This window comes from Urbifossiella limnaea, assembly GCF_007747215.1.
Classification (GTDB): domain Bacteria; phylum Planctomycetota; class Planctomycetia; order Gemmatales; family Gemmataceae; genus Urbifossiella; species Urbifossiella limnaea.
This window is the reverse complement of record NZ_CP036273.1, coordinates 3,948,095-4,005,211: the sequence shown is the minus strand read 5'-3', so window position 1 is coordinate 4,005,211 and position 57,117 is coordinate 3,948,095. Positions and strand designations below refer to the sequence as shown.

General features: G+C 72.3%; 52 protein-coding genes, 1 tRNA gene and 1 pseudogene (2 of these 54 only partly in view). 19 read left to right on the top strand and 35 right to left on the bottom strand.

What is annotated here, in order from left to right:
* The 3 genes in view from ETAA1_RS16380 to ETAA1_RS16370 are tightly spaced (at most 18 nt apart) and all read left to right on the top strand, a layout consistent with a single transcriptional unit that may run on beyond the window.
* Positions 1-536, top strand: partial view of a hypothetical protein gene (locus ETAA1_RS16380; RefSeq protein ID WP_145240268.1) — the 3' portion only. It extends 298 nt beyond the left edge of the window; 536 of the gene's 834 nt are visible here — the last part of the coding sequence; its start codon lies beyond the left edge, outside the window; the stop codon is at positions 534-536.
* 18 nt (positions 537-554) lie between these two features.
* A complete protein-coding gene (locus tag ETAA1_RS16375; RefSeq protein WP_145240266.1) occupies positions 555-872 on the top strand; it encodes a hypothetical protein in 318 nt (105 codons plus the stop codon).
* Entirely contained in the window at positions 853-1,443 is a 591-nt protein-coding gene (locus tag ETAA1_RS16370) for a hypothetical protein (RefSeq protein ID WP_145240264.1), read from the top strand. Before ETAA1_RS16375 ends, ETAA1_RS16370 begins: the two co-directional genes overlap by 20 nt.
* Before the next feature lie 479 nt (positions 1,444-1,922).
* Here ETAA1_RS16370 and ETAA1_RS16365 read toward each other — a convergent pair whose 3' ends face one another.
* The 17 genes from ETAA1_RS16365 to ETAA1_RS32920 form a co-directional block, all read right to left on the bottom strand.
* A complete protein-coding gene (locus ETAA1_RS16365) occupies positions 1,923-2,885 on the bottom strand; it encodes a PLP-dependent cysteine synthase family protein (protein WP_145240262.1) in 963 nt (320 codons plus the stop codon).
* 30 nt (positions 2,886-2,915) lie between these two features.
* Entirely contained in the window at positions 2,916-3,428 is a 513-nt protein-coding gene (locus tag ETAA1_RS16360; protein WP_145240260.1) for a carboxymuconolactone decarboxylase family protein, read from the bottom strand.
* A gap of 108 nt (positions 3,429-3,536) precedes the next feature.
* Positions 3,537-3,998 carry a hypothetical protein gene (locus tag ETAA1_RS16355; protein ID WP_145240258.1) on the bottom strand — a complete coding sequence of 154 codons (462 nt, stop codon included), beginning with the start codon at positions 3,996-3,998 and terminating at the stop codon, positions 3,537-3,539.
* A 39-nt stretch (positions 3,999-4,037) separates the two neighbouring features.
* Positions 4,038-4,202: a hypothetical protein gene (locus ETAA1_RS32040; protein ID WP_202920175.1), complete on the bottom strand. Its 165-nt coding sequence runs from the start codon at positions 4,200-4,202 to the stop codon at positions 4,038-4,040.
* A 99-nt stretch (positions 4,203-4,301) separates the two neighbouring features.
* Positions 4,302-5,123 (bottom strand): class I SAM-dependent methyltransferase, encoded by an 822-nt coding sequence (locus ETAA1_RS16350; RefSeq protein WP_145240256.1) that lies wholly within the window; start codon positions 5,121-5,123, stop codon positions 4,302-4,304.
* Positions 5,124-5,181: 58 nt separating this feature from the next.
* Entirely contained in the window at positions 5,182-5,505 is a 324-nt protein-coding gene (locus tag ETAA1_RS16345; RefSeq protein ID WP_145240255.1) for a DsrE family protein, read from the bottom strand.
* Between the two features lie 53 nt (positions 5,506-5,558).
* Positions 5,559-5,873 (bottom strand): carboxymuconolactone decarboxylase family protein, encoded by a 315-nt coding sequence (locus tag ETAA1_RS16340; protein WP_145240253.1) that lies wholly within the window; start codon positions 5,871-5,873, stop codon positions 5,559-5,561.
* On the bottom strand, positions 5,874-6,119 hold the full coding sequence (locus ETAA1_RS16335; protein ID WP_145240251.1) for a carboxymuconolactone decarboxylase family protein: 246 nt from the start codon (positions 6,117-6,119) through the stop codon (positions 5,874-5,876).
* Positions 6,120-6,207: 88 nt separating this feature from the next.
* On the bottom strand, positions 6,208-6,708 hold the full coding sequence (locus tag ETAA1_RS16330; RefSeq protein ID WP_238389232.1) for a cupin domain-containing protein: 501 nt from the start codon (positions 6,706-6,708) through the stop codon (positions 6,208-6,210).
* Positions 6,709-6,816: 108 nt separating this feature from the next.
* Positions 6,817-7,725 (bottom strand): selenium metabolism-associated LysR family transcriptional regulator, encoded by a 909-nt coding sequence (locus ETAA1_RS16325; RefSeq protein WP_145240249.1) that lies wholly within the window; start codon positions 7,723-7,725, stop codon positions 6,817-6,819.
* Between the two features lie 292 nt (positions 7,726-8,017).
* Positions 8,018-9,379, bottom strand: coding sequence for a TolC family protein (locus ETAA1_RS16320; RefSeq protein WP_202920174.1), 1,362 nt, complete (start codon positions 9,377-9,379; stop codon positions 8,018-8,020).
* Between the two features lie 92 nt (positions 9,380-9,471).
* Entirely contained in the window at positions 9,472-10,020 is a 549-nt protein-coding gene (locus tag ETAA1_RS16315; RefSeq protein ID WP_145240245.1) for a hypothetical protein, read from the bottom strand.
* Between the two features lie 41 nt (positions 10,021-10,061).
* Positions 10,062-11,240, bottom strand: a complete 1,179-nt coding sequence (locus ETAA1_RS16310; RefSeq protein ID WP_145240243.1) for an ABC transporter permease — start codon at positions 11,238-11,240, stop codon at positions 10,062-10,064.
* Between the two features lie 5 nt (positions 11,241-11,245).
* Entirely contained in the window at positions 11,246-12,385 is a 1,140-nt protein-coding gene (locus tag ETAA1_RS16305; protein WP_145240241.1) for an ABC transporter permease, read from the bottom strand.
* On the bottom strand, positions 12,382-13,104 hold the full coding sequence (locus tag ETAA1_RS16300; RefSeq protein WP_145240239.1) for an ABC transporter ATP-binding protein: 723 nt from the start codon (positions 13,102-13,104) through the stop codon (positions 12,382-12,384). Before ETAA1_RS16300 ends, ETAA1_RS16305 begins: the two co-directional genes overlap by 4 nt.
* Entirely contained in the window at positions 13,104-14,636 is a 1,533-nt protein-coding gene (locus tag ETAA1_RS16295; protein ID WP_145240237.1) for an efflux RND transporter periplasmic adaptor subunit, read from the bottom strand. The genes ETAA1_RS16300 and ETAA1_RS16295 overlap by 1 nt, the downstream gene beginning before the upstream one ends.
* A 96-nt stretch (positions 14,637-14,732) precedes the next feature.
* The gene (locus ETAA1_RS32920) at positions 14,733-15,110 is read right to left on the bottom strand and encodes a hypothetical protein (protein WP_238389231.1); all 378 of its coding nucleotides are present in this window, start codon (positions 15,108-15,110) and stop codon (positions 14,733-14,735) included.
* Here ETAA1_RS32920 and ETAA1_RS33685 point away from each other — a divergent pair.
* The 3 genes from ETAA1_RS33685 (at position 15,012) to ETAA1_RS16280 (ending at position 17,897) form a co-directional block, all read left to right on the top strand.
* Positions 15,012-15,818 (top strand): efflux RND transporter permease subunit, encoded by an 807-nt coding sequence (locus ETAA1_RS33685; RefSeq protein WP_315851277.1) that lies wholly within the window; start codon positions 15,012-15,014, stop codon positions 15,816-15,818. The genes ETAA1_RS32920 and ETAA1_RS33685 overlap by 99 nt on opposite strands.
* A 71-nt stretch (positions 15,819-15,889) precedes the next feature.
* Positions 15,890-17,043 (top strand): IS3 family transposase gene (locus ETAA1_RS16285; RefSeq protein ID WP_145240233.1). Its coding sequence is split into 2 segments (ribosomal slippage): positions 15,890-16,160 and positions 16,160-17,043, totalling 1,155 coding nucleotides; the frame shifts between segments, so codons are not numbered across the junction.
* An 11-nt stretch (positions 17,044-17,054) separates the two neighbouring features.
* Positions 17,055-17,897, top strand: a complete 843-nt coding sequence (locus ETAA1_RS16280; RefSeq protein ID WP_238389229.1) for an efflux RND transporter permease subunit — start codon at positions 17,055-17,057, stop codon at positions 17,895-17,897.
* A 139-nt stretch (positions 17,898-18,036) separates the two neighbouring features.
* Here ETAA1_RS16280 and ETAA1_RS16275 read toward each other — a convergent pair whose 3' ends face one another.
* On the bottom strand, positions 18,037-20,337 hold the full coding sequence (locus ETAA1_RS16275) for a fused MFS/spermidine synthase (protein ID WP_145240232.1): 2,301 nt from the start codon (positions 20,335-20,337) through the stop codon (positions 18,037-18,039).
* Complete coding sequence (locus ETAA1_RS16270) at positions 20,334-20,903, bottom strand: hypothetical protein (protein ID WP_145240230.1); 570 nt, start codon at positions 20,901-20,903, stop codon at positions 20,334-20,336. The genes ETAA1_RS16275 and ETAA1_RS16270 overlap by 4 nt, the downstream gene beginning before the upstream one ends.
* A gap of 217 nt (positions 20,904-21,120) precedes the next feature.
* On the opposite strand from ETAA1_RS16270, the gene ETAA1_RS16265 reads away from it, so the two are divergent.
* The 7 genes from ETAA1_RS16265 (at position 21,121) to ETAA1_RS16235 (ending at position 31,999) form a co-directional block, all read left to right on the top strand.
* Positions 21,121-21,546, top strand: coding sequence for a hypothetical protein (locus ETAA1_RS16265; protein WP_145240228.1), 426 nt, complete (start codon positions 21,121-21,123; stop codon positions 21,544-21,546).
* A 63-nt stretch (positions 21,547-21,609) separates the two neighbouring features.
* Positions 21,610-23,073, top strand: a complete 1,464-nt coding sequence (locus tag ETAA1_RS16260; RefSeq protein ID WP_145240226.1) for a TolC family protein — start codon at positions 21,610-21,612, stop codon at positions 23,071-23,073.
* A gap of 614 nt (positions 23,074-23,687) precedes the next feature.
* Positions 23,688-25,133: an efflux RND transporter periplasmic adaptor subunit gene (locus ETAA1_RS16255; RefSeq protein WP_145240224.1), complete on the top strand. Its 1,446-nt coding sequence runs from the start codon at positions 23,688-23,690 to the stop codon at positions 25,131-25,133.
* A gap of 12 nt (positions 25,134-25,145) precedes the next feature.
* Positions 25,146-28,694: an efflux RND transporter permease subunit gene (locus ETAA1_RS16250; RefSeq protein WP_145240222.1), complete on the top strand. Its 3,549-nt coding sequence runs from the start codon at positions 25,146-25,148 to the stop codon at positions 28,692-28,694.
* 41 nt (positions 28,695-28,735) lie between these two features.
* On the top strand, positions 28,736-29,164 hold the full coding sequence (locus tag ETAA1_RS16245) for a hypothetical protein (RefSeq protein WP_145240220.1): 429 nt from the start codon (positions 28,736-28,738) through the stop codon (positions 29,162-29,164).
* Between the two features lie 97 nt (positions 29,165-29,261).
* Positions 29,262-31,421 (top strand): heavy metal translocating P-type ATPase, encoded by a 2,160-nt coding sequence (locus ETAA1_RS16240; RefSeq protein WP_202920173.1) that lies wholly within the window; start codon positions 29,262-29,264, stop codon positions 31,419-31,421.
* Positions 31,422-31,450: 29 nt separating this feature from the next.
* The gene (locus ETAA1_RS16235) at positions 31,451-31,999 is read left to right on the top strand and encodes a Calx-beta domain-containing protein (RefSeq protein ID WP_261342027.1); all 549 of its coding nucleotides are present in this window, start codon (positions 31,451-31,453) and stop codon (positions 31,997-31,999) included.
* A 530-nt stretch (positions 32,000-32,529) separates the two neighbouring features.
* Here the strand turns inward: ETAA1_RS16235 and ETAA1_RS16230 are convergent.
* Positions 32,530-32,844, bottom strand: coding sequence for a helix-turn-helix domain-containing protein (locus tag ETAA1_RS16230; protein ID WP_202920172.1), 315 nt, complete (start codon positions 32,842-32,844; stop codon positions 32,530-32,532).
* Positions 32,845-33,014: 170 nt separating this feature from the next.
* Between ETAA1_RS16230 and ETAA1_RS16225 the strand changes: the two genes are divergently transcribed.
* Complete coding sequence (locus ETAA1_RS16225) at positions 33,015-34,217, top strand: tetratricopeptide repeat protein (protein ID WP_145240216.1); 1,203 nt, start codon at positions 33,015-33,017, stop codon at positions 34,215-34,217.
* A gap of 379 nt (positions 34,218-34,596) precedes the next feature.
* On the opposite strand, the gene ETAA1_RS16220 is transcribed toward ETAA1_RS16225, so the two are convergent.
* The 12 genes and pseudogenes from ETAA1_RS16220 to ETAA1_RS16170 form a co-directional block, all read right to left on the bottom strand.
* Complete coding sequence (locus tag ETAA1_RS16220; protein ID WP_145240214.1) at positions 34,597-35,202, bottom strand: hypothetical protein; 606 nt, start codon at positions 35,200-35,202, stop codon at positions 34,597-34,599.
* 161 nt (positions 35,203-35,363) lie between these two features.
* Positions 35,364-35,903: a hypothetical protein gene (locus ETAA1_RS16215; protein ID WP_145240212.1), complete on the bottom strand. Its 540-nt coding sequence runs from the start codon at positions 35,901-35,903 to the stop codon at positions 35,364-35,366.
* Complete coding sequence (locus ETAA1_RS32035; protein WP_202920171.1) at positions 35,900-37,276, bottom strand: hypothetical protein; 1,377 nt, start codon at positions 37,274-37,276, stop codon at positions 35,900-35,902. Before ETAA1_RS32035 ends, ETAA1_RS16215 begins: the two co-directional genes overlap by 4 nt.
* 30 nt (positions 37,277-37,306) lie before the next feature.
* Complete coding sequence (locus tag ETAA1_RS16205; protein WP_145240210.1) at positions 37,307-37,606, bottom strand: hypothetical protein; 300 nt, start codon at positions 37,604-37,606, stop codon at positions 37,307-37,309.
* Positions 37,607-37,629: 23 nt separating this feature from the next.
* Entirely contained in the window at positions 37,630-38,487 is an 858-nt protein-coding gene (locus ETAA1_RS16200) for a DUF6744 family protein (protein ID WP_145240208.1), read from the bottom strand.
* Positions 38,488-38,635: 148 nt separating this feature from the next.
* Positions 38,636-40,027: a vWA domain-containing protein gene (locus ETAA1_RS16195; protein WP_145240206.1), complete on the bottom strand. Its 1,392-nt coding sequence runs from the start codon at positions 40,025-40,027 to the stop codon at positions 38,636-38,638.
* 89 nt (positions 40,028-40,116) lie between these two features.
* Positions 40,117-41,247 (bottom strand): AAA family ATPase, encoded by a 1,131-nt coding sequence (locus tag ETAA1_RS16190; protein ID WP_145240204.1) that lies wholly within the window; start codon positions 41,245-41,247, stop codon positions 40,117-40,119.
* Positions 41,248-41,362: 115 nt separating this feature from the next.
* Positions 41,363-41,581: pseudogene (locus ETAA1_RS32030) on the bottom strand (DUF6398 domain-containing protein); the annotation flags it as partial.
* Between the two features lie 43 nt (positions 41,582-41,624).
* Positions 41,625-42,542 (bottom strand): metallophosphoesterase, encoded by a 918-nt coding sequence (locus tag ETAA1_RS16185; protein WP_145240202.1) that lies wholly within the window; start codon positions 42,540-42,542, stop codon positions 41,625-41,627.
* 64 nt (positions 42,543-42,606) lie between these two features.
* The gene (locus ETAA1_RS16180; RefSeq protein WP_145240200.1) at positions 42,607-46,359 is read right to left on the bottom strand and encodes a bifunctional RecB family nuclease/DEAD/DEAH box helicase; all 3,753 of its coding nucleotides are present in this window, start codon (positions 46,357-46,359) and stop codon (positions 42,607-42,609) included.
* A gap of 230 nt (positions 46,360-46,589) precedes the next feature.
* A complete protein-coding gene (locus ETAA1_RS16175) occupies positions 46,590-47,405 on the bottom strand; it encodes an alpha/beta hydrolase family protein (protein ID WP_145240198.1) in 816 nt (271 codons plus the stop codon).
* 33 nt (positions 47,406-47,438) lie between these two features.
* A complete protein-coding gene (locus ETAA1_RS16170; RefSeq protein WP_145240196.1) occupies positions 47,439-49,709 on the bottom strand; it encodes a Kelch repeat-containing protein in 2,271 nt (756 codons plus the stop codon).
* Positions 49,710-50,014: 305 nt separating this feature from the next.
* Between ETAA1_RS16170 and ETAA1_RS16165 the strand changes: the two genes are divergently transcribed.
* Positions 50,015-50,089: transfer RNA gene (locus ETAA1_RS16165), tRNA-Pro, on the top strand.
* A 688-nt stretch (positions 50,090-50,777) separates the two neighbouring features.
* Here ETAA1_RS16165 and ETAA1_RS16160 read toward each other — a convergent pair.
* Together ETAA1_RS16160 and ETAA1_RS16155 are read right to left on the bottom strand one after the other, a co-directional pair.
* Complete coding sequence (locus ETAA1_RS16160; protein ID WP_145240194.1) at positions 50,778-52,241, bottom strand: DUF1501 domain-containing protein; 1,464 nt, start codon at positions 52,239-52,241, stop codon at positions 50,778-50,780.
* 36 nt (positions 52,242-52,277) lie between these two features.
* Positions 52,278-53,597: a DUF1501 domain-containing protein gene (locus ETAA1_RS16155; protein ID WP_145240192.1), complete on the bottom strand. Its 1,320-nt coding sequence runs from the start codon at positions 53,595-53,597 to the stop codon at positions 52,278-52,280.
* Between the two features lie 1,312 nt (positions 53,598-54,909).
* On the opposite strand from ETAA1_RS16155, the gene ETAA1_RS16150 reads away from it, so the two are divergent.
* From ETAA1_RS16150 to ETAA1_RS32020, 4 genes are all read left to right on the top strand, one after another.
* Positions 54,910-55,293: a sigma factor gene (locus ETAA1_RS16150; protein ID WP_145240190.1), complete on the top strand. Its 384-nt coding sequence runs from the start codon at positions 54,910-54,912 to the stop codon at positions 55,291-55,293.
* 29 nt (positions 55,294-55,322) lie between these two features.
* Complete coding sequence (locus ETAA1_RS16145) at positions 55,323-55,535, top strand: hypothetical protein (protein WP_145240189.1); 213 nt, start codon at positions 55,323-55,325, stop codon at positions 55,533-55,535.
* 96 nt (positions 55,536-55,631) lie between these two features.
* Positions 55,632-55,847 carry a hypothetical protein gene (locus ETAA1_RS32025; protein ID WP_202920169.1) on the top strand — a complete coding sequence of 72 codons (216 nt, stop codon included), beginning with the start codon at positions 55,632-55,634 and terminating at the stop codon, positions 55,845-55,847.
* Positions 55,848-55,887: 40 nt separating this feature from the next.
* A complete protein-coding gene (locus ETAA1_RS32020) occupies positions 55,888-56,061 on the top strand; it encodes a hypothetical protein (RefSeq protein ID WP_202920168.1) in 174 nt (57 codons plus the stop codon).
* A 906-nt stretch (positions 56,062-56,967) separates the two neighbouring features.
* Here ETAA1_RS32020 and ETAA1_RS16135 read toward each other — a convergent pair.
* On the bottom strand, positions 56,968-57,117 hold the end of the coding sequence (locus ETAA1_RS16135; RefSeq protein WP_145240185.1) for a serine/threonine-protein kinase. Its footprint extends 2,556 nt past the window's final position; the window shows 150 of its 2,706 coding nt (coding positions 2,557-2,706); the start codon falls outside the window, past its right edge — the gene reads right to left on this strand; its stop codon occupies positions 56,968-56,970.

Below are 57,117 nucleotides of genomic sequence, written 5' to 3'. Positions count from 1 at the left end.
GGGTGGTGGAGGCCCGGCTGGCGGCCGGCCAGGGGGTCGCCGCCGTAGCGAGCGCCTGCGGCCTGTCGGCGGCCACGGTGACGGCGTACGACCGGGTGTTCTTCGACGTCTGCGGCCGCCGGAAGAATCGGAGCGTCGTCCACAACACGGTCATCGTCCCGCTGCTTATCCGGCAGGGCGGGGTGGACGACGCCGAGCGGGCGCTCAAGGTGATCGGGTACCGCCGCGGGCCGGGGGCGATCGACCTGCTGGTGCAGTACTTCACCACTAGCCCGCCCGACGTCCCGCCGGACGTGGTGGGGGTCGGGCTGGACGTGTTGCAGGACTGGGAGTGGCGGCTGACCGTCCGGCTCGCCGTCGCCACCGAGGCGGTGCCGGCCGACCGCCTCAAGACCCTCGGGCCGCTGACCGGTCTTCTCTCCCGGGTACGAAAGCGGCTCGCCGCCCTCCGCGCCGCGGACACGGGCGACCCCACCTCCGACCGAGCCGCACCCGGCGCCGACGGCGCGGTGACCGGGGCCGGGGCGGCGCAGTGACGGGCGGGGGACACAACGATGCCGTGGGAGACGCGCAAGGGGAAGAAGTACTACTACCGCACGGTGAAGCGGGGCGGGCGGGTCTGGCGGGAATACTGGGGGTGCGGCCCCGACGCCCGGCTCGCGGCCGCCCTCGACGCCGAGGAGCGGCAGCGGCGGGCCGGCATGGCGGCCGCGTTTCGGGACGAGCGGGTGCGGGCAGTGGCGGCGGACGCGGCCGCCGCCCTGTTCGCGGGACTGGTCATGGACCTGCTCCGGGCGGAGTTGGTGGCCGCGGGCTACCACCAGCACGCCCGGGGTCACTGGAGAAGACGGCATGGACGCGACGAACAATGACCCGGCCGCCGGGGCCGGGTTCCCGGCCGGGGTGAGGCAGATGCTGCTCGCGGCGATGGGCGGGGACCTGTCGACCCTCCCGGGGCTGCGCCAGTTCCTGAAGGAGAACGAGCGGGTGTGGCGGGAGGTCGGGGACCTGGGGCTGAAGGCCGAGCGGTCGTGGATCGGGCTGGCCGCCGGGCACGACCTGGTGGTCCGGGAGGCGCTCGACCTCGAGCTGCGGCGGCTGACCGCCGCGCTGGCCGGGGACGGGGCGCCGCTGATCGAGCAGCTACTGGCCCGACAGGCAGGACTCGCCTGGCTGGAGAGCCAGTACTTCGCGGCGCGGGCGGCCCAGACCGGCCTTCAGGACCTCCCCGACACCCACCGGCGATTCTTGCTCGACCGGGCCGACCGCGCGCAGGCGAAGTTCGCCGCGGCCCTCAAGCAGCTGGCTCTCTGCCGGCGGCTGCTGACTCCCCTGCCGAGGCCCGCCCCGGCGACCCCGGTCAGTAAGCCCGCCGCCCCGGTCCGCACCAAGGGCCGGCGGCGCGCTGCGCCGACCCGCGCCGCGCGGCTCGTCCACGGGTAGGCGGGGCCGGCCGAGTTACTACCGGGAAGGGTCGGCTAAAGGACCGACCCTTCCCGGTCTCATTCGCCGGGCGGTGCTGGAGATTCTCCCCAGCACCGGCCCGGGCTGGCGGGAGACAATGCGCACCCGCGGGGCGGGTTCCAGGTTATGCAGCTGGCGACAGTCCAGTAGTTGATTGGTCCGGACGGGCCGCCGGTGGGCGGCCCGATAGCACCCCGCGATCCGTCGGGGGAGGAGTAGCGAGACGTGCTATTTATGAGCCAAGTCCCCTCAAATTCGATCTGGCGGTGTTGAGCTTCAGACCCTCGGGGTGTCGGACCGACGCAGCAAAGACCGTGTCCGTTCGGACTCGCCGCGATCGGATCCGGCATCGTGGGCTTCGACTACCCTAACCGCCGAATCGCCTGCGATCCTAAACCGTATCGCTTGTGCTAACCGGCGGCCTTCGCGACCTCACCCTGGCCACTGCACTCTTTCCATCACTCACTTTCGAGACTCGCCGTGCCCTGGCGTATCCAAGCTCGCGAGAGGTAGCGGTCCCACGAGTCGGCGAGAAGAACGACGATCGGGTCGCTGTGCTGGCTCCTGGCCGCGATCCGCAGAGCAGCCGCAACTGCCGTTCCCGACGAGCCGCCGACGAGCAGGCCCTCCTCCCGGATGAGCCGGCCAGTCATGGCGAACGACTCGTCGTCCGACACTCGCTCGGCGATGTCGATGACCGCGAAGTCGAGGACGGGCGGCGCGACGCTTCCACCGATGCCCTCCACGGCGTAGGCCGCGTCGTGATCCGGGTGCGCTGGGTTCACCAGGTGGGCGAGCCGGGAGCCGACCGGGTCGGCGAGGATCACACTCGCCCCGGGAGCCCGCGCCCGGAGGTAGCGCCCGACGCCGGTGATCGTGCCGCCGGTGCCGACCCCGCAGACGAACGCGCCGACGCGGCCGCCGCACTGCTCCAGGATCTCTGGCCCGGTCGTCTCCTCATGGACCCTCGGATTGGCCGGGTGCGCGAACTGGTCGGTCAAAAACCAACCCCGCTCGGCCGCGAGCCGGCGGGCTGCCTGCTGGAAGTTCTGCGGGTCGTGGGGCGGCGCGTTCGGCGTGACGACGACCTCTGCGCCCGCGGCACGGAGGGCGGCCCGCTTGTCCTCCGACATCTTCTCGGGCATCACGCACACGAGCCGGTAGCCCCGGACGGCGGCGACGAGCGCGAGCCCGATGCCGGTGTTCCCGGCCGTCGCTTCGATCAGTGTCATCCCGGACCGCAGTACGCCGCGGCGCTCGGCATCGTCCACGATTGCCTTGGCGATCCGGTCCTTGCCGCTCCCGCCCGGGTTGAGGAACTCGCACTTCCCGTACACCGGGACCGGGCAACCGGAGGCGACCCGGTTCAGTCGAACGAGCGGCGTGTTCCCGATGCGGTCAAGAATGGTGGTACTGCCCATACGGCATCTACTTGGTGGGTTCGGAAGGCGTCACGGAAGCTCGACCCCGAAGACGTTGTTGAACCGGCACGTGAGGTTTGCCTGTGCCACCGTCGCGGCGAGCGTCACGAGCTGCCCGGGCGTGAACGCGGCCCGGAGCCGGGCCAGCACGTCGTCGGCCACCCGGCCGGTAAGCGTCCATTGCTCCGTGAACCGGAGCACGTCCTTCTGGCCCCCGGTGTAGGCCGCGCTCTCCTCGAAGGGGAGCAGGTCACGGATCTGTTCGTCGGTCAGCCCAGCCCGGCGGCCGTGCTCGACGTGGTAGTGCCGGCAGACGTGGCAGTCGGTGATCTCAACCACTTTCAGGTATGCGAGCTCGCGGGTCTTCGCGTCGAGTACGGTCCGGACGGCCTTGGCCATCGAGACGGCGGCGTCGAGGACGAGCGGGGCGTGGGCGAAGGTGCGGTACATGTTCGGCACCTGACCGAGCTTCTCCCGAAGGGACTCGAGCGGGCCTTGCGCCTCACCGGCTTCCGTGGCACTGAGCGGCGGCAGGAGTGGCATACTCAGGTCCTCGCGAGTGGCGGGGCGGGCGGCGTCAGAACGGACGGCCCCCCACGACCCGTTGCCGAGTCGTGGGGGGCCGCGTCAGCTGCTCTCGACCGGCTGCTCTTACTTCCCCTTCGGCTCGACCCGCGGGACGAGCTCGACGGCAAACGGAATCCTGACATCGGCCTCCGGCGTGCCCCGCCTCACGACGACCGAGCCCTCGTGCTTCCCCGCCGCTTCGATCCCGGGGACTTGGATGTCGAAGCGGGGTGCTCCGGCATCCGCCTTCGGCCCGCGGTGCACGCGCCATCCCTTCGGGAGGACCACCCTCGCGGACCCCGTGCTCCCGTCAGCGAGCCGGACCGACACCCTGACCAAGTCGCCCGGGGCCGCGACCGGATTGTCGACGACCACCTTCACACCCGACTTGTCCGCCGTCACCGGCTGTACCATGGCGGCCTCCGGCGACTCTTTCTCGCGGAGGTGTTTGAGCACCTTCTCCGGCGTCGTCTTCGTCCCGTCGAAGTAGACCGTCACCCACTCCTTGAGCGGCGTCTTCTGGACCAGCTTCACGACGTCGATCACTCCTGGCTGACCAGCCAGCACGGCGTTCGCCGTGTCGTATCAGCACACCTGGTAGGCGCGCACACTCGCCCCCGGCGGGACCTTGACGCCGTTCGCCGAGGTCCGGTCGGCGGCCCCCTCCGTGTCGTCGGCCGCGGCCGTCCAGACGAGTCCCGCGAGGGCCGCGCCCACCGCCGCCACACGAATTCCGCTCAGCAAAGGCATGTCGCTCTCTCCGTGCTTGTCGTCGGTCCCTCGGTTTCGGACGCGGTCCGCGTGGGACGACCCGCGGACCGCGTGTACCGCCCGCTCCGGCCACCGCGCTCAGGTCTTGGTGGCGATTACTTCCAGGTATTCCGACTCGACGCGCGTCGCGCCGGGAGACGCCTGGTTGTGGCCCGTCCAGAGCTGCTCGAGGTCGGCGCGGAGCGCGGCCTGCTTCCCGGGCTCGCCCGAGAGCGCCTCGAACGCCCGGCACGTGGGGCCGTAGTACACCCGCCAGAACTCCACCACCTCAGTGGGGGTGAGCGGGAACTCGAACCGGATCATCCGCTTCGTCAAGGACTGTTCCGTTCCGGCTCCCAGCCGCTCCCGTACCGTGGCCTCGTCCCCCCACCGAAGTGGTGAGGGCATACCGGCCGGGGGCGAAACATGGCCGGCGATCGTCTTGAACACCTGTCCGATGAACCCGCCGGGCGTCCAGTTCGCGAGCGCGATTGTGCCTCCGGGCCGGCAGACGCGAAGCAACTCGGCGGCTGCCAGTTCCGGGCGTGGCGCGAAGATCACCCCGAACATGCTGATAACCGCGTCGAAGCTCGCGTCCGGGTACGACAGTTTCTCCGCGTCCCCCTCGTCGAACCGGGCGGTGAGCCCCTCCGCCGCGGCCCGCGACCGGGCCTGCTCCAGCAGGTTGGTGGCGATGTCCACCCCGGTGACAACGGCCCCGGCGCGGGCGGCGGGGACGGCGAGGTTCCCAGTCCCGCAGGCGACGTCCAGAACCCTGCTGCCGGGAGCGAACCCGAGCCGGCGGACGAACTCCGCCGCCCCGGCCTCGTAGCTCTTGGCGATGAGCCCGAAGTCGCCCGCCATCCAGGTGGCCTTGAGGCGGCCCTTCAGGGCGTCGATGTCGGTCGCGGGCTGGCTCATCTCGCGTCTCCTGTGGGCCGATCGGCGGCGAGGTCGACACCGGTCGCGAGGAACGGTTTCAGAATGTCAGGGTCTTGTCGCACTCGGCGACCAGGCGGTGGAGGTCGTTCATCGTGGAGACCGGGCACATCTCGCTTCCGCCGGCCTGGCGCAGCTTCAGGCACGTGCCGCAGGCCAGGATGGTCCCCCCAGCAGCGACAAACTGTGCCATCTGCTCGGTGACCGTGAAGGCAGCGGAATCGAGCGACTCGGCCTCCACGCCGCGCCCGAGCAGAAATACTCGCACCTCGTCGCCGTGGTGCTTGATGGAGTGGTCGCCGAAGCGGAACGCATTCCACACGGTTTCCGGGTCGTTCGAGTAGATCACGATGCCGAGTTTCATTGCGGAGTGCCCGTAGGTGTCTGGACGAGCGTGTCACCGAAGGCCCGAACCGTTCAGGCGGCGGGGCCGGCGTAGCGCATGCCCGGCTCCGGGTCGACGCCCAGGCCGTCGAGCACGCGGTTGATGAAGTTGAAGTAGCCGACGCACTGGACGGCATCGACCAGCTGCTCGTCCGTGTAGCCGAGATCGCGCAGGGCGTCCAGGTCCGCCCGCGACACCCCCTGCGGGTTCTTCGTCAGCTTGACCGCGTAGTCGAGCAGGACCACTTCGCGGGCGGTCAGGCCGGCCGCGCGGTAGTCGTTCTGAATGGCTTGCCGCTGCTCGTCGCTCTCGACCGCCGACCGGAGGTCTTTCTCGTGCGACTCCATTCAGTAGAAGCACCCGTTCACCTTCGACACCACGGTGGCGATCAGCACCCGCTCCCGCCGGCTGATACCGGTCGGCGCGTCCATGAGCTGGCAGTACAGCTCGAACCCGCGGGCCGTCGTCTCGGGCCGGAGGCTCTGGAGTTTCGCGATGTTGGGCACCTTGCCGGCGCGCTCACGGGCCTTGCGGTACACCTCGGCGAGTGCCCCCGTCGCCTGATCCTCCGGCACGGTCGAAACCCACGGCATGTCAATTCTTCCTTGGTGCGTCGCGGAACGGAACACGTCTGGACCGGGCAGCATCTCGATCCACACCGACTCCACAGCTCGCGCCGACTTACTGCTTGCCCTTGCGGGGGTCGTCGGCCGGGTTGACGTACTCGATCACCCACGGCCCGTCGCCGTGGAACTGGACGACGGTTTCCCCTTTCACCCAGACGTAGTGCTTCATCCCGGCCGGCCACGTCCCGTAGGTGCCGGCGGGCAGCGCCTCCCCCTTTTTCTCGTCGAACGCGTCCCCCATCCCGAGGTTGAACGTGCCGGAGATGATCGTGACCCGTTCCGGCTTGGGGTGAGTGTGCGGCGGGATCTTGTAGCCGTCGGGCACCTTCACCCGGAATACGAACGGCCCCGGCTTGGTCGGGTCGCCTTCGAGAACGGCGATTTTGGCCCCCGGTGGGAGAGAAGGCGGCCCGTCCTGCCACTTGAGGCCGTCGGGTCGGTGGAGCGCGGCCATCTCCTTCTTGTCGTCGTGCCCGGCCGACGGCGCGGGTCCGCGCGTGACCAACAGCGCAGCGACCGCGACGGAAAGCGTGGCCAGCGTCCTTGAGCGGAACATGCTCGACCCCCGGTCGGCGTTGAGGAGCGACGGGGGCACGTTAGGGGCGGACGGGGAACGGCGTGAGGGACGGGTGGTGATAGTCGGCGTGCGGATGATAAGCGGGGCTTATGACGCGAGGTCGGGGACGGCTTCGAGGTGGGTTACGAACAACCGGGCCGGAGGTGACAGCACCCGCCGGCGGTCGGTGACCACGAACAGCTCGCGGTCGCAGACGAGGCCCTCGACATCCAGCGCGAGCAGCCGCCCGGCGACCACGTCCTTCCGGACGGCGAGCGTGGAGAGAACGGCCACGCCGACCCCGCGCAGGACGGCCTCCTTGATGGCCTCGTTGCTACCCAGTTCGAGGGCGATGCGCAGGTCGGAGAGCGAGCGGCCCACCCGGTCCAGCGCCTTCTCGAAGCAGTGCCGCAAGCCTGACCCGGGCTCGCGCAGCACGAGGGGGTGGGCGGCGAGCTGACGGAGCGTCACGCGATTCTTCCTGGCGAACCCGTGGCCAGGCGGGGCGATCACGACCATCCGGTCGTCGGCGAGGTGGCGAAACGCGAGGCCCGCACCATCGGACTTTCGGCCGACCAGTCCCACGCTGACTTCGCCGGACTCGACCAGCCCGATCACGGCGGCGCTGTCCCTCACCGCGGCCTGGACCCGGACGTGCGGGTGTTTCGCGCCGAAGGCGGCGAGCAGGGCGGGGAGGAGGTGCTCGCCGGGGACGGAACTGGCGGCGATGGCGAGCCTGCCGGTGACGGGCACCTCCTTGCCAGTGACCTCCCGGCGCACCTCTCGGTGGAGGTCGAGGATGCGGCGCGCGTAGTCGTGTAGCTTGCGGCCGGCGTCGGTCGGTTCGACCTTCCCTCCGATCCGGCGGAACAGGGGCACGCCGAGTTCGCGCTCGAGCACCTGGATGCGCTGGCTGACGGCGGCCTGGGTGAGTCCGAGCGCGCGGGCGGCGGCGGTGAAACTCGACCGCTCGGCGGCCTCGGCGAACGTCTCCAGGTGCGGCAGTTCGGGGTTCATAACGTTCAGGGTCGGGGTCGGCTATTGCCAGGCTACGACTACCGAATCACCGCGCCGATACCACGTGCAGTGAGTCCGTTTGGTCGAACCGTCCGTCCGAACCTGCACGAGAATCGGGGTACCGGTTCGGACGTCACAGGGTTCGGCAACGGACAAGATATCGCCCAGATACGGGAATCGTGGAGCGCGGCGGTCACCTCGCCCGGTCTGGCCAACGTGGCGTGTCGGACCGACGCACAATGCGAAAGACGGGATTTCATCTGCAAACGAGACGGTGAGATCGGTGTCGCCCCTACCGACCGGGCTGAGTGACGGCCTCGATCTCGGCGGCGGCGGCCCACAGGTCGCCGAGCGTCTGGGTATAGTCGATCCGGGCCTGGGTCAACACCCGGCGGGCGTCGAGGGTGTCGAGAAACCGCTCGCCGCGGGCGGCGTATACCCGGTCAATCTGCTCCAGCGCGGCGGCCGCGTCCGGGAGCACGCGCGTCCGGTACAGGTCGAGTTGCCGCCGGGCGTTCTCGTATCGCTGGTACGCCCCAGCCAATCGCTCGGTCGCCCGCAGCCGGGCCTGCTCGACGCCTGCCTCGGCCGCCACCAGCCTCGCCTGCGCGGCAGCGATGTTTCCGCGGTTCCGGTCGAACACCGGGAGCGGAACGCCGACCTGCACGCTCGCCATCGGCGCGCGGGTGGTGTAGTCGTGGGCGACCGTCGTCATCGTGTGGACGTTCGGGACCGGTCGCACCTCCGCCGCCCGCAGCTCGCCCCGCGCCTGCTCCGCCTCGGCCGCCGCCGCCAGGACGAACGACGACCGCCCGGTGAGTTCGACCGCCTCGTCGTACCCGGGGAGCGCGACGGCCGGCGGGAGTTCGCCCTCCGCGATCGCGGGGAGCTGGGCCACGCCCACCGCCACCGCGAGCAGCCGCTCGGCGGCCGCGACCCGCTGCCGGGCGCCACCGACCCGGTTGGCGATCTGCACCGTCTCGACCCGCAGCCGGGTCACGTCGTAGGCTTCGGCCTTCCCGCCGGCGGTGAGTTTCTCGGCCCGGTCGAGCCCCCCGGCGAACAATTCCGCCGTCCGCTCCGTCTCGCGCAGGACGGCCCGCGCGGTGAGGTACTCGACGTAGGCGGTGCGGACCCGGGCGGCGGTGTCGAACCACGTCGACGCCGCCTGCCAGTCGGCGGCGCTCACCCCGGCCCGGGCCGCGGCCGTGGCGATCCGCAGCTTCCCCGCGGTGACGAACTCCTGGGCGACGTACCCGCCCTGCTGGCCGGGGGTGCCCGGGCCGTCGTTGATCTGGTTCCCCGAGTAGCCGACGGTGGGGTTTGGGTAGAGCCCGGCCTGAACCATCCGCCCGCGCGCCTCGCCGACGCGCGCCGCCGCCGCCGCCAGGTCCGGGTTCCGGGCCTGGGCGAGCGCGAGGAGGTCGTTCAGCCCGGGGAACGCCGGCACCGGCTCGACCGCGGACGCGGGACGGACCGCCGTGTCCGTGTCCTCCCCCCGCGGTGCGGCCCCGGCCGGCCTCGGTGCGGGGGGCGACACGGACACCGGCACCGCGCGGGAGGGGTAGGCCGGGGGGGCGGGCGGCACGGACGCGCAGCCGAGCACCGCGGGGAGCCCCGCGGCGAGTACGACCCGCACGAGAACGTGAGTCACCGACCGCATCCGGCCTCCGTGCCTGTCGCGGCGTGTCGGTGTTATCGGCCGCGCCGCCCGTGCGGCGCCACTGAAAGCCGCCCGGGCCGGCGTCAGCCGGGGTAGAACCGGGTGGCGACGACGCGCACCAGCTTGTTGTCCTTCCCCTCGCGCCGGACCTCACCCTCGACGGTGATCGTGCTCCCCGGCTTCAGCCCACGGAATCCTTCGAGCGTCGCCGCGACCGGCGCCCCCTTCGCGTCCACCAACTCCACCCGCACCGCGTGCTCGTCGAGGATCGCCTTGCAGGTCGGGCACTTGGCCGCGTTGTCGCAGTCGAACTCCTCTTTGATGTCGTCCTTCGCCATGTCCGCGTGCGACAGCATCACGAACGTGGCGAACGCCGCGTTATACGGCTTCACCTTCTCCGTCGGCACTTGCCCGGTCACGACCACCTTCTCGCCGGCCTTCTTCGTGAGCGCCTCGTTCACGGTGATCGCCCCCGCCGGCTTCTCGGCCATCACCAGCGGCTCCAGTTTCGAGGCGTCGCCCGCCGCGGCGGTCGGCGACGGCGGCTGCTGCGCCTCCGGCCGCGGCGCGGGCTGGCCGCACCCGACCGCGGCGGCGAGCAGGAGGGCGAAGGGGGTCAGTCGCGTCGTCATGGGACACCTCGGAAGGAACCCGGCAACACCGGGGGGATTCGTCACGTCGCCTTCAGCGCGTCGGGGATCGGCAGGCGGAACGCCCGCACCGCCGGGGGGACGGCCCCGAACACGCCCAGCCCGAGCCCGGCCGCGCACCCGACGAGCAGCGCCGTCCGGTCGATCTGGAGCGCGAACGCCCCCATCGTGAACCGCACCGCCACCCCGTGCGCCAGCCCGAGCGCCAGCCCCGCCGCCGCGAGCGTCGCGGCCGCCGCGAGGATCACCGACTCTTGCAACAGGCTCACGGCGATCGCCCGCCGGGGGAAGCCGACGGCCTGAAGAGCCGCGAACTCCCGCACCCGCCCGGACACCGCCGCGTACATCGTGTTCGCCGCCCCGCAAGCCCCGGCCGCAGCCACCAGCCCGACCAGCAGCCACGCCAGCGCCCGCATCGGGGCGTAGTGCTTACCGAGGAAGGCGTAGTACTCCGACTCGCGGCTCCCCGCCAATTCCAGGTCGGGGCGGCGGTTGCGGCAGAAGTACTCGACGTACCCCATCTGCTTCGCCGGGTCGCCGGCCGGGTCGAACCGCATCGCCACCACGCTCACGTCGTTCGGCCGCCGCATCGCCGCCTTCAGGTCGTCGAGCCGGCACCACACCTCGGCTTCGAGGAGCGTCCCCGGGGCGGCGAACCGACCGCTCACCCGCCACGGCTTCCCCTCGATGCTGATCGACCGCCCGACGCCCACCTCGGCGGGCTCGACGCCGAGCTTCGCCGGGGCCAGCCGGCCGACGAGCACCTCGCCGGGGCCGGGGAGCGTCCCCTCGACCAGCGCCACCTGCCGGCGGACGAGGAACGCCCGGTCGAGGTCCACGCCGCGGAACACGGCGAGCGTCGTGGCGTCCCCCACCTGCACGCGGCCGGCGATGGTCAGCTCCGGGGACACGGCCGCGGCCTCGCCGTACTTCACGAGGTGTGCCGAGAACTCGGTGCGGGCCAGTGCCGCCACCTCGTCGGCGATCGACGAGTTCTCCAGATTCTCGGCGGCGTTGGCGTTGTGGAGCAGCACCACCTCCGGGTCGCCGCTCTGTTGCAGACTCAGTTCCAGCCCGCGGACGAACCCGAGCACCACGAGCAGCAGGAACACGACGAGGCCGAGGCCGAGCGCGGTCAGCGCCGTCCGCACCGGCCGCCGGCCGAGGTTCCGCACGCCGTAGTCCCACGGGAGGAGCCGCATCCGGGTCACCGCAACGAGGACACGATTTCCGCCCGCCCGGCCTGCCACGCCGGGACCGCCCCGGCGACGAACCCGACGGCCAGCGACAGCAGCAGCCCCGACGCCACCAAGCCGGGGGACGCAACGAAGTCGATGCTCGCGCCCTCGGTCGAGAGCGTCATCGGCCGCCACAGCAGGAACGCCACGCACGCCACCGTTCCGACCACGCCCCCGGCCAGGCTGATGAGGCAGCTCTCGGCGAGCATTAGCGAGAACACCCGCGGCCCGGAGAAGCCGAGCGTCTGCAACACGGCGTGCTCCTTCACGCGGTCCTGCGCCGACATCACCACCGAGTTCGCCACCAGCACCACGACGACGCCGACGCACACGAACCCGAGCCAGCGAGTCATCCCGATCAGGTCGAGGAGGTCGGCCAGGGCGGCGGCGTAGTGCGCCTTCTGCGGTTTCGTCTCGGTCGGCACCTCGAACTTCTCCTTCAGCTTCGCGTCGATCGCGGCGGCGACCGCCCGGGCATGCTCGGGGTCGTCGAGTTGCACCTCGAACAGCGTCGCGTGGTAGACGTGGTGCGCCGTCGGGTTCGACAGGAGGTTGAGGTGCGTGTAGATCACGTTCTCCTCCCCAGTGCCGTCCGACGCGAACACCCCGGCGACCTGGACGGTGACGCCCGCGACGGTGAACGACTGGCCCGGCCGGAGCCCGCGGCGCTCGGCGATCCGCCGGCCGACGATCGCCGCGTCGGTGCGGGCCTGGAACGCGCCCCAGTCGCCGGCGAGGAGTGTCAGGTTCGGCCGCACGGCCGGCAGGAGCTTCGGATCGACGCCGTGGAACACGACCGTGTCGAGGCTCGCCCGGCAGTTGTTCACCACCACCTTGACGGGCAACACCGACTTCACCCCCGGCACGCCCTGGATGGTGTCGGCGTAGAAGACCGGGAGCTGGCTGGAGCTCGGGCAGAAGCGGTACGCCTGGAACACGATGAGCCGGTCGTCGCGGGCGCCGAGCACCCGGTCGAGCCCACCCTGAATCGCGGTCACGAACAGGAACAGGAACAGCAGCAGCGCCGTGCCGGCGACGGTCATCGCGGTGCGGACGCGGTGGCCGAGGACGTTCTTGCGGACGTAGGGGAGGAACTTCAGCACGGTCACGCCCCCGCCCGGGTGAGCGGCCCGCGGGCGGGCACGGCCCGGAGGTCGCTCGCCACGAGCGCCCCCTTCTCCAACCGCACCAGCCGCTTCGCCGCGGCGGCCGCGTGCGGGTCGTGGGTCACCATCACCAGCGTCTTCCCCATCTCGTCGTTGAGCCGCTTCAGCAGCGCCAGCGTGGCGTCGGCCGTGTCGGCGTCGAGGTCGCCGGTCGGCTCGTCGGCCACGAGGATGGTCGGGTCGCCGACGACGGCCCGGGCGATGGCGACCCGCTGCTCCTGACCGCCGGAGAGCTGCCGCGGGTAGTGGTCGTGGCGGTCCAGCAGGCCGACCGCGTCGAGCGCCACCTCGACCCGCTTCCGCCGCTCGGCCCGCGACAGCGGGAGGAGCAACAGCGGCAACTCGACGTTCTCGAACGCGGTGAGGACCGGGATGAGGTTGTAGAGCTGGAAGATGTACCCGACGTTCCGCGCCCGCCACGCCGCCAGCTTCGTGCGCGACAGCTTCGCCAGGTCGTCCCCACCGACGCGAATAACGCCGCTCGTCGGCCGGTCGATGCCGGCGATGAGGTTCAGGAGCGTCGTCTTCCCGGAGCCCGACGGCCCCATCAGGGCGACGAACTCGCCCGCGTCCACCGTCAGGTCGAGGTCGCGGAGGACGGGCACCTCCTGGCTCCCCTTCCGGTACACCTTCGACAGCCCTTCGATCTCGACGAGCGGCATCAGCGGTCCTCCCCGACGACGCGGACCCGGGCGCCGGGGCGGAGCCCGTCGCGGCCGGTGGCAATCAGCTTGTCGGTCGGGTTCAGCCCGCCGACCACCTCGGCCGCTTCCGTCTGCCGGTCGGCCTCGCCCGGTGCCAGCTCAACCGCCCGCAGGTCGGCCCGCCCGGCGACCGGGTCGAGCACCCACACCCGTACCCCGCCGCCGTCGGCGACGAGGAGCCGGCGCGGGACGACGAGCCGGCGGGCGGTTTCGGCCTTCGCCGGGCCGGACGCCGGCGGGGCGAGGAAGCGGACGGCGGCGATCATGTCGGGCCGCAACTCCACCGGCGGTGTGCTGGCGAGCTCGACGGTCACCGGGACGCTGTTGCGGCTGACGTTCGCCAGGTGCGCGTCGTAGGCGATCGTGCCCGCGAGCTTCCGCCCGGGGAGGACGTCCTCGACCTCGACCTCTACCGGCCCGCCGCGGCGGACCATCGCGAACTTCGCCACCGGCACCTCAACCCGCACCTGGAGCCGGGCTGGGTCGTAGAGCGTGACGACCGCCCCCTTGCTCTCGGCGAGCGCGTCCTTCCCGCCGACGATCCGCCCGGGTCGGACGTGCAACCCCATGACGACACCTGCGAAGGGGGCGACGACCTTCGCCCGGGCGAGTTCGAGCTCGGCCCGCCGCACCTCGACCGCCGCGTCGGCCGCGTCCTGGTCGGCCTCGTCGGCGCGGGCGGCGAGGCTCGCCCGGTCGGCCTCGGCGGCGGCGATCCCGAGCTCCGCCTGCGTAACGCGAACCGCGGCCCCCGTCCTCGCCTTCCCCAGCCGGGCGGCGGCGGCGTCCCGCTCGGCCTTCGCCAGCTCGACCGCCTGCTTGGCCTGGCGGAGCCGCACGTCCGACCCCGCGGCCTTCGACCGCCACAACTCCTCCTCGACCTCCGCGGTCAGCTCGGCCGCCTTGACCGCGACGCCGGCCTTCGCCGCGTCGGCCGCGGCGGCGGTGGCGTCGGCCTCCCCTTCGGCCTTCGCCAGCCCGACCGTTGCCCCGGCGTTGGTGACGGCAACGCCGGCCTTTGTCACGTCGGCCCGGGCGGCGCGGGCCGCCGCAAGCCGCTTGGCGTGCCGCTTCCCGGCCGCATCAACGTCGAGGGCGGCGCGGGCGGTGTCGAGGCGAACGAGTTCCTTCCCTGCCTCGACCCGGTCGCCGGGGTAGACGAGCACCTCGGCCACCCGGTACATCCCCTCCGTCTGCACGGTCACGTCGGTCGGCCGCGGGAGCGGTTCGACCCACCCGTTCGCGCGGAACAACTCCCGGCCGACGACCACCTCGGCGGCGCCGGTCTGCACCCGGACGGGCACGACCTTCACGTCGGCGGGCGGGGACACGACATCCCACGACGCCCACAGGACGAGCCCGGCGAACCCGCCGACGAGCGCGAAAGGGAGCGCCACCCGGCTCACCCATCGGCGGGGGAGGCGGATTGCGGGGACGACCGCGGACCGGGTAACGGTCAGCGCGCCGAGGTCGGCGTGCGGGTTGGCCATGCGATCACCCTCGCCTCACGGCGGTGGTGTGAATGGGTGTCGGCGTCACGCGGCGCGTGAGCGGGTGTTGGGCGTGCCCGGGACCGGGCGGACGGGTCAGGCGCGCGGGGGGCGGTCGAGCCGGAAGGCGTACTCGCAACTCGGGGATATGGCGGTCGTGGCCGGCAAATGTTCGGACGCCACTGCGTCGCGGACGACGGCGGCGGGGAGTTCGTTCAGCACCGGGACGGGGCTACAGAGGGGCGAGAGGCAGTCGGTCGGGCAGCGCGGCTCGGTCGGTGGCCTGTTGTCCCGGGTGGGGGTAGCGGGCACCCGCGGGCGCTGGGCCGCACAGCACCCCTTCTTGCACGCGGGGGCCGTAGCAATCTGGACGGTATGGGTGCGGGTGAGCGACCGCGCGACCGCGACCTTGCACACCGGAGCTTGTCCGGCGAGCAGGCCGACGACCAGAACGAGCCTCACTGCCACGGACACGCGAACCCCCCGACGATGTCGTTGGTGGGTAGTTTACCCCTCCAGAGTCGGTGGAACAACTCCACCCGGACGCCGCGCCCGACCCGTCGCCTCCCCGCCGACCCGCAGCTACAATCGCATTTCACTCGGGCTCGACCGTCTCTCGGCGGAAGAGTCGTCACGCCGACGCGGACGGAACCGGGTACTGACGGGGGGTGCGACCCGAAGAGAACCGCGCTGATTGAGGCAACCCCGCCGGCCGTCGTGATGACTGCTACCTTGGCCCTCAACCTCAGACACACGGCTGTGAGGGAAGTAGCAGTCCATTCCAAGTGGCCTGGCGATCTACGGCTCCCCAGCAAGGAGGAACTCGTCGCGGCGATGGAGCGCGCCCTGGAGGCGGAGGTGCCGGCCAACGCCTACAGCTTCTCGCAGCCGATCGAGCTGCGGGTCGCCGAGCTGGTCGCGGGTGTGAAGTCGGACTTGGGGATCAGCCTGTACGGGGACGACCTCGACCTCCTCCGGGCGAAGGCGGAGGAGGTCTCGAAGGCGCTGTCCCGGGTGCCCGGGGCGGCGGACGTGTCAGTCGAGCAGACCGGCGGGCTGCCGTGCCTGCGGGTGGTCGTGGACCGGGCGGCCGTCGCCCGGCACGGGGTGAACGTGCGGGACGTGCTCGACGCGGTGGCGGTCATCGGCGGGAAGGAGGTCGGGCAGGTGTACGAGGGGTAGCGGCGGTTTGAAGTTCCCCACGAGTTGCGGACACCAAGTTAAGGGGTACTCTTCCCTCACAGGAGACCCCGATGGCAGAAGCACGACGCGTTTTCACCCGCGAGTTCAAGATCGCGGCGGTGAAGCTGGTGACCGAGAAGGGGAAGTCCGTGTCCGAGGTCGCGAGAAGCCTCGGGATCGCCGCGGAGTTACTCCGGCGGTGGAAGCATGCCCTCCGAGCGGAACCCGACCAGGTCTTCCCGGGGCACGGCAACCTCCCGCCCGCCGACGAGGAACTCCGCCGACTCCGGGCCGAGGTCGCACGCCTCAAGGCCGAGCGGGACATCCTAAAAAAAGTTACGGCACTCTTCGCCCGGGAGTCGCCGTGAGCTACGCCTTCATCGACGAGCACCGGGCCCGGTGGCCCGTCGCGTGGATGTGCGACGCCCTCGGCGTCTCCACGGCGGGTTACTACTCCTGGGGTCTTCGCGACGCCAGCCCGGGGGAGAAGCGGCGGGAGAAGTTGACCGTCGAGATCGAGGCCGTCCACGCCGAGGTCAAGGGTCGCTACGGCAGCCCACGCATCCACGCGGAGTTGGCGGCTCGCGGACACGGCTGCTGCGTCAACACCGTCGCACGCCTCATGCGGGACGCCGGGATTGCCGCCAAGACGAAGCGGAAGTTCCGGCAGACGACCGACTCGAACCACACCTTGCCGGTGGCCGAGAACCTGTTGGATCGGCAGTTCGACCCGGACCGACCCAACGGCTCCTGGGTCGCGGACATCACGTACATCCCGACCCGCGAAGGGTGGTTGTACCTGGCGGCCGTCGAGGACCTGTTCAGCCGGATGGTGGTCGGGTGGTCGATGGACGCGACGATGACGAGCCGGCTGGTGGTGGATGCGTTGGAGTCGGCGGTCCTCCGTCGTCTCCCGGGGTCCGAACTGGTGGCCCACTCGGATCGGGGGAGCCAGTACGCGAGCGAGCACTACCAGCGGGTGTTGGGCGAGGAAGGGATCACGTGCAGCATGAGCCGGCGTGGGAACTGCTGGGACAACGCCCCGATGGAAAGCTTCTTCGCGACGCTGAAGAAGGAGTTGATTCACGACGAGGACTACGCCACCCGCGAGGCGGCGAAGGCCAGCATCTTCGAGTACATGGAGACCTTCTACAACCGCGTCCGGCGACACTCGGCTCTGGGCTACCTGTCACCGGTCAACTACGAAGCCACAAACCCCCAATAACCCTTAACCCCGTGTCCGTATTTCGTGGGGAACTCCAGTTCCCGGTCCAGGTCCGTCTCGGCCCCGACTGGCGCGACCGGCTCGACGCGATCCGCCAGATCCGGGTGACGGACAAGGCCGGCCGCCCGGTGCCGCTGGAGCAGCTGGCGGCGCTGAAGCTGGAGGAGGGGCCGGCCCAGATCAGCCGGGACGCGATCCGGCGGCGAATCGTGATCCCGTGCAACGTCCGCGGCCGCGACCTGGCCGGGTTCGTCGGCGAGGCCCGGGCGGCGGTGGACCGGGAGGTGACGCTGCCGACCGGGTACACGGTTGCCTGGGGCGGGACGTTCAAGAACCTTCAGGAGGCGAGCGCCCGGCTGGCGGTCGCGGTGCCGGTCGCGCTGGTGATGATCTTCGTCCTCCTCCACTCGACGTTCAATTCGGCCAAGTTGGCGCTGTTGATCTTCCTGAACGTGCCGATGGCGTCCACCGGCGGCGTGTTCGCGCTGTGGCTGCGCGGGCTGCCGTTCTCCATCTCGGCCGGCGTCGGGTTCATCGCCCTGTTCGGCGTCGCGGTGCTGAACGGCGTGGTGCTGGTGACCTACATCGTGGACCTGCGGAAGGCGGGTCGCGACCCCGCGGCCGCGGCGTTCGACGGGTCCATGATGCGGCTCCGGCCGGTGCTGATGACCGCATCGGTGGCGACGCTGGGGGTCATCCCGATGGCCGTGTCGGCGGGCTCCGGGGCGGAGGTGCAGCGGCCGCTGGCCACGGTCGTCATCGGCGGCCGGGTCACGTCCACGCTCCTGACGCTGTTCGTGATCCCGGCCGTGTACCGCTGGTTCGACCCGAGCAGCGGACAGGCGGCGGCCTGACTCCCCCGACGCTCGATCGCTGGTCCGTGCTCATACCCACGCGGTCACGAGCCAGACGGCCGAACGGATGGGGCGTACGCGGGGTCCGTGAACTATCCGCCGGCCGCGCCGGGCGAGCCGGGCAACCGCGTGCGGCGGTCTAACGACCGGTCAGGCCGAGTCGCTGGGCCTCGCGGCGGCGGGTGGGGCCGGCGAGGCCCGCGAGGGGGCCGTCGAACCGGACGCCGTCCGCCGGGAGCACACCGAGAACGGCGTCGAAGTACGCGCGGAGGCGGGGGCCGGTCAGGGTGCGGGCGGTCCGCTGGCTCAGCGGGGCGGTGAACTCCAGCCACGGGTGCTCGTCGGTGTTCAGCCGCCGGCCGGGGCGGGCGGGCCAGTCGCCGGCGTACAGGTCCGGGAGTGACGCCGGCGCGGCCAACTCCGGGTCCGCCCCGCCCGGCGGGTCGCCGGCCGCGTCGAACCGCGCCGCCAGCCGGTCCGGGTCGAGCACCAGCGGCGCGTCGGAGCCGACGAGCGCCACCATCCCGTACCGCGCGTCGAACTGGCCCCACCAGACGGTCACCGTCGGGAACACCGCGGCGAGGGTGTCGGCGATCAGCTCGAACTCGTCCGGGCCGACCTGGTACAGTGCCACCCACTGGCAGAACAGCCCGCCCGGCCGCAGACATCGCCGCACCGCCGCGGCGTGCTCGATCGTGTACAGGTAGCCGGCGCGGCTCTCCCACGGCACGAACAGGTCCGACACCACCACGTCGAACCGCCGGTCGGTGCGGCGGAGGTAGTGCCGCGCGTCGTCCACGCGCACCTCGACCTTCGGGTGGTCCACCACCCCGCGGTTGGCGTCGCCGAGCAGCCGCGCCGCCTCTACTACCGCCGGGATGAGTTCGACCACCACCGCCCGCTCCACGCCGCAGTCGGCGACGACGGGCGCGGCCGTCAACCCGGTGCCGAGACCGAGGAAGGCGACCTCGCGCGGGGCCGGGTGCAGCAGCAGCGGGAGCCGCCCCTGGCGGTACTCGCGGGCCGCGTTCGCGCCGGTCGAGCCGTGCCGGTAGTGGAGATTCTCTCGCACCCGGAACGACCCGTCGGCCCGAGAGCGGACCACGTCGATCCAGCCGTAGGGCGTCTCCCAGCGGCGAATGATCTCTTCGCCGCGAGCGGCCTCGTCCCCCGTCGGCTGCCGTGGGCTCGCGCCCACCAGCATAACCGCCGCCGCGACCAGCGCCGCGAGCCCGCCGCCGGCCACGACCCGCCCGCGAGCCACGAGTGCGGCGACGGCGGGGAGCGCGAGCAGCGCCGCGGGCACCGAGAACGCCCACCACAGGCCGAGCGCCGGGAGCCACAGGTAGCCGGCGGCGACGGAGCCGACCGCCGCCGCGAGCGTGTTCGCCGCCACGACCCGCCCCAGCGCCCCTCCCGCCCCTGCGAAGGCTGCGGGAAGCACCATTCCGAGCAACACGACGGGCGGCAGGACGACCGCCACCGCCAGCGCCAGCACTCCGGCGAAGTAGCCGGCCGGGGTGTCGCCGGCCTCGAAGTCGTTGAGGCCGGTGAGGCGCACGAAAAGGACGACGGAGGTGAGTACGGCCACCGCCCCAAGACCGGCGGCGGCAACGGCGAGTCGGGCGGGACCGACGCGCCGGCCGAGCGCCGCCGCGGCCGCCGCCCCGAGCGCGAGGCCAGCAAGGAACGTGGCGAGGACGACGCCGAAACTCGTGGTGCTGTTGTGCAGCACCAGCGCGAACATCCGGGCGTAGAGCACTTCGAGCCCGAGCGTCGCCAGCCCGGACAGCGCCGCCAGCCCGACCCACCAGCCCGCCCCGCCGGACGACGCGGCCGCGGGGACGGCCGCCACCCCGCCGCGTCGGGCCAGCGCCAGCGCCGTGGCGCCGCAGCCGGCGCACACCCCCGCGGCGAGGTAACTGCTCGCCGTGACCCCGACGACGACCAGCCCCCCGGCGCTGGCCGCGAGCACGCCGACCACCCCGCCGACGGTGTTCGCCGCGTAAGCGAGCGCGACCCGGCGGCCGCCCCCGGGAGTGCGGCGTGACAGGTGCCCGGCGAGGAGTGGGAACGTCGCCCCGAGCGGGGCCGTGGCGGGGAGCAGGACGGCGAAGCACCACGCGGCGCGAGCCTCTGCAGGTGCGTCCCACGCGGCGAGGACCGACGGGAGCCCGAGCCCCCATGCCGCGGCGAGTAGTTCGCAGAGGCTGTACCCGACGAGTGGACTGACCCGCCGCGCGATCCTGCTGCCGAGCGTCTGCCCGACGGCGAGGCCGGCAAAGTACGCCGCGAGGACCACAGCCACCGAATCGGCCGTGTTACCGAGGACGAGCCCGACCTGCCGCGACCACGACACCTCGAACACGAGCGCGGCCGCACCCGAACACGCGAATACGGCGTAGAGCAGCCGGTCGGCCCGTTCCGCCCCGCGCGTCACTGCCGCGGAGTGGGAGGCAGGTCATTCCGCCGGGGGGCGTCCGGTTCGAGCCGCCAGCCGCGGGCGCCGGCGGCGAACCGGTACACGCCCTCGACGTACTCGGCCGAGAACGGCCCGAACACCCCGCCCTGGTCGAACTCCACGAGGTAGCTCGCCCGGTCCTTCACGGTCACCTCCGTCCCCGGCCGCAACTCGTAGTCTCGCTGCTCGACCCGCACGTGGACCGGGTTCGGGAATTCGGCCGGCAGCCGCAGCGTCAGCCCCGGGCCGACGGCCGCCGGCGCGGGGGCGGGCAGCGGGTTCGGCCTCAGCACGGGCGGAGCGGCCGGGGGCACGATCACCGGCGCGGCCGGCGGCGCCACGATCACCGTGGGCCGGGCCGCCGGGGCGAAGTACCCTGACGTACCGATCCCCGGGTAGACGGGGGTCGGGTAGTGCCAGTGCCCGTGCAGGTGGTAGTGGCCGTGGTGGTAGTGGACGTGCCCGTGGAAGTACTGGGCTTGAGCGGTTGCCCCGCCGGCAAGCACCACGCCGGCGGCCGCCGCGAAGGTGAAGAAGCGGTTCATCGTCCCCTCTAGCTCCGTGAGGGCGGCTCGAAGGCCAATCGCGGCTACAACAACGCCCGAGTCCCCGTCAGTATACGCCGGCTGCAGGTCGCGGCCGATGTCGTCGGTCGTTCCGACTTTTCCGCGCCTGCGGTCTTTTCCTCCGGTTCGACCCGCCATCCGGCCGATGATCGAATCGACCCACGGAGTTCCGTGGATCGCGTTCCGGGCGGCAGCCATGCGGGCACTCACGGCAATTGTCGCAGCGATACTGTCGGTCACGACCGGCGGTCCGCTGCGCTGCCCGTGTCAGCTCGCCGACCTGCTCCGCCCCGCGGCGCCGGCCGCCGTGTGCGACAACGCCCCGGTGTGCAGGTCGTGCCCGTGCCACCGCCACGCCGAGCCGGATGACCCCCAGCCGCGGAGCCCCGACCGCGTGCCGGAGCGGGTGCCGTGCCCGCACGGCCCGGCCCTCGACATCACCCCGCCACCCGCGGGCGAGTATGGGGTCGGCAACGACACCCCAAGCGACGAGGGGATCGCCTTCTGCGAAGACGTTGCCGTCCGCGTGGCCGTGATCGGCGACGCGACCCCGACGGCCTTGAAACTCGCTCAGACCCCACCCGTCGATCACATCCGGTACTCCCACGCCTTCCGCTGTTGATCCGCGCCTGCCCGCCGGATCACCCCCACCCCGGACCGCCCGGAAGGGCAGCGGAGACGGACCATGCGCACCCGAAACTCGACGTTCGGCCGGTTCTCCGCCGGGCTGGCCCTCGCGGGTACGATCGGCTGTGCTGCCGGGCCGCCGCCGTACGACCCGTCCACGGTGCGGCCCTACGCCGCCCCCACCAGGCAGGTGGCGAGTCCGGTCGTTCCGGCCAACCATCAAGAGCTGGAGGACGGGCCAGTGCCCGCCGCGCCCGCGGCCGAGAAGGTCCGGGTGGACGACCTGGTGCAACTGGCCCTCGGGCGGAACCCGCGGCTGGCGAAGGCCACGTTCGACATTGACGCCGCCCAGGGGAAGCACGTCCAGGCCGGGCTCTACCCGAACCCCACACTCGGGGCGAACTGGGACGAGATCGGCGACCGCACCGGACCGGGCGGCATCCTGAACGTCCCGCGGGTCACCCAGGAGATCGTGACCGGGCGAAAACTGTCCCTGTCACAGGCCGTCGCCTCCAAGGAGGTGGACCAGGCGACCCTGGCCCTCCTCCGCGAGCGGTACGCCGTGATCGGCACCGTCCGCGGGGCGTTCTACGATCTGTACGCGCTGGAGCGGCGCATCACCGCGCTCGACGAACTCGTCGGCCTGGCCGGCGAAGCCACCAAGACCGGCCAGACGCTTCTGGACAACAAGCAGATCGCCCGGCTCGACCTCGTCCAACTGGAGGTCGAACTCGCCCGGTTCCGCTCGCAGGCCGAGGCCGCACGGCAGGAACTCCCGGGGGCGCGGAAGCGGCTCGCGGCCGTCGTCGGCGACCCGCGGCTCGCAGTCGGCGCCGCCGCCGGGCCGTTCGACGACCTCCCCGTGTACGACCTCGACCAGGCTCGCGAAACGGTGCTCGCCACCCACCCGGAGGTCCGCTCGGCCCGGGTCGGGGTCGAGCGGGCGCAGGCGGCCGTCCGCCGGGCGGAGGTCGAGCCGATTCCGAACGTCACCGCCACCGCCGGGTACGTCAAGCAGTACGAGAACCGGTCGAACGACTTCTCCTTCGGGCTGTCGGCCCCCATCCCGACCTGGAACCGGAACCAGGGGAACATCCGGTCGGCACGGGCGGAGTTGGGGGCGGCGATCCAGGACGTGGGGCGGGTCGAAAACGACCTGGCCGAGCGGGTGGCGGTCGCCCACCGCACCTACGCCGCCTCCCTCAAGCTGGCGCAGCAGTACCGGACCGACATCCTGCCGAAGGCGGAGGAGACGTACCGGCTGTCGCGAGAGGCGTTCAAGGGCGGGCAGTTCGAGTACCTGAGGGTCATCCAAGCCCAGCGGGTGGTGGCCGAGGCGCGGCTCGAATCCGTCCGCGCGCTAGGCGAGGCGTGGCAGGCGGCGGCCGAGTTGTCGGCGCTGCTGCTGGAGGAGTGGTGGCCGGGGCCGCCCCCGCCGGTTCCCGGCCCCGGGGCCGGTCCGGTTCGGCTGCCGCTGCCCCAGCCGGACCCGCCGCGCAAAGACGGCGTACAACCGCGTTAGCCTTGACCCCGGGGCGACCGGGCGGATAATGCGAACGGTCCGGGGAGTCGGTGATGCTCGTGCGGCTGCTACTCACGGTGTTGACGGTGGCGGGGCCGATGCCCGTCGGCGCCTGCACTTGCGCCGCGGCCGGCGGATCGGAGAACCAGCCTACCTCAGCACCGGCCGCAGCTCTGGTCAAGACGTGCGGCTGCAAGACCCACGCGTCGGACGATTCCGCCCAGCACCCGGCCGCCCGCGTCGCTACCCCCCACCGCTGCACCGAAGGGTCGGCGGAGCACCCCGCGCGACCTGACCGCCACGACCGTGATTGTCCGGCCGCGAACCCGAGCCCCGCGGTCACCGCGGCTGTCGTGCCCGCGGCCGACGACCTTCCAGCCGTTCCCGACCTCGCCCCCGCCGCCACGTCGGACACGCCGGCGCTCTGCCGGCAGGCCCCCGCTGCCTCGCCCGACCCCGGGCCTCCACCCCTTCCGCTATACCTCTCGCTGCGCGCCCTTCGCATTTAGCCGTACCCCGTCTGACCGTCGCGCCGCGGGTGATGCCCGGCTGCGCCCGGCGTCCCGTTTCCCGTCGGCTTCCGAACCGCCCCGCCCGCCTCCCCCGAGGACGCCATGCGCCTCCGCAGGGTCGTTGCACCCGTCGTCACGCTCGTCGTCCTGGTGGCGGCGGGGTACGCGGCGTTTCGCACCCAAGACCAGTGGGTGCCCCACGTATTCCCGGCGAAGGCCGCCAAGGGCGCGGGCGACGGTCACGGCGGGGGCGACGATCACGCCGGCCACGCCGACCACGGCGCCCGGACCGACCGGGTGACGCTCTCCGAGCAGGCCCAGAAGAACCTCGGGCTGGATGTGGACCAGCTCACGCCCCAGGAGTATTGGCGGACGATGCTCGTTCCTGGAGTGGTCGTGGACCGGCCCGGGGAGAGCGACCGCAGCGTCACGTCGAAGGTCGCTGGCGTCGTCACCGCGATCAACGCGCGGCCGGGGGACACGGTCAAGGCTGGCCAGCCGCTGTTCACGATCCAGCTCGCCAGCGAGTTCCTCCAGAGCGCCCAGACCGACCTCGTCAAGACGGCCAAGGAGCTTGAGTACGCCGGCATCGAGCGGGACCGGGTGGCGAATCTGGTGAAGAAGGGGACCACCGCCGAGGCCGAGCTGCTGAAGCAGCAGAACGTCGTGGACCGGCTGGTCGCCCAGCTTAACGGCACCCGCCGGCAGCTCCAGGTGTTCGGCCTCACCCCCGCCCAGGTGACCAAGGTCGAGAAGGGAGAGGTCATCACCGAGGTGACGGTCCCCGCACCGGGCACGGCGCCGGCGCCCCCCGCCAAGACCGAGCCGCCGGCACCCGCCAAGCCCGAGGGGAGCCCGGAGCCGCCCCTGCTGTACGAGGTCCAGGAGCTGAAGGTCGCCCTCGGCGAGCAGGTTCAGGCCGGGCAGGCGCTGTGCCTGCTCGCCAACCACCAGCGGCTGTTCGTCGAGGGGCGGGCGTTCCGGTCGGAGGCCGACGCCCTCGCAGCCGCGGCCGAGAAGAAGACGCCGGTGAAGGCCGAGTTCGCCGACGAGACGCCCGGGGCGTGGCCGGCGCAGGGGCCGCTCACCATCCACCACCTCGCCAACCAGGTGGACCCGGCGACGCGCACGTTCGGGTTCTACCTCCCGCTGGAGAACGTGCCGCGGACGTTCGAGCGGGACGGGAAGACGCACTTCGCCTGGCGCTACCGGCCGGGCCAGCGGGTGCGGCTGTACCTGCCGGTCGAGAAGCTCGTCACTCTCGACCCGGACGGGAAGACGGAGCGCCTGCCGTTCGTCCTGCCGGCCGGGGCGGTGGCCCGGGAGGGCGGGGAGGCGTTCGTGTTCGTCCAGTCCGGCGACACGTTCCGCCGCAAGCCCGTCCGGGTGCTCTACGCCGACCGCTCGGACGTGGTAGTCGCCAACGACGGGAGCGTGACGGAGGTCGAGTACGTGGTCCGCAACCAGGCCGCGGCGCTGAACCGGGCGGTGAAGGCGCAGTCCGCCGGCGGCGGGGGCGACCCCCACGCCGGCCACTCCCACGACTAACCCGGAGCCGCCGTGCTGAACGCCCTTATCAAGTTCTCGCTCCGCCACCGCCCGCTCGTCGTGGTCGCGTGCCTCGTCGCGCTTGTGTACGGCACCTTCCTCGCCGCCCGGATGCCGATCGACGTGTTCCCGGACCTCGACCGCCCGCGGGTGGTGGTCATGACGGAGTGCCCCGGCCTCGCCCCCGAGGAGGTCGAGACGCTCGTCTCGTACCCGCTGGAGTCGGCGCTGCTCGGGGCGACCGGGGTGCAGGCCGTGCGGAGCCAGTCCGGGTTCGGGCTGTCGGTGGTGTACGTCGAGTTCGGGTGGGAGGTGGACATCCGCACCGCCCGGCAGACGGTCCAGGAGCGGCTGACGACCGTGGCCGGCGACCTGCCCGAGGGCGTCCGGCCGCAGATGGCGCCGATCAGCTCGATCATGGGCCAGTTCATGGTCGCCGGGATGCGGCGGCAGTCGGGGCCGAAGGGGGGCGAGCTGGCGGCCGTGCCCGACACCCCGTTCTATGCCGAGCGGGTGGCCGGCGCCGCCGGCACCGACCCCGCCCTGTTCGTGTGGAAGGCCGGCGACCGCCGCGACTTCTCGGCGTGGGAGGCGGTCCCGGCGGCGGTGCCCGCGTGGCAGCCGGCCGCGGCCGACGGCGCGCAGACGGTCCGGGCCACGATCGCCGGGCAGTCGCGCGAGGTCGTCTTCCCGTCCGACGCGCAGCGACAGCTCGCCCTGCGCACACTCGCCGACTGGGTCGTCCGCCCGCGGCTGCTGAAGACCAGCGGCATCGCCCAGGTGATCGCCATGGGCGGCGGGCGGAAGCAGTACCAGGTGCTCGTGGACCCGGTGAAGCTGGCCGAGTACGGCGTCTCCCTCCAGCAGGTCGAGGACGCGCTGCGGGCGAACAACGTCAACCACACCGGCGGGTTCTCGGTGGCCGGCGGGTTCGAGACGCCGATCCGCGTCATCGGCAGGCTCGGCCCGGACACGAAGCAGGTCGTCGCCGATCTGAAGCTCATCACCGTGAAGCCGCCGGAGAAGCAAGAGCCCGGGGCGCCTGCCGGCCGCCCGGTGCTGCTCCGCGACGTGGCACGGGTGGCCGAGGGGGCGCAGGTCAAGCGCGGCGACTCGACCGTCAACGGCTTCCCGGCCGTCGCCCTGACGATCACCAAGCAGCCGCACGTGGACACCCGCGACCTGACGGACCGGGTGAAGGCGGCGCTGGCGGACGTCGAGAAGACGCTCCCGCCCGACGTGCTGGTCGAGACCAACCTGTATCAGCTCCGCGACTTCATCGACCGCGGGGTGTTCAACGTCGGCGAGGCGCTGGTCGTCGGCGCCGGGCTGGTGCTGGTCATCCTGTTCCTGTTCCTGCTCAACCTCCGCACCACGTTCATCTCCCTCACCGCCATCCCGCTGTCGCTCGCGCTAACGGTCCTGGTGTTCAAGCTCGTCGGCCTCGTCACGGGGGTCGAGCTGTCGATCAACGTGATGACTCTGGGCGGGATCGCGGTGGCGATGGGCGAGTTAGTCGATGACGCGATCGTGGACGTGGAGAACATCTACCGCCGGCTCGGCGAGAACAGCCAGCTCCCGCACCCGCGGCCGACGCTGAAGGTGATCTACGACGCGAGCGTCGAGATCCGCTCGGCCATCGTGTTCGGCACCGCCCTGGTCATCCTCGTGTTCCTGCCGCTGTTCGCCCTCTCGGGGATCGAGGGCCGACTCTTCACGCCCCTCGGTGTCGCCTACATCGTGTCGATCCTGGCGTCGCTGGTCGTGTCCATCTGCGTCACGCCGGTCCTGTCGTACTACCTGCTCGGCCGGTCGGGGTCGGCCCACGGCCACGGCGACGGGTTCCTCCTCCGCGGGCTCAAGTGGGCCGGGGCGTACCTGATCCGGTTCAGCGTCCGCCGGCAGGGCGCCATCCAGGTTGTCACCTGGCTGATGGTCTTATACGCCGCGTGGCGGCTGACGACGATCGGGGCCGACTTCCTCCCGCCGTTCGACGAGGGCGTGGTGCAGGTGAACGTCACCCTCCCGTCGGGCGCGTCGCTCGACGCCTCGAACGCCGCGACCAAGTCGGCGGACGACCTGTTCCGGTCGCTCCAGAAGTCGGCCGCGAACCCGAAGGGCGAGGTGCTGGCGTTCCTCCGCCGGACCGGCCGGGCCGAGCTGGACGAGCACGCCGAGCCGCCGAACGCGACCGAGTACTACGTCGTCATCAACCCGGCCAGCGGGAAGTCGCGCAAGGAGATAATCGCCCAGCTCCAGGACGGGGTGAAGGCCGCTGTGCCGGGGGTGGACGTGGAGGTCGAGCAGCCGCTCGCCCACCTCATCAGCCACATGATCTCGGGGAGCACCGCCCAGGTCGCCATCAAGCTGACCGGCGACGACCTGGACACGCTGGAGAAGGTGGCGAACCAGGTCAAGGCGGCCGTGGCCGGGGTGCCGGGGGTGAGTTCGCTCGCCGTCGAACCGATGCGGAAGGTGGACGAGGTCCACGTCAAGCTGCGGCCGGAGGCGCTGGCGTTCTACGGGGTGGACCGCGCGGCGGTCGGGAACTTCGTGCAGGTGGCGCTCAACGGCGAGGTGGTGTCGCAGGTGGTCGAGGGGCAGCGGCGGTTCGACCTCCTCGTGCGGCTGGAGGAGCCGTACCGGGCGGACGTGGCGAACCTCGGCGAGCTGCGGTTCGACCTCCCCGGCGGCCGCGAGCAGGTGCGGCTCAAGGACCTGGCCGACATCACCCCGCCGACCGGCGGCGACGCCGGGGCCAACCAGGTGAAGCGGGACGACGCCCGCCGGCGGATCGTGATCCGGTGCAACGCCCTGGGCCGCGACCTGGCCTCGGTCGTCGGCGACATCGAGCGGGTGGTGGCGGCCGACGTGCCGCTCCCGGAGGGGTACACGGTCGAGTACGGCGGGCAGTTCCAGAGCCAGAAGGCGGCGACCCGGCTGATCGCCGTCCTGTCGGCGGTGTCGGTCGTCGGGATGTTCTTCGTACTGTACATGCTGTTCCCGTCCGGGCGGATCGTCGCCCAGATCCTGATCGCCGTGCCGACGGCGTTCGTCGGCGGGGTGCTGGCGCTGGTCCTCAGCGGGCAGACACTGACGGTGGCGAGCCTGGTCGGGTTCATCTCGCTCGGCGGCATCGCGGCCCGCAACGGCATCCTGCTCGTCACCCACTACCTCCACCTGATGCGGCACGAGGGCGAGCAGTTCGACGAGAAGATGGTGCTCCGCGGCAGCCTGGAGCGGCTGTCGCCCGTCCTGATGACGGCGCTCACCGCCGGCATCGCGCTGGTTCCGCTGGTGGTCGTCGGGCAGGAGCCGGGGCGGGAAATCCTGTACCCGGTGGCGACGGTCATCCTCGGCGGGCTCATCACCTCGACGTTCTGCGAGTTCCTGATCCGCCCCGGGCTGTTCCTGCGGTTCAGCGGGACCGCGGCCGTCGAGTTGGCCCGCGCCGACGAGACGGCCGACGGCCTCGACGACGCGCCGCCGGCGCCCCCCCACGAACACACCCCGCCGCCCGCCGCTGCGGGACACGAGACGCGGCCCCACCCGGGGCCGTGAGGACGGTCGCACCGAGGTATCACAGGAGGACGGACGTGACGATGCGTAACGTGTTCGGGCTGGTCGTCGCCGCGGGCTTCGGCCTGATGGCGGTGGTGTCGTCCGGCGTGCAGGCCCAGGAGGTCGGGCCACACAAGATGCCGGTCGCCGAGTGGGGCGACGAGGAGTACCACGTGGAGGTGATCCCGGACGCCAAGGCCGGGACGGTGACCCTGCTCGTCTACGGCGACCACGACGACCTGCACAAGGCGAAGCGGAAGGCGATCGACGCGAAGAGCATCTCGGTCGCGTTCAAGAGCCCGGCGCTGACCGTCAAGGCCGCCCCGTCCCCGGACAAGGGCGACCCGGCGGGGAAGAGCAGCCGGTTCGTCGGCAAGGCCGAGGGGCTCGACAAGCTCGGCAAGCTCGAAGGGACGGTCAGCGGCAAGGTCGGCTCGAAGGTGTATTCGGGCGACTTCAAGCAGAAGTGACCCGCTCGTCCGCCCCCGGCCGTCCGCCGGCCGGGGGCGCCTCCCACACGTCGGCCCGATTCGACTCGGCGTTCGCCCGTTCGCCAGGAGCACCCGGATGAGCGCCGAGTCCGCGCCGCGCACTTTCCGCATCCGCGGGATGGACTGCGCCGAGGAGGTGGCCGTTCTCAAGCGCGAGGTCGGCCCGGTCGTCGGCGGCGAGGCGAATCTCGCGTTCGACGTACTCAACGCCAAGATGACCGTCGCCGCCGGCGCCCCGACCGAGCGCGTGGCGGAGGCGGTAGCACGGTCCGGGATGACCGCAGAGCCCTGGCGTGACGAGTCAACGGCCCTCGCCCCCGAGGGCTTCTGGGAGCGGAACCGGCGCACACTCCTCACCGCGGCAAGCGCCGGCTGCCTCCTCGCCGCGATGGCCGCCCATGCCGCTCGGGACGGTATCCACGCCGCATTCCTCGACGAGAACGCCGCGACACCGGCCGCCGTCGTCCTGCTGTACTTACTGGGCATCGTCGCCGGCGTGTGGACGGTATTGCCGAAGGCTTGGGTCGCCGCCCGCCGCCTCCGCCCGGACATGAACCTGCTCATGGTCGTCGCCGTCGCCGGCGCGGTCGGCATCGGCCAGTGGGCGGAGGCGGCGACAGTCGCGTTCCTGTTCGCCCTCTCGCTCGCCCTCGAAGCCTGGAGCGTCGGCCGCGCCCGCAACGCCGTCCGTGCGCTGATGGCGCTCACCCCGCCCGCCGCCCGCCTCGTCCACCCCGACGGCCGCGAGGAGGCCGTGCCGCCGGACCGGGTGCCGGTGGGAGCGCGATTCCTGGTACGACCCGGCGACTGCGTCCCGCTCGACGGCCGGGTCATCGCCGGCGCGGGCGGCGTGGACCAGGCGCCGATCACCGGCGAGAGCGTACCCGTCCCGAAGGGGCCGGGCGACGAGGTGTACGCCGGCACGATCAACGGCGACGGCGCGCTGACGGTCGAGTCCACGAAGCCGGCCGCGGACACGACGCTCGCCCGCATCACCCGCATGGTCGGCGAGGCGCAGGCGAAGCGGGCGCCCTCCGAGCAGTGGGTCGAGACCTTCGCCCGCTACTACACGCCGGCCGTGATGGCGCTGGCGGCGCTGGTGCTGCTCGTCCCGCCGCTCGCGCTCGGCGCGTCGTGGGCCGACTGGCTGTACCGGGCGCTCGTGCTGCTGGTCATCGCCTGCCCGTGCGCGCTGGTCATCTCGACGCCGGTGAGCGTCGTGGCGGCGCTGGCGGCGGCGGCGCGGAACGGGGTGCTGGTGAAGGGCGGGGTGTTCGTCGAGGCGCCAGCCCGCCTCCGCGCCGTGGCGCTGGACAAGACCGGCACGCTGACGCGCGGGCGGCCGACCGTCGCCGAGGTGGTGGCGCTCGCCGGGCACACCGAGTCCGAGTTACTGGAGCGGGCCGCGGCCTTGGAGGCGAGAAGTACGCATCCGCTGGCCCACGCGATCCTGGCACACGCCAAGGAACGCGGCGTCGCCGTGCCGGAGGTCGAGGACTTCCGCATCCTCCCGGGGAAGGGCGCGACCGGGCGTGTCCGCGGCACCGAGTACTGGGTCGGGTCGCACCGCTACCTGGAGGAGCGCGGTCAGGAGACGCCGGAGGTTCACGCCCGGCTGGAGGAACTCGCCTCGTCCGGAAAGGCGGTGGTGGTGGTCGGCAACGACCGGCACGTGTGCGGGTTCCTCGCTCTGGCCGACACCGTCCGCCCGGAGGCGCGACAGGCGGTCGCCGACCTCCACGCGGCAGGCGTGCAACACGTCGTCATGCTCACCGGCGACAACCGCGGCACCGCCGACGCTGTCGCCCGCACGACCGGGGTGGACGAGGTGTACGCCGAGCTCCTGCCGGCCGACAAGGTGGGGAAGGTGGAGGAGTTGGTAGCGAAGTACGGCTCCGTGGCGATGGTCGGCGACGGGGTGAACGACGCCCCCGCGATGGGCCGGGCGACCATCGGAATTGCGATGGGCGCGATCGGGACGGACGCGGCGATCGAGACCGCCGACATCGCGCTGATGTCCGACGACCTCACCAAACTCCCCTGGCTCGTCCGCCACTCCCGCCGTGCCCTCACCGTCATCCGCCAGAACATCATCTTCGCCCTCACCGTGAAAGCGGTGTTCCTGGTGCTGACGCTGGCGGGGGTGTCGTCGATGTGGGCGGCGGTCGCGGCCGACTCCGGGGCGACCCTGCTGGTCGTTGCGAACGCGCTGCGGCTGCTCCGCGCGGGCCGATGACGGGGCTCAACGACCGAAGGTGAGAACGACTGCAGTCCACCAAGGCCGACGGCGACTACACGGCCGCGTCCGGGGACGTGACCATCCCGGCCGGCTGGACCAGCCAGACGTTCACAGTCGCGGTCAGGGGCGACCGCCTCGCCGAGCCGAACGAGACGTTCGCCGTCAACCTCACGGGTGCCACCAACGCGACGATCGGCGACGGCCGGGGGGTCGGAAGCATCCTCGACGACGAGCCGCGGATCAGAATCGGCAACGTGACCCAGCGGGAGGGCAACGGCAAGCAGACGACGCTCTTCACCTTCACGGTCACGCTCTCGGCCGCCCACGACCGGCCGGTGACGATGTCGTTCCGCACCGTGAGCGGAACGGCGACGACGAGCGACGGTGACTACGTCGCCAGGACCGGGACACTGACCTTCGCCCCCGGCGACACGACCAAGACCATCACCGTCGAGGTGGAGGGCGACGGCAAGCGGGAGGCCGACGAGTACTTCTACCTCGACCTGTTCGACAGCAGTACGAACTCGCTCGTCACCAGGAACCGCGGCGTCGGCACCCTCCTGAACGAACATTGAGGGCAGCCATACCGGCGGCCGGTGGCGGGGGCGCCAGCCGCCGGTCAGGGCACACCGGCCCCCAGCCAGGCGATCGAGGTGTGTCCCGAGGAGAACGGTTGCGTTCTTCGTCACCTCGCCCGAGGGGACGTAGCGGTGTCGTACTTGCCCCGAGTATACCCCCTGAAGCAGTTGAGTAGGCGGCCAGAGAGCCCCGTTCCACCGGGTCGGTCCCGCCCTGGTAGCAAGGGTCAACGACGACCTCGCCCGCAGTCGGTCCGAAACGTCACCACGATCGGCCTTGACGACGTGGTGGACGACCCGTGGCGGGGTCGCGCTTCGCGACATCCCGGAAGGTGTCTCCGCGGCGTCCGCACGTGAACCACACCCGGCCGTGATCGGCTCCGCGCCATCCCTCTGCCGCGGGCGCGCGTCCCAGCGGACGGGCGTCACCCGACCGAGATAACGACCCGGTCCACGACGTGTAGACACGCCCCGAGCGCGACCCGGCGCCGGCGGGGTCTCCGGGTCGGTGGCAGCCGGGCCGCGGCCTACTCGCCGGCCGAACGCGGGGGCTTCTTACCGCTCCCGGGCCGCTTCGGCCGGCCGCGGGGAATGGGCGGGGGGTCCTCCGCCGGGTCGTCGTGCTCGACCGCGGCCATCAACCCGGCCATGGTCAGCCCGAGCCCGGCCGCCAGCCCGTGGATCACCCGCAGGGTCGGCATCCCCCGGCCGCGCTCGAACAGGCTGACGTGGGTGGCGTGGAGACCGGCGGCCTCGGCCAGGGTCTCCTGGCTGAGCCGTGCCGCCAGCCGGAGGCGGCGGACCGCCCGGCCGAACCGGGTCGACAGCTCCGACGGGTCCACGCGGCCTCCCGGACGGGGAAGGCCGCATCCGACCGCGGATCGCCGGCGTAAACCACAGAAGGAATTATCAGTTATTCTGGACCGGGACGGCCGGCTGCGGTAACGTACCGGACGACCCGGGCGTGTCCCCGGCCGGGTCCGTCCCGTGCCCCGTACCCGCGTGTCCGCCCATGACCCCGACCCCGCGTGTGGCCGCCGACGCCTTTCCGTTCCGCCCCGACCGGCACGCCGCCGACCTCGCGGAACTGATCCTGCTCTGCGAGGTGTTCCCGCAGGAGGCGCATGCTCACCTGGCGAGCGGGGCCGCGGCCGCTTGGCTCCGGGCGGCCGGGTACCCCGGCCCGTCCTACCTGGCCGACGGGCTCGGCGGGAGCGGGCTGCCCGCCCTCGCCTGCGTCGGCCAGTTCCTCGACGGCTGCCGGCCTTACCTGGCGGCGGTCGGAACCGCCTCCCTGCCACCGGCCGACGCGCCGGACCGGGAGACGGTCGCCGCGGGCGTGGTCGGGGCAGCGCCGGCCGCGGCGGCGGCCGGACTCGACTTCGACCGGTACCGGGAGTGGGCGGTCGAGGGCGGCGGTGTCGGAGCTCGGGTCGGGCGGTGGGCGCTGGGCGCCGCGGTGCTCGCCGTCCCCGTGCTGTACTGGGTGCTCGGCGGCTGGGACGGGGTCGACCTGCCCGCCCCCGCGCCCATCGTCCTCCTCGGCCTCGGGCTCCTCGCCGCCGCGGCCGGCGGGGTGGCCGGGAGTGCGGTCGGGGCCGTCTGCGGGGCGGTCGGGGGGCTCGTCGGCGCGCACAACGACCCCGCCGCCGACGTCATGCCCGAGCCGGAGATCCGCAAGGGGGTGGCGGTGGTCACCGCCCTCCTCGGGCTGGCCGGCGGGTTCGTGGTCGCCCGGCACGTGGCGGCCGACCGGTCGATCGACCGGTACGCTCGGCTGGTGCGGGAGGCCGACGCCCTCCGGAAGGCCGGGTCCCCGGCGGCCGCGGTCGAGGGGTACGGGAAGGCGGCCGCCCTGGACCCGGGCCGGCACGCGGCGTACTTCGGGCGGGGGCAGGCCCAGCTAGACGCCCGGGCGTACGCCGACGCGGTCGCCGACTTCACCCGGGTGATCGAGCTCCAGACCCGCCCGGGCCGGGCCGAGCCACCGGACGGCCACGACCTCTCGGCCGCGTACTACAACCGGGCCATCGGGTACCGGTCCCAGCGGGACCACGCCCGGGCGGTTGCCGACCTGACCGAGGCGATCCGGCTGTTCCCGTTCGGGGCCGACGCCTTCCGGTTGCGGGCGGAGTGCTACCGGGCCACGGGGGAGCGGGCGAAGGCCGAGGCCGACCTCGCCCAGGCCGCCAAACTCGACCCCGGCGGGCGGTGATTCGGCCTTCGCCCGCCGGGGCATCCGACCCCGGTCCCGTGGACGCGCTGGTGACCGCGCGGCGAGGGAGCGTCCGGTGGCTCGCGCCCGACACAACGGAGGTTCGCGGTTGGAGCCGCCGGCGGGCGGCCCGGAACGTGTCCACAATCGGGCGGCCGGCTGCCGGAGTCGGCGGGTGTCTCCCGCTAAAGGCTAAAGGAAAAGTCCAGCCCCACTCCCCCGCCGGTGGCGGAGGAGTGGGTCACTTCGGGTTCGTGCGCGGGTCGGCGAAGGGAGGGGTGCTTACGATGCGCGGGCTGGCCGGCGGGCGCTCGATCGCACCCGCCGCCGGACCGGCCGTCGTCGTGCTTCCACCGGGACGCGTCCCGCGGGTGCGGCGTCAGCCGGTGAGCCGCCGCGCGACCCCGCGCGCCCACAGCCCGAGCTGGACCGCGAACGCCATCCCGGCCGCCCCGACCCCGCTCAGGACGGTCGCCACCGGGTGGCTGACGAGGGCCACCCCGGCCACCGCCACCCCCACCCCGGCCGCGACCGCCGCCGCCTTCTTGACTTCCCACCCGATGCGGGCAACGGCGGCCACCGCCCGCGCCCGGCGGACGACCCCGGCGGCCCGGGCCTTCGCCCCGGCGGCGGCCGCGGCCACCCGCGCCCTCACCACCGTCAACACCCGCCCGGCGGCCCGGGCGGCGCCGGCGAGTCGGCTCCGGCAGCGGGCCAGGAACGCGGCCGCCCGCCCGGCCGGGGCCGGGGCGGCCGGCGCCGCCCCGTCCGGGGTCACGGCCCGGCGGATCAGGGCCACCGTCTCCGGGCTGGCCAGGGCCTCGGCGAGCAGCTGCCGCAGGGCCTCACGGGTCCCCTCCTGGACGGCGTCCCGGACGGCCTCCGGCAGCGCGTCGGCCAGGCAGTCGATGATGCCGTCCAGCCGGTCGAGCTGGTCCGCCAGCTGCTTCCGCTGGGGCCGCCCGTTCGTCGCGGTCGTGGTCATGTCCGTCTCCTCGTGTGTAATGGCTTGAGTCGGGTCGCGATGTCGAGTCGGTGCCTCTCTCCACCTCGCCCGCCGTCGGGGGTACCTCCGGCTGGAACCCGCGGGCTCGAGGCCCCGGGGCTGGTGCGGGCGGGAGCCGCGCGGGCGAGGGGGTGGCATCCTCAGAGGTGGTCGAGCCGGGCGGCCCCCGCCCCGAGGGCGTCGGCGGCGGCCAGGATGTCGGCGGCGGCGGCCAGGACGGCGACGACGGCCCGGGCGAGCGACCCGCCGAGCAGCCCGACGAGGCCGACCCCGAGGCCGATCCCGGCGGGGGCGAGGACGCCCCCGCCGGCCCGGCCCGCCCACCACCGGGCCGCCGCGGCACCGGCGGCGACGGCCACCGTCACGCGGGCGGTCGGCGGCGGCCCGGTGTCGCGGTCGCCGACCGCCTCGCGGTCGGGGTCGTCATCGTCGTCGTCGCGATCGTCGGCCCACGGTTCGCGGGGCCGGCCCCGGCCGTCGTCGCGGTCGGTCCACTGACCCCGCGGACTCGGCCGGGGCGGAGCGAGTACTCGGCCGGCGAGGACTGCCCCGACGACCTCCTTGACGGCGTCGCCGACGGCCTTGGACAGTTCCCCGGCCACCGCGACCTTCACCCGCTCCTTCAGGTTGGCGACGAACGCGGCCAGGTCGGCGAGTTGGCGGCGGACGAGTGTCGTCACGGCCCACCCCCCGGCCCGAGGTTGAGGGCCTTCAGGCTCGTCCACACCTGGCCGAGCACCCGCTGCTCCCGCTTCCGGGACTTCAGCGCGGCGACCAGCCGGCCGGCCTTGACCAGGGCGTCCGCGACGGCGGCCCGCAGTTCCTCGGCGGCGGCCAGCAGGTCGGGCGGGTCGGCGGCCGGCGGGTCGTGCCGGCCGTTCGGGGTATGCCCGTTCGTCTCGTGTCCCACGGCAGTCCTCCGTTCGATGCGGGTGGAATTGGGGGTGGTGTCGGGGGTGGTCGCGGCGGGGTCGGTCGCGGCCGCGAGGGCGGGGTCGAGGGCGACCGTGATGACCGTCCGGCCGCCCCCCTCGAACACGACCGGCTTGTCGGGGGCGACGCGGACGGTCACGCACCCGAGGCCGAGGGCGCGGGCCAGCACGCGCCGGTCGATCACGACCCGGGCGCGGGGGCCGGTCGATGGCGACCGCTCCAGCCGGACCGACTCGACCGCGCCGGTCGCGTCGTCTCTCGCGCGCACGACCACGCCGCCGTCCAGGTCCAGCGTGACGGGCTTCCCCTCGGCGTCCCCCCCGGGCAGGCCGGGCAGGCGACCCGTCAGCTCGGCCGCGTCCCGGTCGTCGATGCCCGCGACGGCGGGCGCGGTCCGGGGCACGACGCCGGCGACGTCCGGGTAGCGGCCCCCGGCGTCGGCGGGAAGAAACACCCGCCACGGGCCGGCGGCCACGACCAGGTGGGCGGCGGTGCGGCCGATCCGCACGGGCGACGCGGCCGCGAGTTCGCGCGTGCCGAACACCGACAGCGCCGGCACCAGCAGGTCGTCCGGGAGGGGCAGGTCGAACCCGCCCCAGACGAGGGCGGTCCGGCCGTCGGTGCCGACGACGTGCCCGGCCGTGCCGCGGACCTGCACGCGGGACAGTGCGTACCGGCCCGACTCGCGGGCCGTGGTCCGCCCGCACTCGTACAGGGCCGTCAGGAACTCTGGCGGGACCGGGTGCCAGTCAGTGGGCGAGGCGGGCGGACGGTGCTGCTTGCCGGGCAGAATCGCATCGAACGGGTGGGTACCGGGCACGCCGCGGTCGACCCACCGGGCCTCTCCGCGGAGCGTCGTACCGACAGTCAACTCGGCCGGGTCGTCGCCGGCGCCCTCGACGGCGGCCAGGACGGTCACCGGGACGACCAGCACTCCGTCGTCACTCGGCGTCGCGGCGGTGTAGCCGAGCGCGGCGTCGGCAGTCTGTGCCCACACGGTCAGGGTGCCGGCGCGGCACTCGAGCACGACGACGGGCGCCGGGCCACGCGGCCGGCCGGCGACGCACTTGCGGAGCAGCGCCCGGAACGACCGGGCCAGCCCGCGCGGGATCACGATCACGGCGAACTCCTCCGTCGGTTGGGGGTGGCGTCAGTCGACGCGCCACCCGACCTGGATCAACTCCTCGGCGGCGTCGAACACCTCCTTCGGCAGGGCGAGGAACTGGTCGAGGGTGGGCGGGAGGGCGAACAGGTTGCAGGCGAAGACGGTCGCCGAATACCCGGTCAGCCCGCACGCCCCGCGGGCGTCGAACATCAGCCCGAGGTCGATCACCCCGCGGCGGTGGCGGGTGACGGGCAGGAACGGCCACGCCGGCCACAGGGCCGGCGTGGTGACGAACAGCAGGTGCCGGGCGAGGTCGCCCGGCTTACGGGTCACGGGCACGATCACGGCATCCCTCCGTGGTGGGTAGGTCAGGCGACGGCGGCGAGCTGGTCCACCTTGGCCCGTAGCTCGTCGCGGGCGGCGGCCAGCTCCCGGTCGAGCTTCCCCTTCTCGTCGAGCAGGTACTCGGCGTAGGCGGCGATCTTGAACTGGGTCGAGCGGATCTTGTCGGCCGCGCGCTTGAGCGTGTCCTCCCGCGTGTCCTCGCCGAAGAGAGCGACCGCCTTGCGGTGGTCGTCGATCAGGGCCGCGAGCCCGGCGGCGACCGCGTCCTTCACCGACCGGTCCCCCTCGGCCGTCCCCGCCGGAACCGGGAACCGGAGGATCTGCCCGTTCAGCCGGCCGAGCATCGCCTGCACCTTGTCCACGAAAGTCGTGTGCCGGATCGGCGTGAAGTAGCAGCCGCCCTGGGGCCGGATCGGGAACAGGTCGGCGTGCCGGTCGAACAGCTTCTGGATCACCCGCGTCACGTCACTTCCCGTCCGGGCGTCGGTCGCGCGGTCGAGTTCCTCCTGGGCGAGGGTGGCGAGGCCCGGCAGGTCGCACGTCACCGTCCCGGTCCTCTTGTCGAGCGTGAGCATCGTCTCCAGGGCGTACTCGTACCGGTCCCCGTCGCGGGACTCCTGGGTGAACTGGAACTTGACGCAGGTCTCGTCCTCGGCCACCTGGCGGATGATGCGGCGGTCGCACAGCTTCTTGCAGGCGCGGGTGAAGGCGTGCTTGGCGGCCAGCTCGCGGGCGACGTTCTCGTCGAGGCCGGCGTCCCGCAGCGCGGTCAGCAGGGCCGGGTGGGTGACGGCCACCCCCGAGCAGGTCCACGAGATGACTTCGCCGAGCAGCCGGGTGCCGGCGGCGACGGGGAACGGGAGCGGGGCGGTCGCGGGCATGGGCAGGACTCCTTGTGTGAGGGGGATGGTGGGCGAACACGCCCGGCCCGGCCGCGGGCCGGGTCAGGCGTGTCGCCGTTAACGCGAACGGGGTCAGGCCGGGGCGGACACGGCGTCCGTCCGGGCCGAACCCGCGGGGGCGGAAGGGCTACAGGGAGAGCACCCGGCCGACGCCGTCGGTGTCGGGTGCGAGTGAGCGAACCTGATGGACCTCGTCGCTGACCAGTGCGAGGTCGCCGGGCGGGCTGTCGACCACCAGGGTGACGAGCCGGGCGCGGGCCGCCACCTTCCACGCCAGGAAGGTGTCACGGATGCCGCCCGCTATCCTGCACCTCGCGTCGGTCACGAAGATCAGGTCGGTGACCCCGGCCGGGGCCTTCAGCTCGGCGTACATCCGGGGCATTTCCTTCACGGGCACGTCGAGGTCGGACCCCTTGCCGATGAAGGCGGCGAGCCAGTCCATGAGTTTCGCCTCGTCCCACCGACCCGGCGGCAGGGCCAGCAACCGTTCGCCACTGTCGCCGCTGTAGGCGACCAGGGCGCACCACCGCCGCTGGTGCCGGGCAACCCACGCGAGGGCCAGGGCCAGGGCCTTCGCGGTGTGGGCCTTGTCCCCCTCCATCGACCCGGACTCGTCGATGCAGACGATCACCGGCCCCTTCCCGACCGGCTCGACGGCATGGTGCTCGCGGCACATCGCGTCGCGTTCGACGATCCGGCGGAGCGTGTCGAGTTCCAGCTCGGGGAGCATGAGCCGCGACAGCTCGACCGGCAGCAGGCGGCCGACGTCGCCCCCCGGCTCGACGCCGACGACGTCGTCGAGCCCGTGCGTCTGCTTCATTCGCTGCTTCGACTGCGCGACCCGCCGGAACCGCCCGGCCAGCTCGCAGATCCGCCGCAGCGTCGGGTCGCTCCGCACGCGCTTAAACAGGGCGGCGACGGCCCGCGGGTCGTTGCTCCCCGGCGCCCCCGGCCCCATCCCCAGCGCCCCAGCGGCCTCGTGCAGCTGGGCCACCTCCGTGCAGGCCGCGGCGACCGCCCGGCCGACGGCCCGCAGGGTCGCCATCTCGTCGCCGGGCGTGCCCCCGGCCGTCGTACCGGCCGCGTGGTCCTTGGTGTCCTCCTTCTTGAGTCGTGCGAACTGCTCGGCGAAGTGGGTCGCCGCGATCGCCGCGGCGGTGTCGTCCAGCCGGGTGGCGGCGTGCAGGGCGCGGTACTCGGGCGTGTCGAGCATCTGGGTGACGAACTGGTGCCGCCGCGGGTCGGCGCAGGTCTCGACCAGCCGCGGGTCCGGGTCGAACCCGGCCGCGAAGAAGTCGGCGGCGGCGAACGCGTCGGTGCCGGCCCCCTTCAGCCGGTCGCTCTCGGCGACGAGATCGCGCCCCCGCCGCAGCCCCCACGCGTCCACCTCCAGGGCGGTCGGGCGGGCGTCGGTCGCGGGGAGCGGGCCGGTGCCGCCCGCGAGTACCCCGGTCTCCTTCGGCGCGTCGGGCGGCTTGCCGTCCAGGTCGAGCATCTTGAGCAGGTCGTTCGGGTCCATGCCTCCTCCGGTTGATGGGACGCCACGTCCGGCGCGCCGACCCCTTCGGTCGCACAAAGATGGTCTGCCGGGTTGTGGATGAGTGCGGGTCAGACGGCCTCGATCGAGGCGAGCTTGAGCCGTCGGAGCTGGTCCTTCAGGTACGCCCGGGCCGTCTCGACCCGGCCGTTGCCCTTGAGCGTCGACAGCTGCCGGTCGATCTCGGCGAGCTTTGCGGCGGCCTTCGCGGCGTCGGCCAGGTTCCGCACGTCGGCCGCGGCCAGCACCTGCTCGACCTCCAGCAGCAGCTGCGTGACCCGCATGCCGACGGGGTTGGCGATCCTGGCGATCACCTGGGCGGCCTTCTGCGGCTGCTCCTCGGGCGCGTCCCACAGGCAGTGCTGGGCGACCTCCAGGTGCTCGGGCAGCACCTCGTCGGAGCCGCACAGGTAGGCGAAGGCCCGCACCGCCCCGACCGTCTTGAACTGCCGCCGGTCGCCCGGCTGGATGCCCTCCCGGGCCAGCTCCTTCAGGATCACCTCCAGGGCGTCCTTCGCCTCGTCCGACCACGGCAAGGCCAGGGCCTGCCGCCGGGCCTGCTCGACCTCGGCCGGGGTCACCGTGGTGGAGAGCTTGGGGGCGTGGTCGCGGGTCCACAGGAGCCGCTGCCGGCCGGCCTGGGAGCGGATGGGTGAGACGGCCTTCCGCAGCAGGAAGCGGTCGCTGAGGGCGGCCAGCTCCTTCCCGGTGTCCGGCGACGCCCACTCGTTGCTCGCCCCGAGGCAGAGCTTGAGCGGCACCCGCCGGGCGACCCCGTCGCCGGCGTCGTAGACCCGCTCGTTGAGGATCTTCAGCAGCGTGTTCAGGATCGCGGAGGACGCCTTCATGACCTCGTCGACGAACGCGTAGTCGGCCTCCGGCAGCTTGCCGGTCGTGACCCGCAGGTACTTGTCCGCCTTCAGGGCCGCGAGGCTCACCGGCCCCATCACCTCTTCCACCGTCGTGAACTTCGTGAGCAGGATCGAGAACTTCGACCCACCGGTCCACGACAGGACGGAGTCGAGCAGCAGCGACTTCCCGCACCCCGGCGGGCCGACCAACAAGATGTGCTCGTTGGCGACCAGGGCGGTGAGGACGAGGTCCACCTCGTCCTCCCGCTCGATGAGGGCACTCGACAGTTCCTTGCGTGCCTGGGCGAACTTGTCGCGGACGGGGTCGGTGTCGGGGCGGACCAGCTTCATCTCGACTTCCTCCAGGAACGAGAAAAGCCCCGCCCACACGATAAAAGTGCGGGGCGGGGCCGTGTGGGTGGAAGGGGCCGACGGGTAATCGGCTTCCTAATTATTCTGACTCGTATTAGTTGTTTCTTAAGCTCGGTATCGACTCGCACCGGGTCGCCGGCGGATGCGTCGCGTGCCAGCGCGGGCTGCCATCGGCCTCGTCCCACTCCACGACGCCGAACACCTTGTCGACGGCCGTCAACTTCATGCGGGGTTGCTGGCTGCGGTCATTCAGGATGTTCACCCGCCCAATCGTCCGCACGATACCGCACGCCCGGGTGGTCGCCCCCCTTCGGGAACGCGTTGACGATTTTCTCCCGGCGACATCGGCTTGTCTCCTAAGCCCGCACGAAGTTCTCGTCGCTCAACGTCGGCTCACCATTCCAGCGGTAGCCGCACAGGAACCCACCCTTGGCAACGCTGTAGTCGAGGCACGCCACGTTGTCGGCCAGCACTCCGGGGCGCTGCGCCGACAGCCAGTAGTGGCCGACGAAGACGGGCTTGCCGGCCACCGGATAGGGGGCGGCGGCGGCGACCACCTGCTCGTCGAGTGCGAGGTCGCAGGCGATTTCGTCGGTCTGGAGGGCGTACGTCCGGTAGGTGTGGCCGTCCGGGGCCGCGTACCAGCGGGTGCGAATCTCGGTGCGAACGTGCCCGTCCTTGTCCCGGAAGGACGCCCCCTGCGGGAGCTTGCCCTCCTTGCCCTTGAGGATGACCTCGACCGGGGCGAACAGCGGCCCCCCCGTCCGACACGCCGCGTGCAGGAAGTCGTCGGAAGCGCCGCCGAACTCCCGCAGACCCCCGGCGACCTGTCCTATCGCCCGCTCGTCCCAGCAGGCGTGGACGGCCCGCACCCCGTCGAGGTCGAGCCACAGGGGGAGGCTCCGAAACCACCCCAGGTGGGACCGGAGTTCCGGCGGGGGTAGCTGCTCCAGGGTCGCCCGGTGCTGCGCCACGTTCTTCGGCGTCCGGCGGCGGAGGTGCTCGCCCGGCCCGTCCCGGTCCCCGGTGTGGTAGGCCAGGGCGTTGAGTTCGTGGTTCCCCATGACGGCCAGGGCGTGACCGCCCTCGACCATCGGGCGGACGGTCTCCAGCACCCGCCGGATCTGCGGCCCCCGGTCGATGAAGTCGCCGAGGAAGACCACCTTCCGGTCGGGGTGGCGGTAGACCCCGGCTGCTATCTCGTAGCCGAGGGTCTGGAGCAGTTGCTCCAGTTCGTCGGCGTGGCCGTGAATGTCCCCGATCAGGTCGTACATCGTTCACCTCGAACAACTCGTCGCCGACCTGATCCGCCCGATCCCGTCGCCGGCGCGAGGCGGCCTACCGGCCGCCCCACACCTGGACCGGCACCCCGTCACGTTCCCCCTCCCACAGGAGCGTGGTACAGGTCCGCAGGAGGAGGTTCTTCCACAGCAGGGCGTTGGCGAACGTCTCCTCGTCCGGGCTGAACAGCTCGAACACGCTCCGGCTCGCCACCAGCACCATCTTCTGTTTGGCGCGGCTGACGGCCACCGTCAGCCGCCGCGGGTCGAGCAGGAACCCGGCCGCCGCCAGCAGGTAGCCCCGGTCGCTCTCGGTCGCGCTCACCATGACGACCGTCCGCTCCCCGCCCTGGAACCGCTCCACCGTGTCCACCGCCGACCGGGCCGGCAGCCCGGTCGCCGGGTCGACGATGCTCAGCTCCGGGAACGCCTGCTGGAGCGCGGCCCGCTGCGCCCGGTGCGGCACCACCACCCCGAGCCCGCCGGCCGGGTCCAGCCCGTGCCCGGCCGGGTCGACCAGGGCCTTCAGGACCGGGCCGATCAGGGCCTGCTCGAACGGGTTGCGGACCTGGCTCCCGCACTCGTCGTGGACGACCACCACCAGCGGGTACGCCGGGTCGAGCACCGCCGCGGTGAACGGGTCCGCGAGCGGCCGGGCCGGGAGCAGGTCGGTCTTCTTCGAGTGGTAGGCGATCCCGTCGTGCCGGTACACCTCCCGCCGCAGGAACTCGGCCATCGCTGCGTGCAGCCGGAAGCTCTCGGCGAACCGGATCACCGGCGGGGGCGGTTTTTGCGCCAGCAGAGTGTCGAACAGGCTCTCGTACACCTGGTACTGTGCGAACGTCCGCCGGGCCTCGGCGTCCCAGTCGTGCTTCACGATCGGCGGCATCTGGCGGTGGTCCCCGACCACCACCACCGGGGCGTCGGGCTTCAGCGGGAGGGCGGCCATGACCGCCGCCGGGAGGCTCAGCTGGCTGGCCTCGTCGAGCACCAGCAGGTCGCACAGCCCATGGCCGAACACGGTCTTCGACCACTTCTGCTTGAGCAACTGGTAGGTGCCCCCGGCGGTCACCCCGACCACCACCCAGTCGTTCTCCTGGATCACGTCCGCGTTGTACTCCTCGTCCTTCCCCTTCTCGGCGTCCTTCGCCAGTGCGACCACCCCGTCCGGGGGCGGGTCGTTCGGGGCCACCCGGTACAGCGGCACGTCCAGCAGCCGGGCGTCGAAGTGCGCAGCGAAGATCTTCGGGTCGGCCGCCCGCAGCTCCCGGAGCTTCTCCCGCACGGCCAGCACGTTGGCCACCAGCACGTCGATGGCCGCGTGGGTGTGGCAGGTGAGGAACGCCCGGCACGGCCGGCCGGCCCGCATCGCCCCCTGGAGGCGGGCCAGGACGGCGAACGCCGTGGCGTACGACTTGCCCGTCCCGGGCGGCCCCTGGACGAGCAAGACCGGGGTCGCGGCGTGGACGCCGATGAACGCCCGCTTGCCCGGCTCGAAGTCGTGCAAGAGACCGGCATCCCGGAAGGCGTCGAGCCCGGCCAGGAACGCCAGTTGGCCCGGCGACCCCGCACCGTCCCCGGCCGCGGGCGGGTTCGCCAGCCGGGCGTACAGGCTGTTCGGCTGGCCCCCGCACAGCCCCTCGACGACCTTCGCGTGCCAGTACCCGGAGATGTCGTTCGGGCACGGGTCGAGCGTGTACGCTTCCCCCGCGGCGAGCGGCCGGCCGATGGCCGAGAAGACGAACGGCTTCATGCTGTCGTTGCCGAACCCGTCGGTCAGCTCGACCTCGGCGACCGCCTCCGCGGCCCGGCCGGCGGCGTCGGCCCGGGTCACCACCACCCGGCGGAACACCGCCCGGGTGCCGTAGAGCATCTGCTTCGGGGTCGGGGTGAACTCCGTCCGCTGGTCCGGCGGGAGCCGCTCGTCGGTCGTCCACCGCCGGAACACGACGACCCGCGCCCCGTCCCGCAGGGTGGACAGGAGGAGGGCCTCGTGGAGGTCGCAGTCGACGCCGGCCGCCTCCACCCGGAGCCGGACCCGGAGCCCGTCGGCCGACCACTTGCACTCGGCCGACTGCTCCTTGTTCAGCCGGAACGGCTTGTCGGGGTTGGCGGCCTTGAACGCCGCCGCGTACCCCTCGCGCTTGAGCCGCCGCCGCTCGTTCTCCCGGTTCTGCTCGGCGACTTCGGGCTCCTGGTCGGCCTCGTCGTACCGGACCAGCAGGCACTCGCCCATGAGCACCCGCCGCTCCGGCTGGGCGTGCCGGGTCGCCTTCCAGTCGGCGAGGGCGACCAGCCGCTCGATGGTGACGAACTCGTCCAGGGCGTGGGCCAGGTCGCGGGCCTTGTCCTCGTAGGTCGCCACGTCCGGCAGCACAAACGCCGTCTTGGCCGTGTTCGGGTTGCCGGCGACCGACCGGGTGACGTGTTCGATCGCCTCCAGCCGCCGTTCCTGGAAGGCGGTGACGAGGTCGGCCGTGGCCCCGCGGAAGTCGGCGAACTCGTCCCCCTTGCCGGGTGCCGGCTGTTGGAGCTGCCCCCAGGCGGCGTAGGCGTACTCCAGCGGGACCGAGCTGGCGAACCGGGACCGGCGGGTGTACCACTCGGCCTGCCCCTCGACATCGACCTTCCCCAGGTAGTCGAACAGCCGGGCCTTGAAGCGGTCCCGGAACGGGCGGGGCGTGTTCCAGTCGAACTTCAGGTAGGCGGCCAGGGACTGCAAGGACTGGCAGGTCATCGGGAAGTTCTTGAACGCCCGCACCTCGTCGGCCAGGTAGCTGGCGATCGGGGAGTCGAACGCCGCGAGCTGGGTCAGGAAGTCGTAGAGCGGCGGCGTGGTCCCCAGGATTGCGGGGAAGTTGCGGGCCAGCCCGTCGAGGAGCAGCCGCTGCTCGTGCCGGTCGAAGAAGACGACGTGGATCGGGGCGGCCTTCTTCTCGGCCGCCGGGTCGGACGGGGCGGCCAGCTCGACCACCGCGTCGAGCAGCCCGCGGGTCCAGCCTACGAACAGGTCGCGCTCCGCCGCCGCCGAGTCGGGCGGGCCGGCGGTCATCTTCACCACCGCCCGGCGGCGGGTCGGAATACCGTTCTCGCACGCCACGACCAGCGCGCCGAGGAGGTAGACCCGGCCTTCGAGGTAGTCGAACTGGGCGTCGACGTACACCCACACCAGGTTCGGGTTCAGGTCCGGGCGGGATACCGGCAGCGAGCTGTTCCCCTTGTCCGGGATGAACGGCAGGGCGGCGGTGCCGTCCTTCTTCGCCGACCGGCGGAACTGCCTGGCCCGGTGGACCAACTCGTCAAGCCGCGGGCCGACCGGCCAGGTGGCGGCCAGCGTCTTGACCAGGGCCTCGCGGCCCGGGGCAGGGACCAGGTCGGTCGTCGTGCCGCCGGCAGTGCTCGGGGCGAACTCCTTGAGCGTTGCCAGCCCGCAGATCGTCGCCACCCCGGCCCGCCGGAGGGCGTCCTTCTCGGTGCCGCTCAGGTACGGGAGGAGGGACAGGTCTTCCCGCTCCGCGCTCCACTTCATGCAGAACTCGGTGTACAGGCAGCCATCGCACTTGAACGACAGCGAGTACGGCAGGTCGTCGAACGGGGTGCCGGCGACCCGGCGGGCGGCCGAGGTCGGGCCGAGGACGAGGTCGCGGGCCGAATGGGCGTACGCCTCCGGGTCGGCGACCACCTCCAGCAGGTAGTCGCCGAGCCCGAACTCGGACTTCGCAGCGTCCCGGAGCGGGGCGGCGGCGGCCTCCTCCTCGGGCGTCGGGTCGACCGGCGGGCGGACATGCTCCGCGTCCTGCTGGAATTCCACCGACTGGGGGTGTCACAGGTCGTCCGCATCGACCGGCCCGTGTTCCATCTCGATTGAGGCGACTGGCCTGGCGATCGCACTCGGACCGCCGGCCGGCATTCCTCGGCTCCGAGGGACTGTCGGCGGGTCGGTCCGTATCGGCGGGGTCTACGCCTACACCGAGATCGACGAGATCTCGGTCCTGTTCCCCGGAACTGTGGCCCGTACGACCGCGAGGTGTAGACGACCCGTCACCGGCCGCGGTCCGCGTCCTCCTTCGGCAGCCGGCCGATCACGGCGGTCAACGCCTCCACGGTGTCGGCGTAGGTGGTCGCGTGGCCGCCGTCGGGGCGGTGGATGAGCGTGACCGATCGGCCGAGCGCCTTCAGCTTCTCGGCGAGCCGGAGGCAGCTCGCGGGCGGGACGACGGTGTCCTTCCCGCCGGTGGTCATCGCGACGGGCATGGTCAGCCGGTCGGCGTGCAGCTCGGCCGACCGGCTGCGGTACACCTCCGGCCGCTCCCTCAGCGTGCCCCCGTACGCCGCCGCGATCGCGTCCGCGAAGCCCTCGTACTCGACCACGTTCGCGGTGCCGTTCAGGGACACGCACCCGGCCACCCGGTCGGGGTGGAGGGCGGCGAACGCGAGCGCGGCCGTCCCGCCCATCGACCCGCCGGCCACGACTACCCGCCGCACCCCGTACTTCTCCTTCAACTCGTCGAGGATTTGCAGCACGTCGGCCTCGGCCGCCGGCCCCATCCACGAGGCCTTGGCCCGGTAGTCGGGGCTGACGAGCAGGAACCCGCGCGCCTCGGCGACATCCCGCGTTCCCTTGCACTCGCCCCGGTCCTGCTTGACGAACTGCCAGCGGTCGGACCCGTGGCCGTGGAGGGCGACGACGGCGGTGTTGGCCCGCTTCGCGTCGAACCCCGTCGGCGTCACCACCACGTACCGCTGCTCGGTCTTGTCCAGGCGGGCGACGAACGGCACGTCGTCCGCCGACCGGAGTGCGCCGGCCGCGGCCAGGAACGCGGCAACGACCGCTACGGGACTGAACGATCGCGTCATGAGCACGCACCCAAGTGGGGAAGCGGCGGGCGGTCACCGCAGCGGCGTCACGCGCGCCGTCGCGCGGTCGAGGCGCAGCGCGTGGACGTGGCTGTGCTGGCCGACCGCCCACACGAGCTTCCGCGCCGGGTCGTACATCAGCCCCATCGAGTTGCTGAACGCCCCCGCCCGGCCGACCGGGTCGTCGCCGGGGAGGTCGACCGACACCCAAGCGTTCGCCGCACAGTCGTAGGCCAGCCAGCGCCAGCCACCGGACTCGTCGCGCACCCGGCCGCCGATGAGCACCCAGTCGAGGTCCGGCAGGTACGCCGTCTCGCGGCAGTGGACGAGCGCCTGACCCGTCCCCGCCGGGTCGAGCCACTTCGCCTCGCCGGTCCTGAAGTCGTACGCGGCGACGTTCGCCTTCCTCGGGCCGGTGTCGCTGAAGAAGAGCAGCCGGTCGCGCTTCGTGTCGTGCGCCAGGCCGTGCTGGTCCGCCGACTTCGCCGGCAACTCGCCGCGCAGCGGCAGCGGCTGCCACGTGCGCGCGTCGTCGAGGCGCCACAAGCCGGCCTTCCCGGTCGTGCGGTCGTCGGCCCACACGACCGCGCCGGCCGGCGTGGCGCAGACGGTGACCGTGTAGAAGTTCGGGCGGTACGGGTTCTTCGCCGCCGAGCGCGACCACGCCTTCGCGTCCGGGTCGAAGAAGTACGTGTAGTCGTGCGGGGCGAACACGAACGCCCGCAGGTTCGGGTCGTAGCCGGTGGACTTGTAGGTGTGGCCGGTCATCCACGGGTTGCGGCCGAAGCTCCACTCGCCGCTCACCTGGTCGTTGCTGTACACGTACTCGGCCGGGTACTCCGGCGCGAACGGGATCGAGTAGCGGTCGGTCGCCACGTCGTACACCTGCGGGGCGGTGCCGCTGTACGCCGAGTGCCCGCCGGAGAAGCGCACGATCTTGTCGCGGCGCGTGTCGAACGCCGCCGAGCCCCAGTCCATGTTCATGAGCGGCCGCTTCGGCGTCGCGCGCACCACCCACCGGTTCGCCGGCAGCGCCGCGAGGCCCGCCGCCACCGCCGCCGGGTCGGCGGCGGGAACCCCGTCGGCGTACCACGCCGGGTCGTGCGAGCCGGTGCGGCGCACGGTCGCACCCGGGGTCGCGCCGAAGGCCACGGCGGCGGCCGGGTCGGGCTTCGACGTGTCGATCCGGCACGTCCACGCGCGGTTCTGCGCGTCGAGTGCGAGGACGGTGTCGCTCTCGTCGACCGCGGCCGCGAGGAAGACGTTCGCCGGGCCGAGGGGGCCGTCGGCGGGGCGCGACCAGCGGCCGACGAGTTCCCACCTGTCGGCGGCGGCGTCGAACGTCCACGCCTCGAGCGGGAGGGGGCGGTACAGCGGGGCGACGTACTCGGTGGTCGAGGTGTACGTGTACCCGCCGAGGAGAAGGAGCTTCCGCGCCCTCGGCAGCCACAGCAGCGCGTGCCCGGCGCGGGGCGTCGGCGAGACGGTCGGGCGGCGTTCGTCCCAGGTGCCGGTGGCGGTGTCGAAGACCCACGTGTCGGCGACGAGTTCGTTCAGCCTGTCGCCGCCGAAGAGGACGACCTTGCGGGCTACGGGGTCGTAGGCGAGGCGCGAGTTGGCGCGGGCCGGCGGCTGCTTGGTGGTCGTCACCGGCTCCCAGCGGTTGTCGGCGGGCGAGTACGTCCACGTGCCGGGGTCGCCGCGCTCGGTGGGGACGTTGCCGCCGCCGAAGAGGACGAACTTCTTCGCCGCGCGGTCGTAGCACATCGACGACCACAGCAGCGTGCCGCCGAGCGCCTGCGGGTGCGTCGCGGGCTTGAGGTCGGCCCACTCGCGGCGCGCCGGGTCGTAGCGGAACGTGGACCCGCCGGCGTAGAAGTAGAAGGCTTTCGAGTCGGGGTCGTAGTCGTACTTCTGGCCGAGGGAGAAGGTGCCGTACACGGTCCAGTTCGGGCGCGTCGTTCCGGCGGTGTCGGTGAGGCCCCACGCCTCGCTCGTCCACGCCGGCGCCGCCACCGGGCCGACCTCCGACCCCCACGTCGCGCCGGGTGGGAGTTCGTTGCGCCACCTCCCGGCCGGGTCGAACGAGAGCACGTCGTACGGCCGCGACTTCTTGTAGTCGCCCCACGACGTGCGCCCCCCGAGTACCAGGAATCGCTTCGCCGCCGCGTCGTAGCCGACGGGCACGTCCCAGCGCCGACCCTCGATGGCTGCGTCGGACTTCACCCAGACGTTTGGCTCGGCGGCGGTCGCGGTCGCGGTCGCGGAGAAGAGGATCACCAGGAGCCAGTAGAAGCGTCGCACGGTCGGCCTCCGTCTCGCGTGATGCGGCCAGCCCTCGTACTCCCACCGTACGGACCCGGCGCCGCCGGGCGCGAGGCGGCCGTGCAGGTCACCCGCCCCAAGGGCTGGATCCTGGAGTACGTCGAGGCCTCGCGCGCGAACTGACGGGGCTGAACGCGTGTCAGGGATCGTGGCAGGGAATGCGTCAGGCTTCGGGATGGAATGGGTGGAAAAGCACACTGGAATCTGATCGCGATCCCTGTAAACTGTGAGCGAGGTGGAATCGGCGAAAGCCGAAAACGCCTGAGTTCGTGTGCTTTGCGATTCGGGCCGTAGCGCAGCTTGGCTAGCGCGCTTGCTTGGGGTGCAAGAGGTCGTGGGTTCAAATCCCGCCGGCCCGACAAGTTGACCCCACACAACCCGCCAGGTTTCCCTGGCGGGTTGTGTCGTTTAACCGCGGCACGAGGCACACGGGACGCTCACGGACGCGCTGTTCAAGTGCGGCATACCGGCACCGATGTCGCGCGGCCGACCTGTGGCATTCGTTAATAATAATGTTCTTATTAGACATTAAGATAGTAGATTCTTTAATGCTATCCAGAAATGCAGTGAGCCGCAGCCCTGTCGGCTTGCGGCCCATGAGTTGAACTAGGACGACGGGGCTCGAACCCGCAACCACCGGATCGACAGGCCTGTGCCGAACCACGTCGATGGATAACAGAAGTAGTTTGCTGGAGTCATGTCTGGCCGAAGCTGGGGGTGCGGCAAGTCCGTGCAAACTCGTGCAGGATCGCGCAAAATGACGCGGTAATCGCGGCCTACCGGCTACACACCCGGTAGTCCGTTTCGGTGTCGTTGCCAGGGTTGAAGCAGCACCGTGGCACGAGTCCCACCCGGTTGGGGCAGGGCAGGGCGGGTACCCCGGATTGCATGAGCGTGCCGCCGGTCGAACGACGCCAGTTGCGGTGCCGCTTTGCGAATGAACGCATCGCAACTGGATTCTGCGCGCCGACCCTCGCGCCCCATGACCAATCGGGTAGCCTCCGGCGATCACCCGCGGAACCGCGCCGACGCACGTCGAGCCGCACGTCAGGTCACTGCTTCGCGGATCACGTCGCCGTACGGTAGCAGCGGTACCGGCCGGCCGAGGCGGTCGGCCACCGTGGCCTCGTGGTCGATCCCGAGGAGGTGGTACGCGGTCGCGAGCACGTCCTTCGCCCGCACCGGGCGATCGACCGGCGTCGAGGCGATCCGGTCCGTCCGGCCGATGACTCGCCCCCGCGCGCTGCCGCCGCCCGCGAGCAGGTTGCAGTACGCCCGCCCCCAGTGCCCGCGGCCGTCGCCGTCGAGCCGCGGCGTGCGGCCCATCTCGCTCAGCACCAGCACCAGCGTGTCGTCGAGCAGCCCGCGCACGGTCAGGTCGTCGACCAGCGCGGAGAACGCGTGGTCGAAACCCGGCAACAACTCGTTCCGGAGCCGGTTCCGCTGGTCGACGTGCGTGTCCCACCCGGTGTTGAGTTGGCCGAACTCGTCCCAGATGACGGTGACGAACCGGCACCCGGCCTCGACCAGCCGCCGCGCCTGGAGCACACCCTGGCCGAACAGCGTCAGGCCGTAGCGGGACCGAACCTTTTCCGGCTCGCGGTCCAGGTCCAGCGCGGTGCGGACGGCCGCCGAGTCCATGAGCGCGAACGCCCGCGCGCGGTTCTCGTCGAGCCGGCGGCCGGTGCGGGACGCGTCCGCGTCGCGCCGGGCCGCGTCGAACTGGTCGAGGAGCGAGCGGCGGGTGCCGAGCCGGTCGAGCGTCATGGCGTCGTCGAGGGCGGTGCCGGCCGCGAGCTCGAACCGGCTGCCGGGCGTGATGCCGAGGTGGGGGTCGCGGACCTCCTCGGCCGGCCCCCACGCCGTGCGGGTGACGGCCCGCAGCGCGTCGCCCCGGAACTCGCCCCAGATCGGGTCGAACTCGCCGCCGAGGTACGCCGCGTGCAGCCGCCCGTAGGGCGGCATGGTCCGCTTCGAGCTGAGGAGCCACGGCAGGACCACGTTGTCGGGCACCCGGCCCCGCGGCTTCGCTCCGCTCCGCTGGTGGTCGAGGAACGAGACCACCGAGCCGATGAACGGCCACTGCTCGGGGTGCAACTGCGTCTCCTCGATGGGGATGGTGCCCTGCGGCAGGCCGGTGGTCGCGTACTGCATCCCGTGGAAGTTCCACGGGTGGTTGAGCGACCGGATGAGGGTGACGCGGTCCATCACCGTCGCGACGCGCGGCAGGTGCTCGCAGATGTCGATCCCGGGCACGGTCGTGCGGATCGACTTCACGTCGCCGCGCACCTCGGCCGGGGCGTCGGGCTTCGGGTCGAACGTGTCGAGCTGGCTCGGCCCGCCGAACAGGTACAGCAGGATGACGTTCTTCGCCTTACCCCCGCTCGGCGTGCCGGCGGCGGGCGGGGTGTGTGCCCCCCCGGTGAGGAGTGAGAGCGGGCCGGCGCGGAGCAGGTCGCGCCGGGTGATCCCGTCGCAGGTCCGCTTCGAACTGCCGAGGATGCGGAGCATCGCGGGTACTCCGGGGCTACTCTGCCGCCGAACGGGTCACACCAGTTCGGTCACCGGCCGCGGGTCGTCGAGGAGGTAGACGGGGCGGCCGGTGTGGTCGGGGAGTGTCGTCGTCGCCGGGTCGATGCCGAGGTGGCGGTACAGCGTCGCCAGGACGTTCTGCGGCGTGTACGGCCGGCCCTCCGGGCGCTCGCCGCGGGCGGTCGTCGCGCCGACGACCTGCCCCGTCGCGAACCCGCCGCCGGCCACCACCGCGAATCCCGCCTGCGGCCAGTGGTCGCGGCCGCCGGTCGTGCCGCGCTGCGTCCCCACCCGCGGGGTGCGGCCCATCTCGCCCCAGATCACCACCGCCACGTCGTCGGCCAGCCCGCGGTCGTGCAGGTCGGTCAGCAGCGCGTGGACCGACCGGTCGTACTGCGGCAGCACCGCCTTCAGGCACGCGAAGACGTGGTCGTGGTGGTCCCACTGGCCGTTGCACGTCGCCGGCACGCCGTGGTTCTGCGGCGTGATCGACACCACCGGCACCCCGGCCTCGACGAGCCGGCGGGCGAGGAGGTACTCGGTCCCCTTGCCGTACTTCTCGCGGACGCGGGCCGGCTCCCGCGCCAGGTCGAAGGCGTCGCGGGCGGCGTTGGTCGTCATCATGTCGAGCGCCTGGGCGGTGAACGCGTCCATCCCGGCGCGGCCGCCGCGGCGATCGTCCAGGTCGCGGCGGGTGCGGTCGAAGGCGGCGAGGAGCGAGCGGCGGTCGTCGAGCTGGTCGAGGGTGACGGCCCGCGACCGGCCGAGGTTGGCGGCCTTCTCGCCGGGGGTGTACGCCTCGTGCGCCTTGCCGAGGAACCCCGGCCCGCCGACGTGGTTGACGTCGCCGAGGTACACGTAGGGCGGCAGCGGCGCGCGCACGCCGGCGTCGGCGCGGACGCGGCTGACGACCGACCCGATCGACGGGTGGTTGCCGCGCAGGTAGCCGGTGTACAGCTCCGGCCCGGTGTGCCCCTCCTGCTGGAAGCGCATGTTGCGGACGACGGTGAACTTGTCGGCGATCGTCGCGTGGAGCGGCAGGTGCTCGCACACGTCGAGCCCGACGACGTTCGTGCGGACCGGGCGGAACTCGCCGCGGTACTCGACCGGCGCGTCCGGCTTCAGGTCGTACATGTCGAGGTGGGACGGCCCGCCGTTGAGGTAGACCATGATGACCGCCTTCCCGCGGGTCGGCGGCTCGCCCGCCGCGGCCCGGGCGCGGAGCAGGTCGGCGAACGTGAACCCGCCGACGCACAGCCCGCCGGCGGTGAGGAACGCGCGGCGCGGGATGGTGCCGCAGCGGCAGTCATCGCGGCGGGAGTGAAGGGTGAGCACGGGGCGCTCGCGGGCGGGAGGGGTGGGCCGGCGGGGGTCGGCGGCGGGGCTGGCGGCCACGTCCACTTGTACCCGAACGCCCCGGACCGTTCAAGCGTCGGCCGGCGACGACGGCCGTGTCGCGTGGACCCGAAGCGCGGCGGAAAGGAGCAGCGGCGGATGCGAGAGTGGATCGGAGCGAAGGTATGGCCCGTGGCCGGGGCTCCGTCGTGTCGGTCAGTCGAGCACTACTCCAACGACGTCATCAGTTCGAGCGTGTCGAGCAAGGCGTCGTGCGCGGCGAGTTCGCCGGGCAGCCCGCCGCACACCTCGCGGACGGCGGCGCACCCGGTACGCGTCCTGCCACTCGGCGGTCAGGTCGTCCGGCTGTACGTCCGGAGCGGGGTTGTCCGACCACCTTCAGGAGCGCGACCACGTCGTACCGCATCGTCACGGTCCCCCATACCCGGGGGTTGCCCCGATCGTCCCTGACGCCGCGAACAGGGCGCCGCACGAGCAAGGGTTTCAAGGTTTTCGCCCGCCGTCACCCGGTTCCGGATCGTCCGGGTCATGACACCGGCGTGGACGACGGTGGCGATCGGTACGACCCCCGGGTAGGGGGTCACTCCGCCAGTCCCACCTCCACGGCGAACCGCCGTGGGACCTGGAGCAACTGCCCCGTTTACACGTCGCGGCATCGGCGGTCGCCGTTCGCCTTCGCCGGTTACGGGATGCCGTAGCTCTTCGGCCGGGCGCCAACGATTTCGGGTGCACTTGTTGAGAGTCTCCTCGTCGCGCACCGTGGCGGACTCGAGCAGAGTCCGCGTGGGCGGCGGGGTGTTCTGTCGCACGGCGTCCGCCGGGAGTACGAGGAGCACGTCGTCGGCCTCGAGGATCGCCTCGTCCTTGGCGGCTGCCACGCTCGCGCGGTCGAGGGCGTGGGTCTGCATCAATCCTAACAGCCCGTGGCAGCCGCGCTCCTTGAACCACGCCACGAGCAGCCGCAGGGGCTGCCCGAGATCGCAGTCGCGCATCTGGTGCCGGCCGGCACCACTCGCGTCCGCGACGCGAGCCACCGCGTCGCCGGAGCTGGCGGTCCGCGATTGGCTTGAGCCGCACCGCGGCGTCGGGTCGGGACCCGACGCGGACCCGCTGGTAGATCGCCGCCATTTCCTCTCAGGGCCTCCGTCCCACGACCGTGTTACGGCCGTGAACCCGCTGGCGTCTGAATCTCGGCCATCCGGCTGTCAGCATCTCCGGGGACGAGGAGCATCCGGCCCCGCCGGCCGCCACGTCGCCGACCGGCCCAGATGTCACGCGTCGGAGACAGACCATGTGCGTCACGCTGTCCGCGGCCCGACCCGGGCCAGCGGCCGAGGAGGCGTTCGCCGCAGCATTGCCGCGAGTTCAGGCGGTCGCCCGGTTCGCGACCCGCCGGGTGCCGTGCCCGGACGCTCGCGAGGAACTGGCGGCCGAGGCCGTAGCCCTCGACTGGCGGTGCTACGTCGCCCTCCACCGGCGGGGGAAGGACCCGGGGGCGTTCGTCACGACCATCGCCCGACGCTCGGCCCAGGCGGCGCTGGGCGGCAGTCGCGTGTGCGGATCGAGAAGCTCCGCGACGCCCTCTCGCCGCTCGCCCGGCTCCGCGGCCGGTTGCGAGTTGAGCGGCTCGGGGACCGCGTGCCGGGTCGGCGCCAGCGTCCGGGAGAGGTCGTAGCGGCGGAGCTGGTGGCGGCCGATCCGCGGATGAAGGTCCCGGACCAGGCCGCCTTCCGCGTCGACTTCCCCCGGTTCCGCGAGGAACTGACGCCCACAACTCAGGCCGCGCTGGACCTGTTGGCGGCGGGGTGGGGGACGGGGGCGGCCGCGGCCCGGCTCGGCGTCACCCCGGCCCGCGTCAGCCAGCTCCGCCGTGAGCTGGCCCAGAAGTGGGCAGCGTTCCACGACGGCCCCGCGTGACCAGGAGCGTCAACACGAGAGGGGGTGGGGGATGTTCGCGACGATCCTGGGTCCCTTGGTGGACCGGGTCAAGGTGCTCCTGGCCGCCCGGGCGCGGTGCAGGAGCTGGAGGCCGAATGCCTGGCCGGCGCCGCCGGCCGGGCCGGCGGCCTCGACCGGCTGGCCGCGGCGTGGTCAGCGGACGGGCTTGATGGGGCCGCGGCCGAGGTCCAGCGGCGGTCCCGCGGGCTGAAGGCGGCGGACGGTGACGGGCCGGGCGGGCCGCCACCGCCAGCGCTGCTGGGTGCGTGCCGCAAGCCGCGGCCGCGGTGACGGGCCATATTCGACAATCGGAACCGGAGGGAGGTGGGTGATGGGTGCGCGTCGGAAGCTGAACCAGTTGCACGCGACGGGGGCGGCGGTCCTGGCCGGGTTCCTGGGGCTGGCGTTCCAGTCGTGGTGGGCGTTCGTGGCGTTCCTGCTCGGGCTGCCGGGGCTGGGGGTGTGGGGCGGGAGCATCAGACGCTCCGGCCGGTTGGCCCGGTAGCAGAGATCCCCGGCCGGTCAGCTCGACCGGCCGGGGTTCTTGTTAGCCGTCAGCGGGGCCGCCGACCGCTGTGGGGTGACCGCGGGGGCCCGACCTCGCACGACGCACGACGCTTCCGACCCTCGGCACCGGGGTTCGGGGCCGGCTCGAATAAGCTGCCGCGTGCGGAGGGACGGAACCGGCCGCCCGTCGGGCACGATGCGTCCGAGGGTCGGACGGGTCGTACGTCGAGTGGCGTCGCGATGGCCCGTGCGACCACCATTCGTGATGTCGGTACGCCAGACGCTGCACGACGCTGCACGACCCTCGCCCAAGTCGAGTCGTAGGCACCGCCCGACGGTCGGAAGGGTCGTGCGTGGTGCGGTGGAGGCAGTGGGGTGAGGCGGAAGGGGGCGTGCCGGGCCGGCTCGGCGGGATGGGACATCGCGGTCACCCGGCGGGTGCGGTTCTCGTCGGCTTCGTCGATCTCGCCGCCCGGGTCCGGGCGGGGTGGGGTGCGGCTATCGCGCCCGCCGTACGCCCACTCCGTCCGCGTGGTCCTGCTATCGCGAGGGCCAGAAGGGTCGTGCGTCGTGCAGGACCGTGGCGAGAAGGCCAGCCCCGAACGAGAACCACCCTCGGCGTGTCGGACCGATCGCGCATCGTGTGATGCATGCGACCCGTGTCGGTGTTGCAGCTGTACCCAGGGGCATCGTGCCTTGCAACTACTCCCCGTCCAAGATGCGGGCTACGTGCCATCGCGAGGCCCCACCAGACGGCAGGGTACTGGCGGCACTTCTCAAAGTCCTGCTCTCACGTGACCGTCGACGTGCCCGACAGGGGTGCGGCTCCCGGCGCCGGAGCAGACCGTTAGGTTCGTCAAGGAGTCGAGTAAGAAGTGACTGTGGGTGCCGCAGGGCAGGCGGTTCACTCTTTCACTTCGACTCCCAAGAGTGCGGCTGCCTCGGCCCGGAAGCGCTGGATCTCCTCCTCCCTCGGCTTCTTCTTTACCATCCAGCCCGCGGCCCGGTCGTACCACTCGCGGGCCGCCTCTGTCCGGCCCAGCTTCCAACTCGC

Bases quoted from the DNA above. Each gene is read 5' to 3' on its own strand.
- ETAA1_RS16375 (WP_145240266.1), top strand. From the start codon at position 555: ATGCCGTGGGAGACGCGCAAGGGGAAGAAGTACTACTACCGCACGGTG.
- ETAA1_RS16370 (WP_145240264.1), top strand. From the start codon at position 853: ATGGACGCGACGAACAATGACCCGGCCGCCGGGGCCGGGTTCCCGGCC.
- ETAA1_RS16365 (WP_145240262.1), bottom strand. From the start codon at position 2,885: ATGGGCAGTACCACCATTCTTGACCGCATCGGGAACACGCCGCTCGTT.
- ETAA1_RS16360 (WP_145240260.1), bottom strand. From the start codon at position 3,428: ATGCCACTCCTGCCGCCGCTCAGTGCCACGGAAGCCGGTGAGGCGCAA.
- ETAA1_RS32040 (WP_202920175.1), bottom strand. From the start codon at position 4,202: ATGCCTTTGCTGAGCGGAATTCGTGTGGCGGCGGTGGGCGCGGCCCTC.
- ETAA1_RS16350 (WP_145240256.1), bottom strand. From the start codon at position 5,123: ATGAGCCAGCCCGCGACCGACATCGACGCCCTGAAGGGCCGCCTCAAG.
- ETAA1_RS16345 (WP_145240255.1), bottom strand. From the start codon at position 5,505: ATGAAACTCGGCATCGTGATCTACTCGAACGACCCGGAAACCGTGTGG.
- ETAA1_RS16340 (WP_145240253.1), bottom strand. From the start codon at position 5,873: ATGGAGTCGCACGAGAAAGACCTCCGGTCGGCGGTCGAGAGCGACGAG.
- ETAA1_RS16335 (WP_145240251.1), bottom strand. From the start codon at position 6,119: ATGCCGTGGGTTTCGACCGTGCCGGAGGATCAGGCGACGGGGGCACTC.
- ETAA1_RS16330 (WP_238389232.1), bottom strand. From the start codon at position 6,708: ATGTTCCGCTCAAGGACGCTGGCCACGCTTTCCGTCGCGGTCGCTGCG.
- ETAA1_RS16325 (WP_145240249.1), bottom strand. From the start codon at position 7,725: ATGAACCCCGAACTGCCGCACCTGGAGACGTTCGCCGAGGCCGCCGAG.
- ETAA1_RS16315 (WP_145240245.1), bottom strand. From the start codon at position 10,020: ATGACGACGCGACTGACCCCCTTCGCCCTCCTGCTCGCCGCCGCGGTC.
- ETAA1_RS16310 (WP_145240243.1), bottom strand. From the start codon at position 11,240: ATGCGGCTCCTCCCGTGGGACTACGGCGTGCGGAACCTCGGCCGGCGG.
- ETAA1_RS16300 (WP_145240239.1), bottom strand. From the start codon at position 13,104: ATGCCGCTCGTCGAGATCGAAGGGCTGTCGAAGGTGTACCGGAAGGGG.
- ETAA1_RS16295 (WP_145240237.1), bottom strand. From the start codon at position 14,636: ATGGCCAACCCGCACGCCGACCTCGGCGCGCTGACCGTTACCCGGTCC.
- ETAA1_RS33685 (WP_315851277.1), top strand. From the start codon at position 15,012: ATGGGTGCGGGTGAGCGACCGCGCGACCGCGACCTTGCACACCGGAGC.
- ETAA1_RS16270 (WP_145240230.1), bottom strand. From the start codon at position 20,903: ATGAACCGCTTCTTCACCTTCGCGGCGGCCGCCGGCGTGGTGCTTGCC.
- ETAA1_RS16265 (WP_145240228.1), top strand. From the start codon at position 21,121: ATGCGGGCACTCACGGCAATTGTCGCAGCGATACTGTCGGTCACGACC.
- ETAA1_RS16260 (WP_145240226.1), top strand. From the start codon at position 21,610: ATGCGCACCCGAAACTCGACGTTCGGCCGGTTCTCCGCCGGGCTGGCC.
- ETAA1_RS16255 (WP_145240224.1), top strand. From the start codon at position 23,688: ATGCGCCTCCGCAGGGTCGTTGCACCCGTCGTCACGCTCGTCGTCCTG.
- ETAA1_RS16245 (WP_145240220.1), top strand. From the start codon at position 28,736: ATGCGTAACGTGTTCGGGCTGGTCGTCGCCGCGGGCTTCGGCCTGATG.
- ETAA1_RS16240 (WP_202920173.1), top strand. From the start codon at position 29,262: ATGAGCGCCGAGTCCGCGCCGCGCACTTTCCGCATCCGCGGGATGGAC.
- ETAA1_RS16225 (WP_145240216.1), top strand. From the start codon at position 33,015: ATGACCCCGACCCCGCGTGTGGCCGCCGACGCCTTTCCGTTCCGCCCC.
- ETAA1_RS16220 (WP_145240214.1), bottom strand. From the start codon at position 35,202: ATGACCACGACCGCGACGAACGGGCGGCCCCAGCGGAAGCAGCTGGCG.
- ETAA1_RS16200 (WP_145240208.1), bottom strand. From the start codon at position 38,487: ATGCCCGCGACCGCCCCGCTCCCGTTCCCCGTCGCCGCCGGCACCCGG.
- ETAA1_RS16195 (WP_145240206.1), bottom strand. From the start codon at position 40,027: ATGGACCCGAACGACCTGCTCAAGATGCTCGACCTGGACGGCAAGCCG.
- ETAA1_RS16190 (WP_145240204.1), bottom strand. From the start codon at position 41,247: ATGAAGCTGGTCCGCCCCGACACCGACCCCGTCCGCGACAAGTTCGCC.
- ETAA1_RS16185 (WP_145240202.1), bottom strand. From the start codon at position 42,542: ATGTACGACCTGATCGGGGACATTCACGGCCACGCCGACGAACTGGAG.
- ETAA1_RS16175 (WP_145240198.1), bottom strand. From the start codon at position 47,405: ATGACGCGATCGTTCAGTCCCGTAGCGGTCGTTGCCGCGTTCCTGGCC.
- ETAA1_RS16160 (WP_145240194.1), bottom strand. From the start codon at position 52,241: ATGCTCCGCATCCTCGGCAGTTCGAAGCGGACCTGCGACGGGATCACC.
- ETAA1_RS16150 (WP_145240190.1), top strand. From the start codon at position 54,910: ATGTGCGTCACGCTGTCCGCGGCCCGACCCGGGCCAGCGGCCGAGGAG.
- ETAA1_RS16145 (WP_145240189.1), top strand. From the start codon at position 55,323: ATGAAGGTCCCGGACCAGGCCGCCTTCCGCGTCGACTTCCCCCGGTTC.
- ETAA1_RS32020 (WP_202920168.1), top strand. From the start codon at position 55,888: ATGGGTGCGCGTCGGAAGCTGAACCAGTTGCACGCGACGGGGGCGGCG.